General features: G+C 67.6%; 58 protein-coding genes (2 of these 58 running past the window's edge). 43 read left to right on the top strand and 15 right to left on the bottom strand.

The window, feature by feature from the left end; translation table 11 throughout:
- The 20 genes from G579_RS0101145 to G579_RS0101050 form a co-directional block, all read left to right on the top strand.
- Positions 1-241: the 3' end of a TatD family hydrolase gene (locus G579_RS0101145; protein ID WP_028988729.1), read on the top strand. Its footprint begins 536 nt before the window's first position; the window shows 241 of its 777 coding nt (coding positions 537-777); its start codon lies beyond the left edge, outside the window; its stop codon occupies positions 239-241.
- Positions 238-981, top strand: coding sequence for a tRNA threonylcarbamoyladenosine dehydratase (locus G579_RS0101140; protein ID WP_028988728.1), 744 nt, complete (start codon positions 238-240; stop codon positions 979-981). Before G579_RS0101145 ends, G579_RS0101140 begins: the two co-directional genes overlap by 4 nt.
- Before the next feature lie 253 nt (positions 982-1234).
- Positions 1235-1621, top strand: a complete 387-nt coding sequence (locus tag G579_RS0101135) for an SCP2 sterol-binding domain-containing protein (RefSeq protein WP_028988727.1) — start codon at positions 1235-1237, stop codon at positions 1619-1621.
- A 26-nt stretch (positions 1622-1647) separates the two neighbouring features.
- Positions 1648-2484: a phosphate/phosphite/phosphonate ABC transporter substrate-binding protein gene (locus G579_RS0101130; protein ID WP_028988726.1), complete on the top strand. Its 837-nt coding sequence runs from the start codon at positions 1648-1650 to the stop codon at positions 2482-2484.
- Positions 2485-2776: 292 nt separating this feature from the next.
- Entirely contained in the window at positions 2777-3631 is an 855-nt protein-coding gene (locus G579_RS0101125; protein ID WP_162142947.1) for a type II secretion system protein N, read from the top strand.
- A gap of 41 nt (positions 3632-3672) precedes the next feature.
- Positions 3673-5907, top strand: coding sequence for a type II secretion system secretin GspD (gene gspD / locus G579_RS0101120; protein ID WP_162142946.1), 2235 nt, complete (start codon positions 3673-3675; stop codon positions 5905-5907).
- 17 nt (positions 5908-5924) lie between these two features.
- Positions 5925-7496 (top strand): type II secretion system ATPase GspE, encoded by a 1572-nt coding sequence (gspE, locus tag G579_RS0101115; protein ID WP_081662503.1) that lies wholly within the window; start codon positions 5925-5927, stop codon positions 7494-7496.
- A 148-nt stretch (positions 7497-7644) separates the two neighbouring features.
- Positions 7645-8868: a type II secretion system inner membrane protein GspF gene (gspF, locus tag G579_RS0101110; protein WP_028988722.1), complete on the top strand. Its 1224-nt coding sequence runs from the start codon at positions 7645-7647 to the stop codon at positions 8866-8868.
- A 30-nt stretch (positions 8869-8898) separates the two neighbouring features.
- The gene (gspG, locus tag G579_RS0101105; RefSeq protein ID WP_038017400.1) at positions 8899-9345 is read left to right on the top strand and encodes a type II secretion system major pseudopilin GspG; all 447 of its coding nucleotides are present in this window, start codon (positions 8899-8901) and stop codon (positions 9343-9345) included.
- A 62-nt stretch (positions 9346-9407) separates the two neighbouring features.
- Positions 9408-9935, top strand: coding sequence for a type II secretion system minor pseudopilin GspH (gene gspH, locus G579_RS17995; RefSeq protein WP_051180674.1), 528 nt, complete (start codon positions 9408-9410; stop codon positions 9933-9935).
- 10 nt (positions 9936-9945) lie between these two features.
- Positions 9946-10428 (top strand): type II secretion system minor pseudopilin GspI, encoded by a 483-nt coding sequence (gene gspI / locus G579_RS15095; RefSeq protein ID WP_211218618.1) that lies wholly within the window; start codon positions 9946-9948, stop codon positions 10426-10428.
- Positions 10429-10438: 10 nt separating this feature from the next.
- Positions 10439-11107 (top strand): type II secretion system minor pseudopilin GspJ, encoded by a 669-nt coding sequence (gspJ, locus tag G579_RS0101090; protein ID WP_028988720.1) that lies wholly within the window; start codon positions 10439-10441, stop codon positions 11105-11107.
- On the top strand, positions 11104-12018 hold the full coding sequence (gspK, locus tag G579_RS0101085) for a type II secretion system minor pseudopilin GspK (protein ID WP_028988719.1): 915 nt from the start codon (positions 11104-11106) through the stop codon (positions 12016-12018). The genes gspJ and gspK overlap by 4 nt, the downstream gene beginning before the upstream one ends.
- The gene (gene gspL / locus G579_RS0101080; RefSeq protein ID WP_028988718.1) at positions 12018-13259 is read left to right on the top strand and encodes a type II secretion system protein GspL; all 1242 of its coding nucleotides are present in this window, start codon (positions 12018-12020) and stop codon (positions 13257-13259) included. The genes gspK and gspL overlap by 1 nt, the downstream gene beginning before the upstream one ends.
- Positions 13256-13756 carry a type II secretion system protein GspM gene (gene gspM / locus G579_RS17990; RefSeq protein WP_051180673.1) on the top strand — a complete coding sequence of 167 codons (501 nt, stop codon included), beginning with the start codon at positions 13256-13258 and terminating at the stop codon, positions 13754-13756. The genes gspL and gspM overlap by 4 nt, the downstream gene beginning before the upstream one ends.
- Positions 13753-14562, top strand: a complete 810-nt coding sequence (gspN, locus tag G579_RS17985) for a type II secretion system protein N (RefSeq protein ID WP_028988717.1) — start codon at positions 13753-13755, stop codon at positions 14560-14562. The genes gspM and gspN overlap by 4 nt, the downstream gene beginning before the upstream one ends.
- A gap of 56 nt (positions 14563-14618) precedes the next feature.
- On the top strand, positions 14619-16082 hold the full coding sequence (gene ubiD / locus G579_RS0101065; RefSeq protein ID WP_028988716.1) for a 4-hydroxy-3-polyprenylbenzoate decarboxylase: 1464 nt from the start codon (positions 14619-14621) through the stop codon (positions 16080-16082).
- Entirely contained in the window at positions 16079-16468 is a 390-nt protein-coding gene (locus G579_RS0101060) for a VOC family protein (RefSeq protein WP_028988715.1), read from the top strand. Before ubiD ends, G579_RS0101060 begins: the two co-directional genes overlap by 4 nt.
- A 166-nt stretch (positions 16469-16634) precedes the next feature.
- Positions 16635-17252 carry a Yip1 family protein gene (locus G579_RS0101055; protein ID WP_028988714.1) on the top strand — a complete coding sequence of 206 codons (618 nt, stop codon included), beginning with the start codon at positions 16635-16637 and terminating at the stop codon, positions 17250-17252.
- Positions 17253-17438: 186 nt separating this feature from the next.
- Positions 17439-18623 carry a zinc-dependent alcohol dehydrogenase gene (locus G579_RS0101050; RefSeq protein ID WP_028988713.1) on the top strand — a complete coding sequence of 395 codons (1185 nt, stop codon included), beginning with the start codon at positions 17439-17441 and terminating at the stop codon, positions 18621-18623.
- 39 nt (positions 18624-18662) lie between these two features.
- Here G579_RS0101050 and G579_RS0101045 read toward each other — a convergent pair whose 3' ends face one another.
- The 13 genes from G579_RS0101045 to gpmI all read right to left on the bottom strand — a co-directional run bounded on the left by G579_RS0101045 (position 18663) and on the right by gpmI (position 34757).
- Complete coding sequence (locus G579_RS0101045; RefSeq protein WP_028988712.1) at positions 18663-18983, bottom strand: putative signal transducing protein; 321 nt, start codon at positions 18981-18983, stop codon at positions 18663-18665.
- A 114-nt stretch (positions 18984-19097) separates the two neighbouring features.
- Entirely contained in the window at positions 19098-21344 is a 2247-nt protein-coding gene (clpA, locus tag G579_RS0101040) for an ATP-dependent Clp protease ATP-binding subunit ClpA (RefSeq protein WP_028988711.1), read from the bottom strand.
- 6 nt (positions 21345-21350) lie between these two features.
- Complete coding sequence (gene clpS, locus G579_RS0101035; protein ID WP_028988710.1) at positions 21351-21659, bottom strand: ATP-dependent Clp protease adapter ClpS; 309 nt, start codon at positions 21657-21659, stop codon at positions 21351-21353.
- A 77-nt stretch (positions 21660-21736) separates the two neighbouring features.
- Positions 21737-22330 (bottom strand): transcriptional repressor LexA, encoded by a 594-nt coding sequence (gene lexA / locus G579_RS0101030; protein WP_038017397.1) that lies wholly within the window; start codon positions 22328-22330, stop codon positions 21737-21739.
- A gap of 151 nt (positions 22331-22481) precedes the next feature.
- Positions 22482-22787, bottom strand: a complete 306-nt coding sequence (locus G579_RS15080) for a DUF3579 domain-containing protein (RefSeq protein WP_051180672.1) — start codon at positions 22785-22787, stop codon at positions 22482-22484.
- A 279-nt stretch (positions 22788-23066) separates the two neighbouring features.
- Positions 23067-23843, bottom strand: a complete 777-nt coding sequence (locus tag G579_RS0101020; protein ID WP_028988708.1) for a peptidylprolyl isomerase — start codon at positions 23841-23843, stop codon at positions 23067-23069.
- 65 nt (positions 23844-23908) lie between these two features.
- Entirely contained in the window at positions 23909-27004 is a 3096-nt protein-coding gene (locus G579_RS0101015) for an efflux RND transporter permease subunit (RefSeq protein WP_028988707.1), read from the bottom strand.
- A 3-nt stretch (positions 27005-27007) separates the two neighbouring features.
- Positions 27008-28108: an efflux RND transporter periplasmic adaptor subunit gene (locus tag G579_RS0101010; protein WP_028988706.1), complete on the bottom strand. Its 1101-nt coding sequence runs from the start codon at positions 28106-28108 to the stop codon at positions 27008-27010.
- Positions 28105-29469: a TolC family protein gene (locus tag G579_RS0101005; protein ID WP_081662484.1), complete on the bottom strand. Its 1365-nt coding sequence runs from the start codon at positions 29467-29469 to the stop codon at positions 28105-28107. Before G579_RS0101005 ends, G579_RS0101010 begins: the two co-directional genes overlap by 4 nt.
- 118 nt (positions 29470-29587) lie before the next feature.
- Complete coding sequence (locus G579_RS0101000; RefSeq protein ID WP_028988704.1) at positions 29588-30145, bottom strand: DJ-1 family glyoxalase III; 558 nt, start codon at positions 30143-30145, stop codon at positions 29588-29590.
- A gap of 88 nt (positions 30146-30233) precedes the next feature.
- On the bottom strand, positions 30234-31712 hold the full coding sequence (locus G579_RS0100995; protein WP_028988703.1) for a S41 family peptidase: 1479 nt from the start codon (positions 31710-31712) through the stop codon (positions 30234-30236).
- Between the two features lie 81 nt (positions 31713-31793).
- Positions 31794-33122: a murein hydrolase activator EnvC family protein gene (locus G579_RS0100990; RefSeq protein WP_051180670.1), complete on the bottom strand. Its 1329-nt coding sequence runs from the start codon at positions 33120-33122 to the stop codon at positions 31794-31796.
- Positions 33123-33164: 42 nt separating this feature from the next.
- Positions 33165-34757, bottom strand: coding sequence for a 2,3-bisphosphoglycerate-independent phosphoglycerate mutase (gene gpmI / locus G579_RS15075; RefSeq protein WP_051180669.1), 1593 nt, complete (start codon positions 34755-34757; stop codon positions 33165-33167).
- Positions 34758-35002: 245 nt separating this feature from the next.
- On the opposite strand from gpmI, the gene G579_RS0100980 reads away from it, so the two are divergent.
- From G579_RS0100980 to G579_RS0100935, 10 genes are all read left to right on the top strand, one after another.
- A complete protein-coding gene (locus G579_RS0100980) occupies positions 35003-35311 on the top strand; it encodes an ArsR/SmtB family transcription factor (RefSeq protein WP_028988701.1) in 309 nt (102 codons plus the stop codon).
- A gap of 163 nt (positions 35312-35474) precedes the next feature.
- Complete coding sequence (locus tag G579_RS0100975) at positions 35475-36893, top strand: TolC family protein (RefSeq protein WP_051180668.1); 1419 nt, start codon at positions 35475-35477, stop codon at positions 36891-36893.
- A gap of 41 nt (positions 36894-36934) precedes the next feature.
- Entirely contained in the window at positions 36935-38032 is a 1098-nt protein-coding gene (locus tag G579_RS0100970; protein ID WP_028988699.1) for an efflux RND transporter periplasmic adaptor subunit, read from the top strand.
- Complete coding sequence (locus G579_RS0100965; RefSeq protein ID WP_028988698.1) at positions 38025-41324, top strand: efflux RND transporter permease subunit; 3300 nt, start codon at positions 38025-38027, stop codon at positions 41322-41324. Before G579_RS0100970 ends, G579_RS0100965 begins: the two co-directional genes overlap by 8 nt.
- 32 nt (positions 41325-41356) lie before the next feature.
- Positions 41357-41578, top strand: a complete 222-nt coding sequence (locus G579_RS0100960) for a YgaP family membrane protein (RefSeq protein ID WP_028988697.1) — start codon at positions 41357-41359, stop codon at positions 41576-41578.
- A gap of 23 nt (positions 41579-41601) precedes the next feature.
- Positions 41602-42018, top strand: coding sequence for a rhodanese-like domain-containing protein (locus tag G579_RS0100955; protein WP_028988696.1), 417 nt, complete (start codon positions 41602-41604; stop codon positions 42016-42018).
- A gap of 11 nt (positions 42019-42029) precedes the next feature.
- Positions 42030-42290, top strand: a complete 261-nt coding sequence (gene grxC / locus G579_RS0100950) for a glutaredoxin 3 (RefSeq protein ID WP_028988695.1) — start codon at positions 42030-42032, stop codon at positions 42288-42290.
- 86 nt (positions 42291-42376) lie between these two features.
- On the top strand, positions 42377-42814 hold the full coding sequence (gene trxC / locus G579_RS0100945; RefSeq protein WP_028988694.1) for a thioredoxin TrxC: 438 nt from the start codon (positions 42377-42379) through the stop codon (positions 42812-42814).
- Between the two features lie 126 nt (positions 42815-42940).
- Positions 42941-43390: a protein-export chaperone SecB gene (secB, locus tag G579_RS0100940; RefSeq protein ID WP_028988693.1), complete on the top strand. Its 450-nt coding sequence runs from the start codon at positions 42941-42943 to the stop codon at positions 43388-43390.
- Positions 43391-43399: 9 nt separating this feature from the next.
- Positions 43400-44428, top strand: a complete 1029-nt coding sequence (locus tag G579_RS0100935) for an NAD(P)H-dependent glycerol-3-phosphate dehydrogenase (protein WP_051180699.1) — start codon at positions 43400-43402, stop codon at positions 44426-44428.
- Positions 44429-44467: 39 nt separating this feature from the next.
- Here G579_RS0100935 and trmL read toward each other — a convergent pair whose 3' ends face one another.
- Together trmL and G579_RS15070 are read right to left on the bottom strand one after the other, a co-directional pair.
- Positions 44468-44932, bottom strand: a complete 465-nt coding sequence (gene trmL, locus G579_RS0100930) for a tRNA (uridine(34)/cytosine(34)/5-carboxymethylaminomethyluridine(34)-2'-O)-methyltransferase TrmL (protein ID WP_028988691.1) — start codon at positions 44930-44932, stop codon at positions 44468-44470.
- A 35-nt stretch (positions 44933-44967) separates the two neighbouring features.
- The gene (locus G579_RS15070; protein ID WP_038017389.1) at positions 44968-45648 is read right to left on the bottom strand and encodes a ComF family protein; all 681 of its coding nucleotides are present in this window, start codon (positions 45646-45648) and stop codon (positions 44968-44970) included.
- A 146-nt stretch (positions 45649-45794) separates the two neighbouring features.
- On the opposite strand from G579_RS15070, the gene G579_RS0100920 reads away from it, so the two are divergent.
- From G579_RS0100920 to ccoP, 13 genes are all read left to right on the top strand, one after another.
- The gene (locus tag G579_RS0100920) at positions 45795-46271 is read left to right on the top strand and encodes a hypothetical protein (RefSeq protein WP_028988690.1); all 477 of its coding nucleotides are present in this window, start codon (positions 45795-45797) and stop codon (positions 46269-46271) included.
- 3 nt (positions 46272-46274) lie between these two features.
- Complete coding sequence (gene bioB / locus G579_RS15065) at positions 46275-47336, top strand: biotin synthase BioB (protein WP_051180666.1); 1062 nt, start codon at positions 46275-46277, stop codon at positions 47334-47336.
- 12 nt (positions 47337-47348) lie between these two features.
- Positions 47349-48518: an 8-amino-7-oxononanoate synthase gene (gene bioF / locus G579_RS0100910; protein ID WP_028988689.1), complete on the top strand. Its 1170-nt coding sequence runs from the start codon at positions 47349-47351 to the stop codon at positions 48516-48518.
- On the top strand, positions 48511-49299 hold the full coding sequence (bioH, locus tag G579_RS0100905) for a pimeloyl-ACP methyl ester esterase BioH (protein WP_028988688.1): 789 nt from the start codon (positions 48511-48513) through the stop codon (positions 49297-49299). The genes bioF and bioH overlap by 8 nt, the downstream gene beginning before the upstream one ends.
- 8 nt (positions 49300-49307) lie before the next feature.
- Complete coding sequence (bioC, locus tag G579_RS0100900) at positions 49308-50189, top strand: malonyl-ACP O-methyltransferase BioC (RefSeq protein ID WP_028988687.1); 882 nt, start codon at positions 49308-49310, stop codon at positions 50187-50189.
- Entirely contained in the window at positions 50189-50866 is a 678-nt protein-coding gene (gene bioD / locus G579_RS0100895; protein ID WP_038017386.1) for a dethiobiotin synthase, read from the top strand. The genes bioC and bioD overlap by 1 nt, the downstream gene beginning before the upstream one ends.
- A gap of 135 nt (positions 50867-51001) precedes the next feature.
- On the top strand, positions 51002-51346 hold the full coding sequence (locus G579_RS0100890) for a DUF2173 family protein (protein WP_028988685.1): 345 nt from the start codon (positions 51002-51004) through the stop codon (positions 51344-51346).
- Between the two features lie 37 nt (positions 51347-51383).
- Positions 51384-51716, top strand: coding sequence for a DUF2173 family protein (locus G579_RS0100885; protein WP_028988684.1), 333 nt, complete (start codon positions 51384-51386; stop codon positions 51714-51716).
- A gap of 88 nt (positions 51717-51804) precedes the next feature.
- On the top strand, positions 51805-52143 hold the full coding sequence (locus G579_RS0100880) for a DUF2173 family protein (protein WP_028988683.1): 339 nt from the start codon (positions 51805-51807) through the stop codon (positions 52141-52143).
- A gap of 790 nt (positions 52144-52933) precedes the next feature.
- Positions 52934-54379 carry a cytochrome-c oxidase, cbb3-type subunit I gene (gene ccoN, locus G579_RS15060; RefSeq protein ID WP_038017382.1) on the top strand — a complete coding sequence of 482 codons (1446 nt, stop codon included), beginning with the start codon at positions 52934-52936 and terminating at the stop codon, positions 54377-54379.
- A gap of 60 nt (positions 54380-54439) precedes the next feature.
- Positions 54440-55417, top strand: a complete 978-nt coding sequence (gene ccoO / locus G579_RS19745) for a cytochrome-c oxidase, cbb3-type subunit II (RefSeq protein WP_028988681.1) — start codon at positions 54440-54442, stop codon at positions 55415-55417.
- 5 nt (positions 55418-55422) lie between these two features.
- Positions 55423-55650 carry a cbb3-type cytochrome oxidase subunit 3 gene (locus G579_RS0100860; protein WP_038017379.1) on the top strand — a complete coding sequence of 76 codons (228 nt, stop codon included), beginning with the start codon at positions 55423-55425 and terminating at the stop codon, positions 55648-55650.
- Positions 55637-55677: the start of a cytochrome-c oxidase, cbb3-type subunit III gene (ccoP, locus tag G579_RS0100855; RefSeq protein ID WP_028988679.1), read on the top strand. Its footprint extends 868 nt past the window's final position; 41 of the gene's 909 nt are visible here — the first part of the coding sequence; its start codon is at positions 55637-55639; its stop codon lies beyond the right edge, outside the window. The genes G579_RS0100860 and ccoP overlap by 14 nt, the downstream gene beginning before the upstream one ends.

The raw sequence follows: 55677 nt of genomic DNA, 5'->3' as shown, positions 1-55677 counted from the left end.
CGCGCGCGCCAACCGGCTGCGCACCCTGGTGCAGCGGCTGCCGCTGGAGAGCATTCTGCTGGAGACCGATTCCCCCGACCAGCCGGGGGCGCAGCACCGGGGCGAGCGCAACGAGCCCGCCCGGATCACCGAGGTGCTGCGGGAGGTGGCGCGGCTGCGCGACGAGGACCCGGCGCACGTCGCCGCCGCCACCTATGCCAACACCGTTCGTTTATTCGACCTTGGAGTAGCATCGCAGTGAGCCATCCCCTGATTCGCACGGAAATTCTGCTCGGTCCCGAGGGCCTGGAGGACCTGGCCGGCAAGCACGTCCTCATCGCCGGCGTCGGCGGCGTCGGCGGTGCGGCCGCCGAGGCCATCGCCCGCAGCGGCGTGGGCGAGATCACGCTGATCGATCACGACGTGGTCAGCCTGTCCAACCTGAACCGCCAGGTAGTGGCCCTGCACTCCACCCTGGGCCAGCCGAAGACGGAGGTGATGGCGGCGCGCATCCGGGACATCAATCCGCACTGCCGGGTGCATGCCCGCACCGAGTTCCTGCACAAGGACCAGGCGGCGGCGTTCGTGGCGGCGGGCAATTTCGACTTCGTGCTCGACTGCATCGACAGCCTGTCCTGCAAGACGGCGCTGGTGGCCGCCTGCCTGACCCAGGGCGTGCCGGTGGCCTCCAGCATGGGCGCGGGCGGGCGGCTGGACGTGACCCAGGTGCGGGTGGCCAGCCTCAACCAGACCCGCATGTGCGCGCTGGCGCGGGAAATGCGCGCCAACCTGCGCAAGCTGGGCATCCCGGCCAATTATCCGGTGATCTACTCGGAGGAGCAGCCGCTTCCGCCGCTGCCGCCCCAGCCGCTGGACGGGCCGATTCCGAGCCGGCCGCGCGCGGTGAACGGCACCATCTCCTACATGCCGGCCCTGTTCGGCACCATGCTGGCCGGGGTGGCGGTCAAAGCCTTGACCGGGGGGCGGCGCCAGGAGGCATGAAGAGGCCGGGCGGTTTCAACCGCCATGCGGCTGCCATCCGGATGAGTCGGCGTGCGAGGACCGGCGTCCTGCGGTCGGGAGGCGCGCTTGCGCAGCGCCCGGAGAAGGCGGTCGCCGCCTCGAAGGGGGTAGGCCGCCAGCTCTTCTGCTGTGGAAAATCCGCGAAAATGGTCTATGGTTGATTATAAAACCAAAGAACGCGGACAAGGAGCGTCTGCCCGAGGCGCGCTCCCGGCCACAGTGAGGAGAGGAAATGAAATTCATGAGTCCCGAGTGGATGAGTGCCGTTGCCCGGCAGTGGAACGCGCATGAAGAAATGCAGAGCATGCTGAAGAACTTCAGCGCCACCATCGAGTACGGCATCGAGGACCGTCCCGACATCCATCCCGTCATGATGTTCGTCAAAAGCGGCAAGGCCATCTACGCCGGACCCTCCGACGGCCGCGGCCGCGATTTCATCATCAGCGCCAGGCTGGAAAACTGGCAGAAGCTGATCAGCGGCGCCATGAGCGGCAAGGTGGGCCTGATGACCAAGCGCATCAATTTCAAGGGCTCCATGATGACCGCCATGAAATACATGACGCCCTTCAACATCCACATGAGCATCATGGGTGAGATTCCCGCCGATTTCGACGTTTAGGTCCGTCCGCGTCCGGAGCCCCGTCCATGAGCTATCAATTCACCGTTGATCCCAATTATTCGGGCAAGAACCTGCCCGGCTGGTATCTGATGAACACCTATCTGCAGCGGCGCCTGGGCCTGCCGCTGCGCTTCACGCCCTTCAGCACCTTCGATGAGGCGCGGACGGCGGTCATGGCCGGCGACTTCGATCTGGTCTACGCCAACCCCTTCGATGCCGTGCAGTACATCCAGCGCCTGGGCTTCCAGTCCCTGGCCAAGCCCGCCGAGCATTTCGACGAGGTGCTGCTGGCCAGCAATGCCGACGGCGGGCTGCGGGACTACGCCGGCCTGCCGGCGGAGATCCGCGTCGCCTCGGCCTCGGACAAGACGCTCATCCACATGGTCGGGCTCTTTCTGCTGGACAAGGCGGAAATCGACCGGGCGCGGCTGCGCTTCGAATACACGGGCAGCTACCAGGGAGTGATCAAAGCCCTGATCCAGGGCAAGGCGGACATCGGCTTCGTCTTCAACGAGGTGTACGACGCCGCCTCCGACGTGATCCGCCGCCGGCTGCACGCCATCGACCGTTCCGACGATGCCTTCGCCTTCCACTCCTTCTGCATCAGCCCGCGCTTGAGCGAGCACGCCGAGGCCATCCGCGGCCTGCTGCTCGGCATGCAGGCGGACGAGGCCGGCGCCCGCCTGCTGGAAGACATCGGCTTTAAGGGCTTCGAGGCGGTCAGCCAGGAAGAGATCGAGTGCCTTTCCACCCTGGCCGAGGAATATGTCAGCGGCCACGAGGCCATCGATTTGGCCTCCACCTCCAGCATCGCGCTGGATGCCTCCGCCTTCGTCATCGCCCGCGAGGATGAGGCGGTCTGAGGCGCCAAGCATACCCGGCCGTAGCGGCCGGTTCCGGTGTCCGGGAACTCCGCCGGGCGCAGTTGGTCGAATAGGGCCATGCATGTTGGCTTCATGCATCCGGCCTGTTTCGACTCCATCCTTGATTGTGCCGAGTTTTTCTGTAAAGTCTCGCAGAAGTTGCTGAGCTTCGGCAGGCTGTCTGTCCGGTGTTGCAATGCGGGAACAGGGCTGGTGCCCGCAAGCCTTTCCGCCGTTTTTTCCAGGAATCTCCGGCGAAAGCTGCTTGCGGCACGGCGGATTACCAGAATTCATGCCGCAATTTTCTAACATATCTATGTCGCGCGCGCGTGCCCTGCGGGAGCGCCTGCCCGCCCTGCTGTCGCCGCGGGCCGGGCTGCCGGGCTGGGTGCTGGCTGCGCCGTTGCTGCTGGTGCTGGCCGCGCAGCTGGCGCACTGGACGTGGATCTTCGCGGCTCCCGAAGCGCCGGTGCCGGCGCCTGCGGGTGGCCAGCCGGCGGTCGAGCTGAACACCGGGCCCATCGTGCAGGCCGCCCTTTTCGGCCAGTCCGCCCAGCAGGCGGACGCGGCCGCGACGGCGCCGCCCGTGTCCCTGCAGCTGCGCGGCGCCTACGCCAGTAGCGGCGGCCGGCCGGGCTTCGCCATTCTGCTGGTCGACGGCAAGGAAGAGGCGGTGCGGGTCGGCGCCGAGATCGTGCCAGGCGTGGTGCTGGCGGACGTGCAGCCCAAGCGCGTCCTGATCAGCCGCGGTGGCGCGGAGGAGGAGCTGGTCTTCGAAGAAGCGCCGGGCGGCGGGACGGGCGCGCCGTCGGCGGAGGGCGGGCAGGGCGGGGCGGGCAACGCGTCCGTCACCCTGCCCCGCGCCCTGTTCGAAGGCGCCATCAACAATCCCGGCCAGTGGATCAGCGCCGGCCAGCTGGCGCCCAATCCGGGCGGCGGCTTGAAGGTGGTCGCTGTGACGGCGGGCGGGCTCTATGAAAAGCTGGGTCTGCAGGCCGGCGACGTGGTACAGGCCGTGAACGGCCAGAACGTGGCCAGTCCCGAACAGGCGCTGAGCATGGTGCGCAATGCCGCGGCGTCGGGCGTGATCCAGCTTTCCCTGTTGCGTGGGGGCGCCGTCCAGCAGGTGAGTTACACACTCAACTAACCACATACGGGTCAGGAGGCAGCAATGGACAAGACGCGCACGTGCGCCGCAGTCGAGCCGGGGGAGCGACGGTGATCGGCGCCAGCGTGAGGCGGGGGCTGGCGGCGGCATTCCTGGCGGGCGGCCTGTGGGCTTCGCTGGCCTGGGGCGCACAAGATCGGGTCACGCTGAACTTCCAGAACGCCGAGATCGAAAGCGTGGTCAAAATGATGTCCCAGGTAACGGGGCGCAATTTTCTCCTCGATCCGCGCGTGAAGGGCACCGTCACCATCGTTTCCAGCACGCCGATCCCGCGTGAGCAGGCTTACCAGGTCTTCCTGTCGGCCCTGCGGGTGCAGGGTTTCGCGGCGGTGGAGGGGCGCGGCGTGACCAAGATCCTGCCCGAGGCGGACGCCAAGCTCGCGGCCACGCCGCTGTTCCGGAACGGTGCGCCGCGCGGCGGCGGCGACCAGATCATCACCCAGATCTATCAGCTGCATTACGAGTCGGCCACCCAACTGGTGCCGGTGCTCCGTCCGCTGATCTCGCCCAACAACTACCTGGCGGCCTACGCGGCTACCAATACCCTGGTGATCACCGATTACGCCGACAACGTACGGCGCATCAGCCAGATCATCGCCAGCATCGACCAGCCCAGCAGCGGCGCCGACGTGATCGCGATCCGGCTGCGCTACGCCTCCGCCCTGGATATGGCGCAGCTGGTGTCGCGCCTGATGGCCGACGTGTCGGCCCCCGGCGGCGTGCAGGGTGTGCCCGGCACGCCCGGCGCGCCGGTGCCCGCCGGCACCGAAAGCCCGGGCGCGCGCCTGTCCATCGTGCCCGACCTGCGGACCAACAGCCTGCTGGTGCGCACGGACAACCCGGGGCTCCTGACCCGCTTGCGCGGCTTGGTGGCCACCCTGGACGTGCCCGCCAGCGGCGCGGGCAACATTCATGTGGTGTACCTGCGCAATGCCGAGGCGGTCAAGCTGGCCGACGTGCTGCGCGGCCTGCTGAGCGGCGAAACGCGGACCAGCACGGCGAGCGGCACCGGCACCCCCTCCCTCGGCACCACGCCGACCACCACGGGCACGACCACGGGCACAACCATGGGCAGCACCAGCTATGCCAGCCTGGGCGCCGTGGGCGGCGGTCCGGCCGCCCGCCTGAGCTCGCCGGAAGCGGTCATGGTGCAGGCGGACGAGGCCACCAACTCGCTCATCATCACGGCGCCGGACGGCATCTACAATGCGCTGCGCGGCGTCATCGAAAAGCTGGACGTGCGCCGGGCGCAGGTCTATGTGGAAGCGCTGATCGCCGAAGTGACCGAGGAGAAGGCGGCGGAGTTCGGCATCCAGTGGCAGGCGATCAACAATCTGGGTTCCGGGGTCTTCGGCGGCACCAATTTCAATCAGGGCACCAACACCAACATTCTGAACATCGCCGGCAATCCGGCCGGCGTGGGCGCCGGTCTGAACCTGGGCTACATCAATGGTACCCTCACCCTGCCGAACGGCACCCGAATCCTGAACCTGGGAGCGCTGGCGCGGGCTCTGGAGTCGGACGCCAACGCCAACATCCTGTCCACGCCCAACCTGATGACCCTGGACAACGCCGAGGCCAAGATCGTGGTGGCGCAGAACGTGCCATTCGTGACCGGCAGCTATGCCCAGGCCACCAGCACCGGCACCGGCGCGGCGGTCAATCCCTTCCAGACCATCGAGCGCCGGGACGTGGGCCTGACCCTGAAGATCAAGCCGCAGATCAGCGAGGGCGGCGGCGTGAAGCTGCAGATCTACCAGGAGGTGTCCAGCCTGGCGCGCTCCGTGGCCTCGGACATCCGTCCCGCCGACATCGTGACCAACAAGCGTTCGCTGGAATCCACGGTGCGCGTGGACGATGGCGACATCGTGGTGCTGGGCGGGCTGATTCAGGACGATCTGGGCGACAATCAGCAGGCCGTGCCCATCCTCGGCAAGATCCCGGTGCTGGGCAATCTGTTCCGCTACAACAGCCGCCGGCACACCAAGACCAATTTGATGGTCTTCCTGCGGCCCTACGTGATCCGCGATCCGCTGGCGGCCCAGGCGGTGACCTCGGACCGCTACGAGTACATCCGCGGCCAGCAGGTGCAGATGCCGGTGGAAAGTCATCCGGTGCTGCCTTACATTACGCCGCCCCAGTTGCCGCCCTTCAAGGTCAACCCGCCGGCACCCCTGTCCCAGGGCCGCAACGCGCCCGCGCCGGTGCCGGCCCCGGCCGCCCCGCCCGCGGAGGCGGGCGCCAGGCCGCAATGACGGAGTCGCTGGTGAACATGGAATCGGACAACGTGGTATCCATTGCCGAAGAAAAGCTGGCCCAGGGCAGCCTCGCCGCCCCCGGCCCGGCGCCGTCCGCCGCCCCTGCGGTGGACGGCGAGGTGGCCGCCCGCCTGCCCTACCATTTCGCCAAGAGCAAGGGCGTGGTGGCGGCGCGGACGGCGGACGGCGTGCTGGAGGTGTGGGCACGCGCCTATCCGCGCCCGGAGGTGCTGGCGGAGCTGCGCCGCACCCTGGGCATGCCCATCGCCGTGCAGGTGCTGGGCGCCGAGCGCTTCGACGCGGTGCTGAACCAGGCCTACGAGCGCGGCGACAATGCGGCCGAGCGCCTGGTGGACGACTTGGGCGAGAGCCTGGATCTGGAGCAGCTTGCCCAGGAATTGCCTGAGATCGCCGATCTCCTGGAGGCGGAGGACGATGCGCCCATCATCCGCCTGATCAATGCGCTGCTCACCCAGGCCCTGCGCGAGAATGCCTCGGACATCCACATCGAGGCCTTCGAGGACCGCTCGGTGGTGCGCTTCCGCGTGGACGGCACCCTGCGCGACATCGTCGAGCCCCAGCGCGCGCTGCACGCGGCCATGGTGTCGCGCATCAAGGTGATGGCGAGTCTCGACATCGCCGAGAAGCGCCTGCCCCAGGACGGCCGCATCGCCCTGCGCCTGGCCGGGCGCCCGGTGGACGTGCGCGTGTCCACCCTGCCCACCGGCCACGGCGAGCGCGTGGTGCTGCGTCTGCTGGACAAGCAGGCCGGGCGCCTGGACCTGGAGCACCTGGGCATGCCGACTCCGACTTTGGAGCGGCTGGACCAGCTCATCCACCAGCCGCACGGCATCCTGCTGGTCACCGGCCCGACGGGCTCGGGCAAGACCACCACCCTCTACGCCGCCCTGTCGCGCTTGGATACCGAGCGCCTGAACATCATGACCGTGGAGGATCCCATCGAGTACGACCTCAACGGCGTCGGCCAGACCCAGGTGAATCCGCGCATCGAGCTCACCTTCGCCCGCGCGCTGCGCGCCATTCTGCGCCAGGACCCCGACGTGGTCATGATCGGCGAGATCCGCGACCTGGAGACGGCGCAGATCGCTGTGCAGGCCAGCCTCACCGGCCACCTGGTGCTGGCCACCCTGCACACCAACGATGCGGTGGGCGCGGTGACGCGCCTGGAGGACATGGGCGTGGAGCCTTTCCTGCTCGCCTCCAGCCTGATCGGCGTACTGGCCCAGCGTCTGGTGCGCAAGCTGTGTCCGGTGTGCAAGGAGGCCTACCCGGCCGATGCCCGCGAGCAGGAACTGCTCGGCCAGCCCTTGCCGGACGGCCTGCTCTACCGGGCCCGCGGCTGCCCCGCCTGCGGCCAGACCGGCTATCAGGGGCGCTCCGGCATCTATGAGCTGGTCACCGTGGACGCCGGCCTGCGCCGCCTGATCCACGACGAGGCCCCGGAGCAGGCCCTGCGCGACCATGCCCGCGAGACCGGCATGGTGTCCCTGCGCGAGGATGGCATGCGCTGGGTGGCGCAGGGCGAGACCTCGCTGGAAGAAGTGCTGCGGGTGGCCCGGTCTTGAGCGAAGCGATCCGCCATCAGCCGTGGGGGCAGCGGCAGCGCAAGGACTGTGGAGGGGCTTGCCGGCGGCAGGCCCTGCCGGAAGCCCGGCCGGGCGGGCGGCTGCATGGCTTGCGCATCATTCATCGCACAGCATGCCTTAGCTCCTGATGGCAGCCTTTGAATACGAAGCCCTCGGCCCCAACGGACGCGCCCAGCGCGGGGTGCTGGAGGGCGACACGGCGCGGCAGGTGCGGGCGGCCCTGCGCGAGCGCGGGCTGGTACCGGTGCGCGTGGAGGCATTGCACGGCGAGCGGGCGGCCGGGGCGGCGGGCGCGGGCGGCTTGCGGCTGCGCCGCGGCCTGCCGGCCTCCCAGTTGGCGCTCATCACGCGGCAATTCGCCACCCTGTTGGCGGCGGGCCTGACCATCGAGCAGGCGCTGAATGCGCTGATCGAGCAAAGCGAGTCGCCGCGGGCGCGGCAGGTGCTGGCCGGCGTGCGCACCGGCGTGCTGTCCGGCCAGTCCCTGGCCACCGCCATGGGCGCCTTCCCGGCGGTCTTCCCGGAGCTGTACCGCACCCTGATCCGGGCCGGGGAAAGCTCCGGACGCCTGGACACGGTGATGCAGAGCCTGGCCGACTACACCGAGGAGCGCCAGGCGCTGCGCCAGAAGATCACCCTGGCCATGGTGTATCCGGCGCTGGTCAGCCTGGTGGCCGTGGCCGTGGTGCTGGGCCTGCTCACCTACGTGGTGCCGCAGGTGGTGCGCGTTTTCGAGAGCACGGACCAGACCCTGCCCTGGCTGACCCGGGCCCTGATCGGCACCAGCGATTTCCTGCGCGCCACCGGCCTGTGGTGGCTGCTGGCTTTCGCCGTGCTGCTGGTGCTGGGCCAGCGCCTGCTGCGCCAGCCTGCGTGGCGTTGGCGTTTCGACGTTTTCCTGCTGCGCCTGCCCATTGCCGGGCGCATCATCCGCGGCCTGAACGCGGCGCGGCTGGCCAGCACCCTGGCCATCCTGGTGGGCGGTGGCGTGCCTCTGCTCACTGCCTTGCAGGCAGCGACCGGCGTCATCACCAGCCTGCCCATGCGCCAGGCGGTGGAGGAGGCGGAGCGGCAGGTGCGCGAGGGCGGCAGCCTGCACCGGGCGCTCAAGCGCAGCGGCCAGTTTCCGCCGATGATGGTGCATCTGATCGGCAGCGGCGAAGCCAGCGGCCAGCTGGCGCCGCTGCTGAACCGCGCCGCCGAGCAGCAAAGCCGCGAGCTGGAAGGCTGGGTCAGCACCCTCACGACCCTGCTGGAGCCCATCATGATCCTGACCATGGGCGGGGTGGTGCTGGTGATCGTGTTGGCGATCCTGATGCCGATTTTTGAAATGAACCAGTTGGTGAAATAGCGTGGAGGCGCAGTGTCCTTGGAGATTCGCATGAAGCAGGCAAGCAGGGCCCGGTTGCGGGAAGGCGGCTTTACCCTGATCGAGATCATGGTGGTGGTGGTGATCCTCGGCATTCTGGCGGCGCTGGTGGTGCCCAAGATCATGAGCCGGCCCGACGAGGCGCGCATCGTGGCGGCGCGCCAGGATATCAGCGCCATCCTGCAGGCGCTGAAGCTCTACAAGCTGGACAACTACCGCTATCCCACCACCGAACAGGGCCTGCAGGCGCTGGCGGTCAAGCCGACCACCCAGCCCATTCCGCCCAACTGGAAGCCGGGCGGCTACTTGGAAAAGCTGCCCAAGGACCCGTGGGGCAACAATTATCAGTACCTCAATCCCGGCACCCACGGCGAGATCGACGTCTTCAGCCTGGGCGCCGACGGCGCGCCGGGCGGCGAAGGCAACGACGCGGACATCGGCTCGTGGAATCTGCCCTGAGCCCGGTGCCGAGTGCCGCGGAAGGCGGGCGGCAGTGACATCGTGAGCGAGGCGGCCCGGGTGTGAAGCGGCATGCCGCGCGAGGCTTCACCCTCATCGAGATCCTGGTGGTCATGGTGCTGATCGGCATCACCCTGGGCCTGGTCAGCGTGAACCTGATGCCCGACGACCAACGCACGCTGCGGGACGAGGCGCAGCGACTGGCGCTGCTGCTGGACCAGGCGCAGGAGGAGGCGGTGTTGCGCGGACGGGCGCTGGGCTGGCAGGTGCAGGACGGCGGTTATCGCTTCGTGGAACGCACGGTGCAGTCGCCGGAGCCGGGCGCGAATTTGCGTTCCGACAGTGCCTCGGAGCAGCCGGCGTGGATGCCTGTCACCGGCAACGAGGTGCTGCGCCCGCGCCGCTGGCCCGAGGGGTTGGAGGTGCTGCGGCTGAGCGTCAATGGCAACCCTGCCTCCCTGGGCGAGCCGCTGGTCTTCAATCCGGTGGGCCTGAGCGAGCCCTTTCAGATGGATCTGGCCCTGGGCACGGCCTCGGTCCGGCTGGCGGGCGACGGGCGGCGGGTCCGGGTCGTGCAGGATGGGCCGTGAATGGTGGAACATGATGCGTGATTCGCGCAAGTCAAGGCAGGGAGCGCAGTCCGCGGGGCGTGTTCGCGCCACGCATCACGCATCAGGCGGCACGCCCCACGGCTTCACCCTGCTCGAAGTGCTGGTGGCCTTGGCCATCCTGGCGGTGGCGCTGGCGGCGTCCCTGCGGGCGACGGGCATCGCCGCCAGCAGCAGCGAGGGCCTGCGCGACAGGCTGGCGGCCACCTGGGTGGCGCAGAACCGCCTGGCCCTGCACCAGGCGCAGCGTGACTGGCCGAATCCGGGCAACAGCGGCGGCGAAGCCGAGCTGGGCGGCATGCGCTTCCAGTGGCAGGAGGTGGTGAGCGACACGCCCAACCCTCAATTCCGTCGCCTGGAGGTCAAGGTCTTCGTCCCCGGCCGCCTGGATGCCCCGCTGGCGCAGCTCACGGGCTACGCGGTGAACGAGAGCGTGGCGCCGACGGCGAGCGGCAGCAGTGCCGGTGGATCGTGAAAGGTGATGCGTGAAACGTGATTCGCACGAGCCGGGGCAAGGCGCGTGGCAAGCGGGCCGCACCCGTGTCGCGTCCCACGGCTTCACTCTGATCGAGATCCTGGTGGCGATCCTGGTCTTTGCGGTGATGTCGGTGATGGCCTACCGCGGCCTGAGTGCCGTGCTGACGGCGCGGGAGCGCCTGACCGAGGTCAATGCCCGCTGGCGGGAGCTGGCGCTGGCCTTCGCCCAGATGAACCAGAGCCTTGACGCCGTGGTGCCGTATCCGGTCGATGGCATCGGCCCGGAGGCCGCCCCTTTCGTGGGCCGGGAAACGGCGCCGGGGCCGGAGGACGTGCAGCTCGCCATGACCACCATGGGCGATCCGGCCCGCCCAGCGGCGCAGAACGCGGCGCGCCGGGTGGGCTACCGCCTGCGCGACGGGCGCCTGGAGTATCTGGTCTGGCCGGCGCCGCTTGCCGGGCCGCCGGGCAGGCCGCGCGTGCTGACCCTGCTGGAAGGGGTGCAGGTGTTTCGGGTGCGCTACCTGGACCCGAACGGCGTCTGGCAGAGCCAGTGGCCCGCCGCCGCGGCGGTCCCGGCCGGGCAGGGGGCGCCGACGGTGCTGCCTTGGGGGGTGGAGGTGGAGATTCAAAGCCGCGCCCTGCCGCCCGTGACCCGGATCTTCGCGCTGCCATGAACGGGCCGCGCCAGGCGCAGCACGCCGAAAGCGGGGTGGCCGTCATCACGGCGATCCTGATCATGGCCATGGCAGCGAGCGTGGCCAGCTTCCTGGCTTGGCAGCAGGGGCTGTGGTTCCGGCAGGTGGAGAACATGCGCGAACAGGCGCAGGCCGTTGCCCTGGCGGAAGCGGGGGTGGAGTGGGCGCGCGGCATCCTGGCGGAAGACGCCCGCCAGGGCGGAGCGGACCACCTCGGCGAGCTGTGGGCCCAGCCCCTGCTGGGCCTGGAGCTGGAGAACGGCCGTCTGAGCGGCGGCATCGTGGACGCGCAGGCGCGCTTCAATTTGAACAACCTGCGCGGGACTGGGGCGGAGGCTGATCAGTATCTGGCGGTATTTCAGCGCCTGCTGGGCATCCTGCAGCTGTCGCCGGATCTGGCGGAGCGGATTCGGGCTTGGGTCAATGCGGGTCAGGTGCCGCAGACGCCCGGCGCGCCGCCGGCTGGCCGGCTGCTCTTCACCGCCAACAGCCTGTATGCCGTCGAGGGACTCGAACGGGCGAGCGTGGACAAGCTCTTTCCCTTCGTGACCGCCCTGCCGGCGCCGGCCGCCACGCAGATCAACGTGAACACGGCTTCGCCGGAGCTGCTGGCCGCTTACCTGAATACCTCGGTATCGGTGGCGCAGGGGCTGGTGGAGCAGCGCAAGAGCGAGCCCTTCAAGGCCCTGGAGAATTTCCGGGCCCGGCTGCCGGCCTCGCTGCAGGGATTGGATGAGAAATTCTTCAACGTGAGTAGCCAATATTTCATGGTCACCAGTCAAGCCAACGTGGGCCGGGCGCAGGTCCGCTGCCGGGCCCTGCTCAACCGGCAGGGCGGCGGGGCGGCGGCCTGGCCCAAGGTGCTCTGGCGCGTGCAGGGGGAATCCTGATGGCCCGCTGGATCGTGCAGGTCAATGCCGCCTGGCCCGATGCCCCTTTGCTGCATTGGTACCGGGTGGACGAGCGGGGGCGGGTGGAGCGTTTCGTCGCGGAAGACGCGCCCCCGGCGGGCGTGGCCCAGGCGGCCGGGGTGACTCTCTGGCTGCCGGCCGGCCGGGTATTGCTGGGCACGGTCAAGCTGCCGACCCGCGCGCCGAAGCAGGTGCGCGCCATCCTGCCTTTCGTGGTGGAGGACCAGCTGGCCAGTGATCCCGAGCAGGTGCACGTGGCCTTGGGCCCGCAGCTGTCCGACGGCAGCAGCGTGGTGGCCGTGGTGGACAAGAGCTGGTTCGCCCGCTTGCTGGAGCAGTTGGCTGCCTGGGGTATCCGGCCCCGCGTCGCGCTGCCCGAGCAACTGGTGCTGCCCCTGCGCAGCGGCGCCTGGACGGTGTACTGGGAGGGCCGCGAGGGCTGGCTGCGCACCGCCCCGGCCCGGGCCCAGGCGCTGGACGTGGGCGATGCCGCGCAGCCGCCCATGGCTCTCGACTTCGCCCTGCGCGAGGCGCGCGAGCGCGAGGCGGCGCCGGACAGCATCGACCTCTATGCGGCACCGGGGGCGCCCGTGCCCGACGTGGCACGTTGGTCCGAACGACTGGGCCTGCCGGTCCGCTATCAGGGGACGGAGGCCCTGCAACGGGCGGCGGCCGCCGCCGAACCCGCCGCCGTCAACCTGCTGCAGGGCGCCTTCGCGCCGGCTGGCGCCATGAGCGGCTGGTGGTCGAAGCTGAAGCCGGTTGCCGTGCTGCTGGCCCTCATCATCGTGGTGCAGCTCGCCGGCACGGTGGCGGAGTGGTGGAAGCTGAAGCGCGAGGCCGCGCAACTGCGCGCCCACATGGAACAGACCTTCCGCCAAGCCTTTCCCGAGGCGCAGGTGGTGGTGGATCCGCCGCTGCAGATGGAGCGCCAGCTGGCCAGCCTGCGCCAGCGCGCCGGCATCGCGGCCCCAGGGGATTTCCTGGTGCTCCTGAGCCGGGCGGCGCCCGCCCTGGGCAGCGCGCCGGGCGTCAAGGTCCAGGGCCTGCGCTATCAAAACGAAACGCTGGAGCTGGATCTGCATGCGCCCGCCGCCGAGGCCGTCCAGGGGCTGTTGCCCGCCCTGCGCGCCAACGCCCTGCGGGTGGATGCCCCGGTGCTCAATCCGGCGGCGGGCGGCGTGGACGCTCGCGTAAGCGTGCAGGGGGATAGAACGTGAATCTCGACACGCTGAAGTCCCTGTGGCAGGCGCGCAACCCGCGCGAGCGTTGGCTCATCGGCGTCGGTCTGCCGCTGCTGGTGCTGTCCCTGCTCTACGTCTACCTGTGGATGCCGCTCGACAAGGAGCGCCAGCGCCTGCGCCAGAGCGTGCCGGCATTGCGCATCGCCAGCCAGAAGCTGCAGCAGCAGGCCCAGGAGGCGCAGTCGCTCAGGCAACGGGTGCCCCAAGGGCAGGAGGCGGCGCCGGCCGATCTGGCCGCCGTGCTGCGCCAGAGCGCCGCCAGCCAGGGTCTGCGCGAGCCGCAGGTGACGCAGGCGTCGGCGGAGCAGCTGCGCGTGAGCCTGGCCGAAGCCGATTTCGCGGCGCTGATCCGCTGGCTGGAGTTCCTGCAAAGCCAGCACGGCTTGCGTGCGCAAGCCGTGGAGATCAAGGCCCTGCCGGGACAGGGCAAGGTGGCTGCCCAGGTGACCCTGAGCAGTGGCGTGGGCGCATGAGGGCGATCCTGAACCGTCCCCGGCTGCGGCTGCCGCAAATGCCCATCCGGCTGCCCTGGGGCTGGCTGCTGGCCGCGCTGCTGCTCTACCTGCTGGCGCTGGTCGCCAGCGCGCCCGCCTCTCTGGTCCCGTGGCAACTGAGCCGGCAGATGCCGGACCAGCGGCTGAGCCTGGGGCAGGTGTCGGGCACCGTGTGGCGCGGGGCGGCCGGGCAGGTCTGGTGGCGCGACGGCAACGGCCGCGTGCAGGCGCTGGGTGCCCTGCGCTGGCGGCTGCGCTTCCTGCCGCTGCTGCGCGGCCGGCTGGTGGTCGGCCTGGAGCTGAACGGTCCGGCCGGGCGCTTGCGCACGGACCTGCGCCGCCAGGGGCCGGGCTGGCAGCTGACCGGGCTGGAAGGCCAGGCGCCGGCGGCCTTCTGGGCCGGCCAGCAGGCCCAGTTGCGCACCCTCGACCCCGGCGGCACGCTGCTGCTGCGCTTTGCCGAGCTGCAGCTCGGCCCGCAGGGCCTGCGCGGTCGCGGCGAGCTGCGCTGGCAGGATGCCGCCTTCCGCCTCAGTCCGGTCAATCCCCTGGGCAGCTACCGGCTGAGCCTGCAGGGCCGGCAGCTGCGTCTGGATACCCTGTCCGGCATCCTGCGCCTGCAGGGCGGCGGCGAGATCCCGGCGGGCAGCGGGCCAGTCGCCCTGAGCGGCACCGCCCGCCTGGAAGGCCCCGACGCCCCGCGCTTGGCACCGCTGCTGTACGCGCTCGGACCGAGCCAGGGCGGCGGCGTGCACGCCTTCACCTTCACCCTGAACAACCCGTAGAATAACGGGCGTTTGCCCGCCGCGCCCGCGCCGGCGCGTCCAGAAAAGGGGTAGCCATGCAGTACCGAGACTTGCGCGAGTTCATCCAGGGCCTGGAGGGGCGCGCTTTGCTCAAGCGCGTGCGCGCGCCGGTGTCGCCGCAACTGGAGATGACGGAGATTTGCGACCGCACCCTGCGCGCCGGCGGCCCGGCCATCCTCTTCGAAAATCCCAGCGGCTACGCCATGCCGGTGCTGGGCAATCTCTTCGGCACGCCCGAGCGGGTGGCGCTCGGCATGGGCCGGGAGAGCCTGGCCGACCTGCGCGACGTGGGCCGGCTCCTGGCCTATCTCAAGGAGCCGGAGCCGCCGCGCGGCTTCAAGGACCTGTGGGACAAGATGCCCATCCTGAAGCAGATCCTCAACATGTCGCCGACGGTGGTGAAGCGCCCGGCGTGCCAGCAGCACGTGCTGCGCGGCGATGAGGTCGACCTCGGCGCCATTCCAGTGCAGACCTGCTGGCCGGAGGACGCCGGCCCGCTCATCACCTGGGGGCTCACCGTCACCAAGGGCCCGCACAAGCCGCGCGCCAACATGGGCATCTACCGTCAGCAGGTGATCGGCAGCAACCGCGTCATCATGCGCTGGCTGGCCCACCGCGGCGGCGCCCTGGATTTCCGCGAGTTCCAGAAGAGCAATCCGGGCCAGCCCTTTCCCGTGGCCGTGGCCCTGGGCGCCGATCCGGCCACCATCCTCGGCGCGGTGACGCCGGTGCCCGATACCCTGGCCGAGCATCAGTTCGCCGGACTCCTGCGCGGGGCCAGGACCGAGCTGGCCGACTGCCTGACCGTGCCCCTGCAGGTGCCGGCCAGCGCCGAGATCGTGCTGGAGGGCCACATCTACCCGGACGACGTGGCGCCAGAAGGCCCCTTCGGCGACCACACCGGCTACTACAACGAGGTGGAGACTTTCCCGGTCTTCACCATCGAGTGCATCACCCACCGTGATCAGCCCATTTACCACAGCACCTACACCGGCCGCCCGCCGGATGAGCCGGCGGTGCTGGGCGTGGCCCTGAACGAGGTCTTCGTGCCCCTGCTGCAGAAGCAGTTTCCTGAGATCGTCGACTTCTATCTGCCGCCCGAGGGCTGCTCCTACCGCATGGCGGTGGTCAGCATGAAAAAGGCCTACCCCGGCCACGCCAAGCGCGTCATGTTCGGAGTGTGGAGCTTCCTGCGCCAGTTCATGTACACCAAGTTCGTCATCGTGGTGGACGACGACATCGACGCGCGCAAGTGGGAGGACGTGATCTGGGCCATGACCACGCGCATGGACCCGGTGCGCGACACGCTGCTGGTGGAGAACACGCCCATCGACTACCTGGACTTCGCCTCGCCGGTGTCCGGCCTGGGCGGCAAGGTCGGCTTCGATGCCACCAACAAGCTTCCCGGCGAAACGAGCCGCGAGTGGGGCCGGCCCATCGCCATGGATCCCCAGGTGAAGGCGCGGGTGGATGCCCTGTGGGCGGAACTGGGCCTGTGAGGATCAGCCATCTCGACCATCTGGTGCTCACGGTCCGCGACATCGACGCGGCCTGCGCCTTCTACACGCGCGTGCTGGGCATGGAAGTGGTCACCTTCGGCGCCGGCCGCCGGGCGCTCGCCTTCGGCAGCCAGAAGATCAATCTGCATCAGCAGGGACGGGAATTCGAGCCGAAAGCGGCCCGGCCGACGCCGGGCTCCGCGGACTTGTGCTTCATCACCGAAGTGCCCCTGACGGCGGTGGCCGACCATCTGCGCGCCTGCGGGGCGGCGATCGTCGAAGGGCCGGTGCCGCGCACGGGGGCCAAGGGGCCGATCCAATCCCTCTATATCCGCGACCCCGACGACAACCTCATCGAAATCGCCAACTATCCCGCTTCCGCCTAGGCAAATCCTTCCCCGCGCCGCTTTCCGCCGTCCGGCAGGCGACTTCCTGCAAGCCCCGAAAATCCGGCAATTTGCACCTTTAGGCCCTTGAAGGAGCAGGTGCTTCGGACTATACAGCCTGAAGGAAGCAGCACCGTCCACCCCGGCCCGACCAGGAGAAAAAACAATGTATCTGGTACAGCGCGTGAAAAATATCCTGCTGCAACCGAAACAGGAGTGGCAGGTCATCGATGGGGAAGCGACCAGCGCGGCGGATTTGTACAAGAGCTACATCGTGCCGCTGGCGGCCATCGGACCGCTGGCCTCCATCATCGGCATGGCCGTGGTGGGCTTGAGCATGCCCTTCGTGGGCACCTACCGGGTGCCGCTCGGCATGGCAGCGTCCCACGCCGTGGTGTCCTACATCCTCACCCTGTTGAGCGTGTTCCTGCTGGCTCTGGTCATCAACGCGCTGGCGCCGACCTTCGGCGGGCGCAAGGAGCAGAACCAAGCCTTGAAGGTGGCCGCCTACGCCAGCACGCCGTCATGGCTGGCCGGCATCTTCATGCTGCTGCCCGCGCTGGGCTTCCTGGGCCTGCTGGCATCGCTGTACGGGCTTTACCTGCTCTACCTGGGATTGCCGGTTCTGATGAAGACGCCGCCGGACAAAGCGCTGGGCTATACGGTGGTGGTCGTGATCGTCGCCATCGTCATCTTCATGATCTTCGGCGCCGTCAGCAGTGCGCTGATCGCCTATCCCACCCCGGAGATGCCCATGCCGGGCACCGGACCCGGCATGGATTGACGGCTTGCCCTCGCCTGGACGGCATCTGCCGTCCAGGATGCGCCGCCCCGCTTGGCGGGCTGTCTTCAAACTGCTCTCCTCCGCACGCTCGGACCATCCTCCGCCTTTAGGCGGCCTGCCCGGCTGCAACTTGCTCCGGCGGCCGGTGGCCACTGTTTACTCAGGCTCTTCAGCAAGGAGACCCCCATGTTCGCCCTGACCTACCAAGGACCCTTCGACGTGCGCGTCGAGCGCGTGCCGGATCCGGCCATCCAGGAGCCGGACGACGTCATCCTGCGGGTGACCGCCACGGCCATCTGCGGATCGGATTTGCATCTGTACCGCGGCAAGATGCCGGCCATGGAGCATGGCGACATCTTGGGCCACGAGTTCATGGGCGTCGTCGAGGAGGCCGGCCCGGCGGTGACCAAGGTCAGGAAGGGCGACCGGGTCATCGTGCCCTTCGTCATCGCCTGCGGAGAATGCTTCTTTTGCCATCGGGAGCTGTACTCGGCCTGCGAAACCACCAATCCCGATCGCGGCGCCCTGGTGCACGCCAAGGGCATCCGCTCCGGTGCCGCCTTCTTCGGCTACAGTCACCTCTACGGCGGCATTCCGGGCGGGCAGGCCGAGTACGTGCGCGTGCCCAAGGCCAACGTCGGCCCGTTCAAGGTGCCGGGCAGCCTGGCCGACGAGAGGGTGCTGTTCCTGACCGACATCCTGCCCACCGGCTACCAGGCCGCCCTGAATGCCGGCATCACCCGCGGCTCGAGCGTGGCCATTTTTGGCGCCGGGCCGGTGGGGCTGATGACCGCGGCCTGTGCGCGCCTGCTCGGCGCCGACACCGTTTTCATGGTGGATCGCCACCCCTATCGCCTGGAATTTGCCCAAGCCACCTACGGCGCCATTCCCCTCAACATCGAAAAGCAGGATCCGGCCGAGGAGATCATCAAGGCGACCGGCCGCCGCGGCGTGGATGCCGTGGTGGATGCGGTCGGCTTCGAGGCCAAGGGCAGCCCGGTGGAAACGGCCATGGCCTGGGCCAAGCTGGAGGGCGGCAGCAGCGAGGCCATGCGCCAGTGCATCGCCGCGGTGCGGCGCGGCGGCCGGGTCAGCGTGCCGGGCGTCTACGCCGGACCGCTGCACGCCTTTCCTTGGGGCGATGCCTTCGAGAAGGGCCTGAGCTTCGCCGGCGGCCAGACCCACGTGCAGAAGTACCTGCCCGACCTGCTGCGGCATATCGGAGAAGGCGAGCTGCAGCCGGACGTCATCATCAGCCATCACCTGCCTCTGGCCGAGGCGGCGCGCGGCTACGAGATCTTCAGCAAGAAAGAGGACAACTGCCGCAAAGTGGTGCTCACGCCGGCGGGGCCGGGCGCGGCGACGCACTGATCCGCCGGGGTGGGGAACGGGGATGCAGCGGCCCGGCGTTCAGGAGGCGGGGTCCAGATCCCGCTGGCAGTGCCAGCAACTGGCGAAGTTGGCGGGCACCATTTCGCCGCAATGCGGACAGCGGCGCTCGCGGGGCGGCTGGCGCAGCTCCGCCTCGTACTGGTCCAGCAGATTGCGGGCCAGGGGATAGTCCGCATCGTCCAGGATCCAGACCTCGGGATAGGTGTCGGTCACCGGAATGCCGCCGGCCGCGCTCAGGGCATTGCCGTTGAAGATCTCCGCCCGGATGCCGCGCATGCCGAGCCGGTCCACCAGGATCTGGGCTTCCAGCAGATGGGCAGCTTGATAGATTCGGCGCATGGCTGGGCTCCTTTTGCGTGGCAATCCGCACGGCGCGCCCGCTATGCGGGTCTGCAAAAATACACGGCGGGTAAAGACCCGCCGTGCGCGTTGCCGGGCCGGGTGGGCCCGGGTTCAGGCGGCCTTCTCCTGATAGGCGAAGGTCAGCTCGCCGTCGGTCATGTCCACGGTCACCGTGCCGCCTTTGCTCAGCTTGCCGAAGAGCAGTTCCTCGGCCATGGGGCGCTTGAGCTTCTCCTGGATGAGCCGAGCCATGGGCCGCGCGCCCATCTGCGGATCGTAGCCGTGCTCCGCCAGCCAGCGCCGCGCGGCGGGCGTCACGGTCAGGATCACGTCCTTCTCGTGCAGCTGCTCCTCCAGTTCCACCACGAACTTGTCCACCACATGGGTGACCACTTCCGGGCTCAGCGGCGCGAAGGGGATGACCGCATCCAGGCGGTTGCGGAACTCGGGCGTGAAGGTGCGCTTGATCGCCTCCATGTCCTCGCCGTCGCGGGTCGCGCCGGAGGCGGTGAAGCCCATCACCGGCTTGGCCAGCTCGCTGGCGCCCGCATTGGTGGTCATGATCAGGATCACATTGCGGAAGTCCGCCTGACGGCCATTGTTGTCCGTCAGCTTGCCGTGGTCCATCACCTGCAGCAGGATGTTGAAGACGTCCGGGTGGGCCTTCTCGATCTCGTCCAGCAGCAGCACCGCATGGGGGTGCTTGATCACCGCCTCGGTGAGCAGCCCGGCCTGATCGAAGCCCACGTAGCCGGGAGGGGCGCCGATCAGGCGCGAGACCGTGTGGCGCTCCATGTACTCGCTCATGTCGAAGCGGATCAGCTCCACGCCCAGGATCTTGGCCAGCTGGCGGCTGACTTCCGTCTTGCCCACGCCGGTGGGGCCGGAGAAGAGAAAGGAGCCGATGGGCTTTTCCGGATGCTTCAGGCCGGCGCGCGCCAGTTTGATGGCGGAAGCCAGCTGCTCGATGGCCGGATCCTGACCGAAGATGCTGAATTTCAGGTCGCGCTCCAGGTTGCGCAGGTTTTCCTTGTCCGCGCTGGACACCGCCTTGGGCGGAATGCGCGCGATCTTGGCCACGATGTCCTCGATGTCCCTGACGCCGATGACCTTCTTCTGCTTGGACTTGGGCAGCAGGGTCATGGCCGCGCCCACCTCGTCGATGACGTCGATGGCCTTGTCCGGCAGGAAGCGGTCATGGATGTGGCGGGCCGACAGCTCCACGGCGGCGCGCAACGCCTCGCTGGTGTAGCGCACGCCGTGGTGCAGCTCGAAGCTGGGTTTCAGGCCGCGCAGGATTTTGACCGTTTCCTCCACGGAGGGCTCGTGCACGTCGATCTTCTGGAAGCGGCGGCTCAGTGCCCGGTCCTTCTCGAAGTACTGACGGTACTCCTGGTAAGTGGTGGCGCCGATGCACTTGAGCTCGCCCGAGGCCAGCGCCGGCTTCAGCAGGTTGGAGGCGTCCATGGCGCCGCCCGAAGCGGCGCCGGCCCCGATCAGGGTGTGGATCTCGTCGATGAAGAGCACGGCATTGGGCTGGCGCTTCAAAGCCTTGAGCACCGCCTTCAGGCGTTCCTCGAAGTCGCCGCGGTAGCGCGAGCCGGCGATGAGGGCGCCCATGTCCAGCGAGTAGACCACCGCGTTCTTGAGCACCTCCGGCACCTCGCCGGCCACGATGCGCCGCGCCAGGCCCTCGACGATGGCGGTCTTGCCGACGCCCGGCTCGCCCACGTAGATGGGGTTGTTCTTGCGCCGGCGGGCCAGGATCTGAATGGTGCGGGTCAGTTCGTGCTCGCGCCCGATCAGCGGGTCGATGCGCCCGGCTTTGGCCCTGGCGTTCAGATTGACGGTGAAGTTCACCAGCGGGTCCTTGGAGTCCTCGCCCTCGGTGCGGCCCTGGGTGGTGTCCTCCTGCTCGCCGCCGCCCTTCTTGCGGATGCCGTGGGAAATGAAGTTGACCACGTCCAGCCGGGTGACGTCGGCCTTCTGCAGGAAGTAAACGGCGTGCGATTCGCGCTCGGAAAAGAGGGCGACCAGGATGTTGGCCCCGGTGACCTCCTCCTTGCCGGAGGACTGCACGTGATAGAGCGCCCGCTGCAGCACCCGCTGGAAGCCGATGCTGGGCTGGGTTTTCACCGTGTTCTCCGGACCCACGGGCCGGATGCCCTCGTTCAGGAACTGGGTGACCTCCTGGCGCAAGGCGCTGATGTCGGCGCCGCAGGCTTCCAGGACTTCGGCGGCATGCGGGTTGTCCAGCAGCGCCAGGAGCAGGTGCTCCACGCTGGCGAACTCGTGGCCGCGGCTCCTGGCCGCCTGCAGGGCTTGGTTGAAGGTCTGTTCGAGCGCCTTGTCGATCATTGGAACTTACTCCTTTTCCATGATGCACTGCAGCGGGTGCTCGTTACGGCGCGCGGCCTCGATCACCTGGGCAACCTTGGTTTCGGCGATGTCGTAGGGATAGACTCCGCAGATCCCCTGGCCCCGATGGTGCACGTGAAGCATGATCCGCGTTGCCTCTTCCCGGGACTTGTAAAAGTATTCCTCTAAAATATAGACGACGAAGTCCATGGGAGTGTAGTCGTCATTTAGGAGGATAACCTTGTACATGCTGGGCTTCTTCAGCTCCGGCTTGTGCTCCAGGACGGTGCCGTAATTGGGATCGCGTGTGCTCATGGCTTGTAAACGTTCATTGCTGCGGCTTGCACATACGGCGTAACCGCTGATCTTAGATTGAAAACGCTCCGAAAAATTCAATTGCGGTAACTGCGCATCTGGCCGACCACGGCGCCCTGGATGCGGACGCGCTCGGCCGCGAATTCCATGGGCTGCATCCGACTGTTGGCCGGCACCAGCAGCACCGTTTCCCCCCGCGGATAGAAGCGCTTCAGGGTGGCGTTCTCCCCGTCCACCAGCGCGACCACCACCTCGCCGGGACGGGCGCTCTCGCGGGCCTCGATGATGACGATGTCGCCGTCGAGAATGCCGTCTTCCATCATGGATTCGCCCTTGACGCGCAGGGCGTAGTGCTCGCCGGACCCGAGCAAGGAGGGCGGTACCTCGATCTCCTCGGGCACCTCGATGGCCTCGATGGGCAGGCCGGCGGCAATGGCGCCCAGCAGGCGCACCGTCACCTTGTTGCCCAGTTCGGTCAGCTCGATGCCGCGGGCGCGTTGGGCGGTCAGGCGGATCTTGCCTTCCTGGGCCAGCGCCTGCACGTGCTTGCGCACCGCGCTCTTGGCGGCGATGCCCAGGCGTTCGCCCAGTTCCGTCAGGGTGGGGGCATAGCCGAATTCCTGCTGATACTCACGCAGGGCCTTGAGGACATCCTGTTGTCTTGGAGTCATAGTACTCTCCACGGGAAGAGGGAATCCCTCTTACTATAGAGAACATGTGGAGAACGCTCAAGAGAGGCGCACCCGGCGGGAGCGGGCTCTCCTGAGCGGCGGAAAAGCGGCGGGGAGAAGGACGCGGGCGCCGTCGTCGGCGGCGAGCGGCTCAGTTGCTGGCCGCCTTGGCTTCCGCCAGCGGCGCGGACTGCAGATCGGGGACCTGGCAGCTTTCCAGGACCGTGAGCTTGTTGTCCTTGATGAAATCGATCAGCTGCTTGAAGGCCCGCGGATTCACTTCCTTCAGGTAAGGGTCGATCTTGAGGGCGGCGTGGCCTTCGATGAGCACCGGCTCCACGTAGGGCGAGTAGCGGATGCGGTGATCCGGCCCCACCTGCGAAACGGACTCGGACAGGCGCTCGGCCCAGTCGCTGGGCCGGAATTTATGGCCGCTCTGGGTGATCCCGTCAACCAAGATTTTGCAACGTGTCTGTGCCATTTTTGAAAAAACACCTCAAAAAAGCGGAAAACGAGACTTGCCGATATGCCCCGGCCCGGCTGGGCCGCGAGCTCACTGCATTCGTTTTCGGAGCCTGTGGTGCCTCGCGCGGCACCCAGGACCGGGTAGCAGCGGCGGTACGCGCGCTATGATCCCCTGGGGGGCGGTAAGTTCCCGGCTCGGCTGAGGCAGGCTCCACCAGATGCTTGTGTCATAACGATTCAGCGGTGACGCGGTTTACCGGCGGGCAGCCGCTTACTTGGCCAGGTCGATTTTGGCCTGGGCGCGCTGGGCATCCACAAAGCTCTGGATTTTCTGCTGCTGCAGGTCGGCGCGCAGGCGCTCCTTGACGGCGTCGAAGGGCGGCGGCGTCAGCTTGCGCGTATCCTCCAGCTGGATGATGTGGTAGCCGAACTCGGTCTTCACCGGGCCCAGCAGAGCGCCTTTCTTGGCGCCGTTCAAGGCATCGGCAAAGGGCTTGACCATCATGCTCGGCGGGAACCAGCCCAGCTCGCCGCCATTTTGAGCGCTGCCCTTGTCCAGGGACTTCTCCTTGGCCAGCTTGGCGAAGTTGGCGCCCTTTTTCAGGTCGGCCATGATCTTTTCGGCTTCCGCCTGGCTCTTCACCAGGATGTGGCGCGCGCGATATTCCTTGTCGCCCAGGTCCTTCACGAAGCTCTGGTAGTGGCTGCGCAGCTCCTCGTCCGAAACCGGATGCTTAGCCAGATAGTCGTCGATGGCGGCGTTGGCAAGGATCTGGCGGTTGGCCAGCGCCAGGCGCGCCTGGACCTGCGGGCTTTGTTCCAGCTTGCCGGCGCGGGCGGCCTGGGCCAGGATCTCCTGGGCGACCAGGTTGTTGAGCACCTGCGTCTTCGCCTGCGGGCTCTGGGCCATGTTCGGGTTGGTGGACAGGATGACGTCCACCTGGCTCTGGTCGATGGCGACGCCGTTGACGGTGGCCGCCGGGGCGGCCAGGGCGGGCGTGCTCAGGGCGGCCAAGCAGGCCAGCAGGAGATAGGAGCGCTTCTTCATGCAAGGATCCTTAGCTTTTGATGAATTTCAATATTATCCAACAAATCCGCTTAAAAGCCTAATGCTTATTCGCCCGCGCCGCTCTCGTCGCTGAAGTAGGGGAAGAGAATGGGCAGGAGCAGCAGGGTCAGCGCCGTGGCCGACACCAGCCCGCCGACGATCACCACCGCGAAAGGCCGCTGGGTCTCGGAGCCGATGCCGTGGGACAGCGCCGCCGGCAACAGGCCGAGGCCGGCCATCAGAGCGGTCATCAGCACCGGGCGCAGGCGGCGGGCAGCGCCGCCAAGGATGGCGGACATGCTGTCCTGGCCCTCGCGCAGGAATTCCTTGATCTGCTCCACCATGATCACGCCGTTCTGCACCGAGATGCCCGCCAGGGCGATGAAGCCCACCGCCGCGGATACGGACAGGTGCAGGCCGGCCAGTCCGAGGCCGGCCAATCCGCCGATCAGGGAGAAGGGGATCATGAGCAGGATCAGGAAGGCATTCTTGACCGACTGGAACACCCAGAAGAGCAGGATGAAGATGAGCAGGACGCTGACCGGGACGATCACTTCCAGCCGCTTCATGGCGCGTTGCTGGTTTTCGAACTGGCCGCCCCAGGTCATGCGATAGCCGGGGGGCAGCTTCACCTCCCGCTTCACCTTGCGCATGGCCTCGGCGACGAAGCCGCCCTGGTCGCGCCCGAGCAGGTTGGCCTTGACCGCCACGTTGCGCCCGCCGCCCTCGCGGCTGATGCGGGCGGCGCCCTCGCGGACGCTGATGTCGGCCAAGGCGCTCAAGGGCACCTGGACGTTGCTGCCGGGCACGTTGAGCATGAGCTCACCGATGGTTTCCACGCTGTCCCGGTAGGGCTTGTCCAGCCGCAAGGCGACGTCGAAGCGGCGTTCGCCGTCGTAGAAGGCGTTCACCGCACGGCCGGCCAGCGCGGTCTGCACGACGTCGGCCACGTCGCTGGCGTTGAGCCCGTAGCGGGCCAGCCGGTCGCGGTTCAATTCGATGTTGAGCTGCGCCAGGCCGCCGACCTTGATGGCGGCTACGTCCACCGCGCCCGGGATGCCGCTGACCACGCGGGCGACTTCCTCGGCCTTTTCTTCCAGCACTTCCAGGTCGGGGCCGAAGATCTTGATGGCGATCTCGCCCTTGACGCCGCTCAGCGCCTCTTCCACGTTGTCCTCGATCACCTGGGAAAAGTTGGTGTGCACGCCGGGAATGCTCTCCATGCGCCGCTCCATGTCGCGGATGAGGGCCTCCTTGCCGGAGAAGCGCCAGTGCTCGCGCGGCGCCAGGTTGGCCATGATCTCCATGTTGTTGGGCCCTTTGGGGTCGGTGCCGTCGTCCGGGCGGCCCATGTGGGCGATGACGCTGCTGACTTCCGGATAGCTGAGCAGGATGGCGCGGATCCGTTCTTCCACCTCCTTGGTCTTGTCCAGGGCGGTGGAGGGCGGCAGGGTGAGGGTCAGCCAGATGTTGCCTTCGTCCAGCTTGGGCAGGAACTCGCTGCCGAGCCGCGGCGCCAGCAGCAGGCTGGCGGCCAGGAGCAGCACGGACAGGCCCACCACCGTCTTGCGCCAGCGGAAGGCGAAGGCGAGCAGGTCGCGGTAACGGACCTGCAGGGCGTGCATCCAGCGGCTGTGCCGTTCCGCCATGCGGTTGTTGCGCAGGGTGAAGCTGAGCAGGACCGGGATCAGGGTCAAAGTGATGAGGATCGCTCCCAGAATGGCGAAGCTGAGGGTCAGGGCCATGGGGGAGAAGATTTTTCCTTCCACGCGCTGAAAGGTGAAGATGGGCAGGAAGGCGGAGATGATGATGGCCTTGGCGAAGAGCACGGGCCGGCCGACCTCCACGGCGGTGCTTTTCAGCGTGTGCCAGCGCCAGCCGACGGAGTCGTGGGAAGGGTGCTGATCCACGGCGGCCAGCGCCAAGCGCACCATGAAGGCCTCCACCAGCACCACGGCGCTGTCCACCAGGATGCCGAAGTCCACCGCGCCCAGGGAGATCAGGTTGGCGGACACGCCCTTGAGATCCATGCCGATGAAGGCGAAGAGCAGCGAGAGGGGGATGATGCTGGCAACGATGAGCGCGGCTTTCAGATTGCGCAGAAAGATGACCAGGATCACCACCACCAGGAAGGCGCCGGTCAGCAGGTTCTCAGTGACCGTGTGCACGGTATGGCCGATCAGCTGGGTGCGGTCGTAGACCGGCTTGAGCCGCACGCCGGGCGGCAGGCCATGGGCGTTGAGGCCGTCGATCCGGGTCTTCAGGTCGGCAATGACGACGGCCGGGTTGCGGCCCTTGACCATCTGCACGATGCCTTCCACCACGTCGCTCTGCCGGTTGTAGTCCACGTAGCCCGAGCGGGTGCGCGGGCCGATCTCCACGTCGGCCACGTCGCTGACATAGACGGGTGCGCCGTTGGCGCTGGCGACCACCACGCGGCCGATGTCGTCCACGTTGGTGAAGAGGCCGACGCTGCGCACCACCAGGGCCTCGTCGCCGCGGCGGATGAAGCCGCCGCCCGTATTCACGCTGTTGCTGGCCAGCGCCTGGGACAGCTGCGCCAGGGTCAGGTTGTACTTGCGCAGCCGATAGGGATCGGCGCGGACCTGGTACTCCTTGATCGCGCCGCCGAAGCTGACCACGTCGGCCACGCCGGGCGTGCTGCGCAGGGCCGGCCGCACCACCCAGTCCTGCAGTGCGCGCACTTCCGTCAGCGGCATGTCCCGGGGGGCTTCCAGCACGTAGCGGTAGATCTCGCCCACCGCCGTGGTCAGCGGGGCGAGAGTGGGCTGTACGCCGGGCGGCAGGGTGACGTTGGCCAGCTTTTCCAGCACCTGCTGGCGGGCGAAGTAGTCGTCGGTGCGGTCGGCAAAGGTCAGGGTGACCACGGACAGGCCGGTGATGGACACCGAGCGCACCTGCGCCAGGCCGGGAATGCCGTTCATCTCCCTCTCGATGGGCATGGTGACGCTGCGCTCCACCTCCGGCGGCGCCTGGCCGGGCACCTGGGTGACGACCTGCACCTGCACGTCCTGGACGTCGGGAAAGGCCTGGATGGGCAGGTTCTTGACGGCGATGATGCCCCAGATGACCAGCACCAGGGCGGCACCCAGGATCAGCACGCGCTGCTTGAGCGCAAAGGTGATGAGCCTTTCCAGCATGGCCTAGCCGCCCTGCAGGTCGGCGTTCAGCAGCAGGGCGCCGCTGCTCACCACGCGCTCGCCCGGGCGCAGGCCGCTTTCCACCACGCTGAAGTCGCGTGTCTGCAGGCCCAGGCGAACCGGGCGCTTGCGCAATTCGCCGGGACGGACTTCCACGAACACCGATACGCGCCGGCCCTCGGTGACCAGGGCGCCGTTGGGCACCAGCAGCGCGAGCTGGCCCTGGCCAGCCAGCGGGGTGATGCGGGCAAACATGTCCGGCTTCAGGCGGCGGTCTGGATTGTCCAGCTCCACCCGGGCCCGCACCCGCCGCGTACCGGGATCGACCACGTCGGCCACGTAGCTGATCCGGCCGACGAAATTCTCCCCCGGGTAGGCGTCCACGCTGATTGCCGCGGGCTGGCCCACGTGCACCTTGGCCAGGTCCTGCTCGGCCAGATCCACGATGGCCCAGACATGGGTGGGATCGGTGATGACGAAGAGCGGATTGGGCAGATCCGGGCGGATCTCCATGCCCGGATTGACCTGGCGGTCGGTGACGATGCCGCTGACCGGCGAGCGCAGCGGATAGCTCTCGCCATGGGGGCTGCCGCCATCCGGCAGCAGGTTGCGCAAGCGCATCCGGGCCCGCTGCGCTTCCGCTTCCGCCTTGCGCAGATCGGTTCGAGCCAGCTCCAGATCCTTGCGCGCCAGCACCTGCCCGCTGTAGAGCATCTGCGCGCGGCGGTGGGCGGCCTGGGCCTGGTTCAGCTCCGCGGCCGCCCTGTCGGCATCCGCCATGGCGCTGCCCAGATCCGGCGAGTCCATCCACAGGAGGGGTTGGCCGCGGCGCACGCGGTCGCCCGGCTTGGCGGCGATCCGGGTCACGCGGCCCGCGACCGGCGCGCTGATGCGGCTGGTGCGGTCCTCGTCATAGGCGATGCGGCCGTTGAGGGGCGCGCTGAGGGGGCGCGGCTGGAGCTGCACGGCCTCGATGTGCAGAGCGGCGAGCTGCGGCGCATTGGGCGCGTAGCGCAGCACGCCCGCGTCCTGGGCGACGGCCGGCAACGGCGGGCTGCCGGCCAGCAACAGGACGGACAGGAGCAGGGAAAGACGTGGGTTCATGGCGTGGCGTCCTGGGTGGTGGCCGCCTGCCAAGCGGCCTGGGCTTTTGCGTAATCGGCCCGGGTTGCGGCGGCATCCAGCAGGAGACCGTGCAGCGTGCGCCGGGCATCCAGCAGATCCAGCAGCCCGCTGGCACCATGCTGATAGGCGAATTCGGCGGCCTGGGCGGCTTGGCGGGCGCGGGGGATGAGGTCGCCTTGGTAGCGCTGCATGCGTTCGGTGGCCGTGCGCAGGTCCGTCCACGCGCCTTGCAGCTCGGCCAGGGCGTCGGCACGGGTGCGGGCCAGCTCCGTGGCCGCCTGCTGGCGGGCCACTTCGGCCTGGGCGATTTCGCCCTGGTAGCGGTAGCGCAGCTGCCAGGGGAAGCTGACGCCCAGGCCGATGCTGTTGCGGGAGACGGCGTTGCCGGGGGGCTGGCGTTCGTATTGCACCCCGACGACCACGTCCGTCTTGCGCAGGGAGGCCGCCAGCTGCTGCGCATCCTCGGCCTGGGTCAGGCGCACCCGTGCCGCGCGCACGTCCGGCCGCCGTTCCAGGAGCTCGGCCAGGTTCGGCTGCGAGCCGGGCTGCCCGGGCTGGAGCGGCAGGTCCGGCGCGGCCGTGCGCAGTTGCTCGGCTTGGTCTTCCAGGCCGAGGAAGAGACCCAGTCCCAGTTGGGCATGGCGCCGCTCGGCCGCCGCCTGGCGGGCCTCGAGCGCGGCTTTCTCCGCCTCCACCTGCATGCGCGCCAGCTCGGTGGGCGCGATGTCGCCCGCGCGCAGCCGCAGGCGCATGGCTTCCACGCTCTTGCGATACAGCGCCGCATTGGTGCTGGTGATGTGCTCCCGCTCTTCGGCGAGCGCCAGGTCATAATAGGCCTGGGCCAACTGCAGGCGCAGACTGCGCAAGGTGTTGTCCAGATCGTGGCGGGCCGCCTGCAGGCCCTTTTCCGCCACGGCCAGGCGCAGGCCGCGCTTGTTGCCGCGTTCGATCAGCTGGTCGATGCGGAAGGTGGTGTCCAAGCTGGCGTCCAGCCGGTTGCCGAGGCCGTTCGTCTGGCTCGGGTCGGCGGGGCTGAAATAAGCGGAGTTGACCGAGAGGACCGGATTGGGCCGCTGTCCGGCGATTACCCGCCCGGCCTCGGCGTTGCGCACTTGCAGGCGCGCGCTGATGAGCTCGCGGTTGCGGGCGAGGAACAGGCGGTCGGCGGCTTCCAGGGTGAGGGGCGCGCTGAGCTCTGCCGCAGGGGCGGCGGATGGCTCCGGGCCGGGGTTGACGGCGGGAATCGGGCTGGCAGCCGCCCGGGTGGCAGGAACCTGGCAGCAAGCGAGCACCACCGCTGCCATGCAGATCCACAGCCGGCGGGACCGTGTTGCGGACATCTTTCTTCCTCCATTCCGGTGGCAACGGGCCCGCGTAGCTTAGCCAAGCGGCCGAAGAGGAAGAAAGGGGGCTAGATTATCTTTAACAAAATTTTGACAAATCGGGACAGGTGCATCTTCAGCTGCGTGTGGGGCGCATCAGTCCTTGCTCCACCGCCGTGCGTCGGGCCGGACCCTGGAGCAATTCCACCAGGGTCAGGGCAAAGTCCATGGCGGTGCCCGGGCCGCGTGAGGTGATCACGTTGCCGTCCACCACCACGCTTTCCTCGCTGTACTGGAAGTCGCCGCGCTGTGGATCGATGCTGCCAGGGAAGCTGGTGGCGCGCTTGCCGGCCAGCAGGCCGTAGTCGGCAAAAATGGAGGGGGCGGCGCAGATGGCGGCGGTGAATCGGCCCTGGTCGCGGAAACGGGCCAGCAGCATCTTGACGCGCGGGTCGGCGTGTAGGTTACGGGTGCCCGGCTGGCCGCCTGGCAGTGCGATGAGGTCGAAATCCCGCTCCATGACGGCATCCAGGGTGCTGTCCGGCAGGATCACGGTGCCGCGCGCGCCGCGCACCGGTCCCTCCCGCAATCCCGCGCTGACTACCTCCACCTCACCGCGGCGCAGGATGTCGATGATGGAGACGGCTTCCAGTTCCTCGAACCCCTCGGCGAGGGGGACCAGTACGCTTGCCATGCGCAATCTCCTGTGCTGTGGCACGCCGAGGCGTGCTGCCAATAACAATGCGGAGGAAGCGTGCGCTTTCCCCGCCAGTCACGAGAACTTACTGGTTGGCGGCCTTGGGCAGGTTCAGGGATAGCTCGGCCGGGGCCGAGGCCGGCTTGCCGTCGCTGCGCACGTAGGTGGCCGTGCCCTTGAGCATGTTCAGGGCTTGTCGCAGCTGGAAGTCCTTGTTCAGGTCGGGCAGCCGCGAGCTGCTCTGCGGGACTTCCGCCTCCTTGTCCTGCTTGGCCTCGGGCGGCGGCAGTTCGGAGGGCGCCGGCTTGATCATCAGCTTGGACTGCACCTTGACCGGTCCGGTTTTCAGGTCGTTCTTGACGCCATTGGCGCTGTCCCCGTTCTCCAGGTGGCCGCTCAGGTCGGCCTCCTTCAGGAAGTCCGGTTGGCTCTTGCTGGCGGCTTCCTGCAGGGACGGGATCTCCACGTCGGGGACGATGCCGGTGGCCTGGATGGAGCGGCCGCTGGGCGTGTAGTAGAGCGCCGTGGTCAGTTTCAGGGCGGCGCCGTTGCGCATGGGCAGCACGGATTGCACCGAGCCCTTGCCGAAGGTCTGCATGCCGGCGATCACGGCGCGCTTGTCATCCTGCAGGGCGCCGGCGACGATCTCCGAGGCGGATGCGGAGCCTTCATTGACCAGCACTACCATGGGCGTGTCCTTGATGTATTCGGGCGGCGTGGCCTTGAATTCCATATCGCTGTCGGCGACCCGGCCCTTGGTGTACACGATCAGGCCCTTGTCCAGGAACAGATCCGCCACCTCCACGGCGCTGCTCAGTACGCCGCCGGGGTCGTTGCGCAGATCCAGCACCAAGCCCTTGAGCTTGCCGTTGTTCTCGCGCAGCAGCTTGTCCAGCGCATCCTTCACGTCGCGGCCGGTCTGCTGTTGGAACTGGGCGATGCGGATATAGCCGTAGCCGGGGGCCAGGGTGGTCGCCTTGACGCTTTCCACGCGGATCACGTCGCGCACCAGGGTGAAGCTCATCGGCTTGCTCTGGCCTTCGCGCAGCACGGTCAGCGTGACCTTGGAGCCCGGCTTGCCGCGCATCTTCTCCACCGCCTGCTGCAGCGTCAGGCCCTTGACCATGGTGTTGTCGATCTTGACGATGATGTCGCCGGCATGGATGCCCGCCTTGGCGGCGGGAGTGTCATCGATGGGGGCGACCACGCGGACGAAACCCCGGTCGGCCGTGACCTCGATGCCCAGGCCGCCGAACTTGCCGTCGGTGACGATCTGGATTTCCTTGAACATGTCCGGCGTCAAATAGGCGGAGTGGGGGTCGAGGCTCTCCACCATGCCGTTGATGGCGCCTTCCATCAGCTTGTTGTCGTTCACCGGCTTGACGTAATCGGTCTTGATCCTGCCGAAGATTTCGCTGAAGGCGCGGATGTCCTCCAGCGGGATGTCGGTCTCCGGGCTGGTTTTGTCGGCGTAGACGCCCAAGGCCATGGACAGGCCGGTGCCGATGGCAACGCCGAGCATTACCCCGGACAGGGTGCTGGCGCGGGGAAAGCGGATGGGCATAGAAGTTCTCCGATCTGTTGAATAATAAATTGTTCCCGGCCTGCCGGCAGCGGGTTCGGGATGGTCCGCTCCCCGCTCGCCTCAGCGCAGGCGCAGGTAGCGCAAGGGATCCACGGGCCGGCCGTGCTGGCGCATCTCGAAATATAGTCCAGGCTGGCCCAGCTCCGCGCTTTGGCCGACCGCGGCGATTCGCTCGCCCGCCTCCACCTGAGCGCCGGCGCCTTTCAGCATACCCTGAACGTGGCTGTAGAGGGAGAGCAGACCGTTGCCGTGGTCCAGGATGAGCAGCAATCCGTAGCCGCGCAGGGCGCTGGCATAGACGACCCGGCCGGCGGCCACGGCTTGCACGGGACTGCCCGGCGGGGCCTGGAAGACCACTCCCTGCCAAGGCATCCCTCCCTGTCCCCGAGGTGTCCCGAAGCGGACGCTGATTGGACCACTGACGGGGGCAGGAAGTTGCCCGCGCCCCACGATTTTCGGCAAGGCGGGTGCCGATGCTTCGGCGGCTGCCGTCGGCGCGGCCGGTTCCGGCTTGGGCGCCAAGCCGGCTTGGCGCCGACGGGCATTTTCTTCGCGGGCGCGTTTGAGAGCGAGTTCCTGGCGCTTGCGCGCTGCCGCCCGCGCCTTGGCGATGCGGGCGGCGCGCTCCGCCTCCAGCTTGGCCCGGCGTGCCGCTTCCGCCGCCAGCCGGGCGAGGAGGCGGTCCAGTGCCTTGGCATTGGCCTGCAGCTGGCCCAGGCGCTGCTGTTGCTGCTTGAGGGTGTCCTGCAGCTCCGCGGCCACCTGTTGGCGCGCCTGGCGGCGCTGTTCCAGCTCCTTTTTCTGCTGGGCGATCCGGGTTTCCACACGCATCAGTTGCTGATGCTGGTCGTGGATCTGCGCCGAGGTGCGGGCGACCTGGCCGGCCGTGGCTTCGATAGCTTCGATGCGCTGCAGGCGCGCCTGGTTGAGCCGGCGATAGTACTCCAGGGTACGCCCCAATTCGGCGGGATTTTTCTGGTTCAGCCACAGCTGCAGCGGACTTTCCGGGCCGAGCATGTAGGCCGCCCGCAGCTGGCCGCGCAGGTGCTGCTTCTGCACGGCCAGGCTGGCTTCTAGCTGACGTCCCTGACTGCGCAGCCGCTCCAGCCGGGCGGCCGTGCGCTCGCGCTCAGCCTGGGTCTGCTGCAGGATCTGGGTGCGTGCCGCGATCTCGCCGGAGAGTTTCTGTAGATCCGCCTGCACTTCTGCCTGGCTGCGCCGCGTCCGGGTGACCGCCTGGCGCAGGGTACCCATTTCCTTGCGGATCTGCTCGAGCTGCTGCCGGGGCGCGGCGCTCTTGTCCTGCTTGGATTTGTTGGACGCCGGCGTGGCGGCGTGCGCCACCGCCAAGTGCAGGCCCAGGAGCCCCAGCAGGCATGCCAAAGCCAAGCGATGCGGAAACTTCCGGTTCAAGGTCGGAGGCTTCGCTCGTCAGGGCGTGGCGCCATGGACCGGCTGCGCTTCGCTCGGAGCGACATGCGCTTCCAGCAGTTCCACCAGCGGCCGCCCCGTCATCTCGGGCGGGATCGGCAAGCCCAGCAGGTAGAGCATGGTCGGGCTGATGTCCTCCAGGGCGCCGGTGGCGGCCATTCGGGCCGGTCGGCCCACGTAGACGAAGGGCACCGGGTTGCAGGTGTGCGCGGTGTGCGCCTGGCCGGTTTCGGCATTGGTCATCTGCTCGGCGTTGCCGTGGTCCGCCGTGATCAGCACCTCGCCGCCCACCGCCTGCGCGGCCTCGATCACCCGCCCCAGGCAGGCGTCCAGGGCCTCGATCGCCTTGACCGCTGCCTCGAAGTTGCCCGTGTGGCCCACCATGTCCGGATTGGCGTAATTGCAGATGATCACGTCATAGGCGCCGCTGCGGATGCGCGCCACCAGTTCGTCGGTGAGCAACGGAGCGCTCATCTCCGGCTGCAGGTCGTAGGTGGGTACTTTGGGCGAGGGAATGAGCATCCGGTCCTCGCCGGGGAAGGGCTGTTCCGTGCCGCCGTTGAAAAAGAAGGTGACGTGCGCGTACTTCTCCGTTTCGGCGATGCGCAGCTGGTGCAGGCCCAGCTGGGAGACGTACTCGCCGAAGCCGTTTTTCAGCCGCTCCGGCGGATAGGCGACGGCGGCGTCGAGGCCCTCCTGGTATTCGGTCAGGCACGCGAAGATGCCCACCCGCGGCCAGGCGCTGCGCACAAAGCCTCGGAAACCGGGCTCGACGAAGGTCTGGGTGAGTTCGCGGGCGCGATCGGCGCGATAGTTCATGAACACCACCGCATCGCCGTCGCGGATGACGACCGGCTCGCCGCCGGCGGGATGGATGCTGGTGGCGCCCACGAACTCGTCCGTCTCGCCGCGGGCATAGGCCGCCTCCAGGCCGGCCAGGGCGCTGTCGGCGCGCTGGCCGATCCCCTGGGTCAGCAGGTCGTAGGCGGCCTGCACCCGCTCCCAGCGATTGTCCCGATCCAAGGCGTAGTAGCGGCCGATCATGGAGGCGATGCTGCCGCCGCCGAGCGCCGCCATCTTGGCTTCCAGCCGGCGCAGGTAGATTTCGGCGCTCTTGGGCGCGGTGTCGCGGCCATCCAGGAACGCGTGCACGTACACGCGCTCGGCACCCCGCCGGATCGCCAGCTCCAGCATGGCGTGGATGTGCTCCTCATGGCTGTGCACGCCGCCGTCCGACAGCAGGCCGAGAATGTGCACCGCACGGCCCGCGGCCTTGGCCTTGTCCACGGCGCCGGTGAGCACCGGGTTGTCGAAAAAGCCGCCGGTTTCGATGGCCCGGTTGATGCGGGTGTACTCCTGGTACACCACGCGCCCGGCGCCCAGGTTCAGGTGGCCGACCTCGCTGTTGCCCATCTGGGCCGCCGGCAAGCCGACGGCGGCGGCGGAGGCCTGGATGAGGGTGTGCGGATAGTGCTGCCACAAATGGTCCCAGACCGGCTTGCGGGCGGCGAGAATGGCGTTGCCGGGACGGTCTTCCCGGTAGCCCCAGCCATCCATGACGATGAGGACAACGGGTCGGTGCGAGGTGGACATGTGATCTCCAGCGTGAAACGGTTAGGGCAGGCGGCCGGCGGGGCCACGCCGCGTAGCGGCCGTAATGGGCGGAAAGGACGCGGAGGAAGCGGCGATGGGAGCTGCGGCGCCCCTTGGCGTTGCCGGGCGCGTCCAGGGGGCGCGATGCGGAAACTGACAGTCCATAAAAATTTATATATTCTTATATATTGACTGGAAATGAGCGCTTTGCATATAACATCGGAATTTTAATGCACGGAGCATATATGGAAGAACTGCTGCAGCGCGAAGAAGACATTGACCAGGCGTCCCGTTCCCTGAAGGCGATGGCGCATCCCCTGCGCCTCAAGGTGCTGTGTATTTTAGGGGGGGAAGAGTTGAGCGTGCAAGAGATTGTTGACGCGGTCGGCACCTCGCAGAGCAACATCTCCCAGCACCTGGCCATCCTGCGCGACAAGGGCATCCTCAAATCCCGCAAGGACGCCAACAAGGTCTACTATAGCATTAACGACCCCCGCACCTTACGTCTGATTTCCATGATGCAGGAAGTGTTTTGTAGTTGCCAGCAGAGATAGGGGCGCCATTCCCTGCTGGACGCCGCCGGGGCGGGAGGCTGTAGCGGCGAGCAACTTGTGCTTGATAGCTGGATAATAATATTATTAAAATCTAATATAGGTTCGGAGGCGCCGTCCCTGGCCTCGCGCGACCTGTGTGGATCGATGCTGCGGAGGAGTTGCTATGACTGAGGGAGCCACAGCGCGGGCGGCCGTGTCCCCGCGCCTACGCTGGTGCTTGGCCCTGGCCCTGGCCCTGGGCAGCGCCCTGCTGCCGCTGGGCCTGTCGGCCCAGGCCGAGCCCCTGGACCTGCGCCAGAGCATTGAACTGGCCTTGCGGCAGAATCCCGAGATCCGGGTCAGCCAGGCTCAGCTCCAGCAGGCCGAAGCCGGGCTGCGCCAGGCCCAGGGCAAGCGTTACCCCAGCCTGAACGCCTCGGTCACCGGCACCCACACCAACGACGCTCTCAACGCCTTCGGCCTGAAGCTGTCCCAGCGCAACGCCACCTTCGACGACTTCGGGGCGGGGGAATTCAATCCGGCCAATCCTTCCGTAGCGCCCCGCAACCTCAACCATCCGGGCGGCGTCAGCAATCTCAACACCCGCCTGGAGCTGCAGATCCCCATCTACAACGGCGGCCAGATCCGCGGCTTCATCGAGCAGGCGCGCGCCCAGGTGCGCGCCGCCCAGCACGGCGATGTCGCCGCCCGCCAGCAGCTGGCCTACAACGTGGTGCAGGCCTACGAGGGCGTGCACGCGGCGCGCGCCTACGTCGGCGTGGCGCGGCAGGCGGAGGAGGCCGGCCAAGCCTACGTCAACACCACCCAGAACCTGTTCAAGCACGGGGTCGTGGTGCGCAGCGAACTTCTGGCCGCGCAGGTGCGCCTGGAGGACACCCGGGTGCAGCTGGAGCAGGCCCGCAATGCCGAGGCCGCCGCCATGGATCAGCTGCATCTCTTGCTGGGCATTCCGCTGGACCAGCCGCTGGAGCTGGGTCCCTCGGCGACGCTGACCGCCCCTGAAGGCAGCCTGGCGGAACTGCAGCGCCAGGCGGTGGCCAACAATCCTCAGATCCTGGCCCTGCGCCAGCAGCTCGACGGCGCGCGCGCCGGCGTGCAGGTGGCGCGCGCGGCCTACTATCCCCATTTCAATGCCATGGCCCGTCAGGACTGGAACAGCGGCGACCTGAGCCTGGGCGCGCCGTCCTACACGGTGGCGGGCGTGCTGTCCTGGCAGCTCTTCGATGCCGGCAGCAGCCGGGCCGGCGTGGCGCGGGCGGAGGCGGCGCGCACCGAGCTGCTGGCGCGCCTGCAGCAGGCGGAGGACGGCGTCCGTCTGCGGGTGGCCGATGCCTGGCGCAAGGCACAGGAGGCGGAGCGCCGGGTGGCCACGCGCGAACTGGCGGTGCGCCAGGCGGAGGAGGCGCAGCGGCTGGTGAACAAGCGCTTTGAAAACGGCGTGACGACCATGGTCGAGGTCCTCTCCAATCAGGCCCAGCTGGACAAGGCCCGTGCCGACCTGGTGCAGGCCCGCTATGACCGGAGCGTGCAATGGGCGGCCCTGCGGCTGGCCGTGGGCGGCTTGTCCCCGGAGCAGCTTTGAGGGGCGCCGGCGGGGATTTCAGGAAAAGGAGAAGAAGACGAATGCGTGCGAACACCCGTTCACGGAATTGGATGCTCCTGGCCCTGGGCGCGGCCGCCCTGGCCCTGAGCGCCTGCGGCGGCAAGGAGGAAGGCCGGCAGGCTGAGCCGGCCGGCGCCACGGTGCGGGCCGAGATGGTCACGGTGGCCGCCGCCCCGATGCAGATCAGCACCGAGGTGCCCGGCACGGTGATTTCGGATCAGCAGGTGCAGGTGTCCTCCCGGCTGATGGGCTACATCCGCGACATCAAGGTCCAGGAAGGCGAGGCCGTGCGCAAGGGGCAGCTCCTTTTCAGCATCGATCCCGCCGACGTCCAGGCGCAGATCAACCAGGCGCGTGCCGGGCTGGCCCAGGCCGAGGCGGCGCTGGCGGGCGCGCGGCTGAATTACGAGCGCTACAGCGCCTTGTACCGGGACGAATCCATCCCGAAGGCCCAGTTCGAGCAGGCCCGGACCCAATATCAGATGGCCCAGAGCCAGGTGGCCGCGGCCCGGGCCGGCCTCAATGCCGCCGGCGCGCAACTGCGCTACGCCGACGTGCGCTCGCCCATCGACGGCGTGGTGGTGCAGAAGCTCGGCGTGGCCGGCGACCTTGCCGCGCCCGGCCGGCCCATCCTGGTGCTGGAGAACCCCGCCGCCCTGCAGGTGCAGGTGGCGGTCAGCGGCGACACCTATGCTACCGTGAAGCAGGGTGATCCGGTGCAGGTGCGCCTGGAGGGGCGCGCGGAACCGGTCACCGGGACGGTGCTGCGCATCCTGCCGGCCGCGGATCCGGCCACGCACAGCTACACGATCAAGGTCGCCTTGCCCGGAGTGAGCGGGGTGCGCAGCGGCAGCTTCGCCCGGGTCGGCTTCGCCCAGGGCACGCGCGAGGCCATCCAGGTGCCCAGGAGCGCCGTGCTCGAGCGCGCCGGCATTCCCGGCGTCTTCGTGGTCGATGCCCAGGGCATCGCCCACTACCGCATGGTGCGCACCGGCGCCGAAACGGACGGCCGCGTCGAGATCCAGGCCGGATTGAATCCGGGCGAGCGGGTGGTGGTCAGCAACAATGCCACCCTGCAGTCCGGAGACCGGATCATCGGAGCCGCCCGCCATGGCTGAGCGGCACGAGCAGGCGCCGCGCTTGAACCTGGCGGGCAAGCTGGCCAGCGCCTTCCTGCGCTCCAAGATCACGGCCATGATCATGCTGGCGGTCTTCCTGGTGGGCATGGTGGCGCTGCTGGTCACTCCGCGCGAGTACAACCCGCAGATCGTCGTGCCGGCGGCCAACATCATGGTCATGCGGCCGGGCTCCAGCGCCGAGGAGGTGGCCAATATGGTGGTCAAGCCGCTGGAGGCCATTATGAACTCCCAGTCGGGGGTCAAGCATACCTTCGGCTACGCCACCAACGACATGGGCGTGGTCACGGTGCAGTTCGACGTGGGCGAAAACCAGGAGGACAGCCTGGTCAAGCTCTACAACCAGCTGATGCAGAACATGGACCGCATGCCGCCCGGCACCATGCAGCCGCTGGTCAAGCCCATCAACGTCGACGACGTGCCCATCATGACCGTGACGCTGGCTTCCAGCCAGCTCAGCGATTATGAGCTGCGCAGCATCGGCGCGCGCGTGCTGGAGCAGTTGCGCAACGTGCCCGGGGTGTCCTTCACCCAGCTCAGCGGCGGGCGTCAGCGGGCGGTCAACGTCTGGCTGGATGCCCAGAAGCTGGCGGCCTACGGCCTATCCCTGGATCAGGTGGACCAGATGCTGCAGGGGGCCAACGTCACCCTGCCGGCGGGCGAGCTGGTCAGCGGCAACCGCAATCACCCCCTGCGGGTGACCGGCTATCTCGGCAATGCCGACGAGGTCGGCGACATCGTCGTCGGCGCGCCGCGCGGGCGGCCCATTTACCTGAAGGACGTGGCACGCGTCGAGGATGGTCCGGCGGAGCTGGAGGATTACTCGCGCTTTGCCTACGGCCCGGCGGCAGCCAAGCGGACGCGCGGCGAGCAGGCGGCGGTGACCATCGCCCTGGCCAAGAAGCCCGGCACCAATGCGGTGGTGGTGACCCGCGATGTGCGCGCCAAGCTGGCCGCGCTGGAGCGCGGCGTCATACCCCAGGGCGTGGACGTGGTGGTGACCCGCGACGACGGCGAAAAGGCCAATGCCGCGGTGAACACGCTGGTGGAGCATCTGGCCATCGCTGTCGGCTCGGTGGTGCTGATCCTGATTCTCTTCCTGGGCTGGCGCGAGGCGGCCATCGTGACCCTGACCGTGCCGCTCATCCTCTTCGTGGTGCTGGCAGTGGGGCTCGTCGCCGGGCAGACCATCAACCGCATCACGCTCTTTGCCCTGATCCTCTCCCTGGGTTTGCTGGTGGACGCCGCCATCGTGGTGATCGAGAACATCCATCGCCATCTCCACTACGGTGATCCCAAGCCCTTCGACCAGACCCTGGTGCAGGCCACCGACGAGATCGGCAATCCCACCAACATCGCCACCGTCGCCGTGATCGTGGCCTTCATTCCCATGGCCTTCGTGACCGGCATGATGGGACCCTTCATGCGGCCCATTCCCTTCAACGTGCCGGTGGCCATGATCGCCTCGCTGGTGATCGCCTACATGGTGGTGCCCTGGGCCGCCTACCGCTGGCTGGGCAAGAAGGCGCGCAGGCACCTGGCCCAAGAGCCATCCCTGGAAGACGAGCACCCGGAACATGCCGGCCACAAGGACCGTCTGCATCAGGCCTACGTGGCGGTGCTCACTCCCCTGATCCGCCACAGCGGCCGGCGCAACGTGTTTTTTCTGATCGTCGCGCTGCTCCTGCTGCTGGCCATGCTGCAGCCGGCCTGGCAGTTCGTGCGGCCGCAGGGCATGAACGGGCCGCTCAGCCCGCTGGGCGTCGAGCTGAAGATGCTGCCCAACGACGACACCAACACCTTCCTGGTGCAGGTGGACACGCCCGCGGGCACGGCCCTGGCCGGCACCGACCAAGTGGCCCAGGCGGTCGGCGACGTCATCGGCCGTCTGCCGCTGGTGACCAACTACCAGACCTTCCTGGGCGTGGCCGCGCCGGTGGATTTCGCGGCGCTGGTGCGCGGCGACCTGATGAAGCGCGGCAGCAACCTGGCGCAGATCCGCGTCAACCTGGTGGACAAGCACGAGCGTTCGGCCAGCTCGCACGACGTCGTGCTGGATCTGGATCGGCGCCTGGAGCCGGTGCGCCGCGCCTTCCCGCAGGCCCGGATCAAGCTCTACGAGCTGCCGCCCGGACCGCCGGTGCAGGCGCAAATCCTGGCGGAGCTCTACGGTCCCGACTACGACAAGCTGCGCCTGGCCGCCCAGGACGTGAACCGCGCCTTCCGGCAGATCTACGGCATGGTGAACGTGGACGACTCGGTGACGGCCGACCTGGCGGGCTATCACGTGCTGGTGGACCGGGAAAAGGCCACCCTGGCCGGGGTGGCGCCGGCGCAGGTGGCCAAGCTCCTGCACGACTATGTGACCGGCTTCTCCATCGGCACCCTGCACGTGGCCGACGCGCGCGAGCCGATCAGCATTCAGGTGCGGTTGCCGCGCGCGGAGCGCAGCACACCCGAACAGATCCTGTCCCTGCGCATCACCAACCGCATGGGTCAGCAGGTGCCGTTGAGCGCCATCGCGCGGGTGGAGCGTTCGCAGGTGGTCAAGCCCATCAACTATCGGGATCAGCACCCGGTGGTCTACGTCAGCGGTGAACTGCTGCGCTCCAGTCCGGTCTATGCGGTGCTGTCCCTGGATCAGATGCTGGACGAGCATCGCCTGCCCGCGAGCGGCGTGCGCTTCAGCACCGGCAACTTGGGCTTCAACGAGGCGGTGCCCGACGACGTGCTGCACTACAAGCTGCTGTGGGGCGGCGAAATGCGCCTGACCCTGGACGTGTTCCGCGACCTGGGCAGCGCTTTCATCGTGGCGTTGGTCTTCATCTATCTGGTGCTGGTGGGCTACTACAAGTCCTTCATGATGCCGATCATCGTCATGGGCGCCATTCCGCTGACACTGGTCGGCGTGTTTCCGGGCCACTGGATCACCCAGCAGGCCTTCACCGCCACTTCCATGATCGGCGTGATCGCCCTGGCCGGCATCGTGGTGCGCAACTCGCTGCTCCTGATCGACTTCATTCTCGATTACCGGGCGCGGGGCTATTCCCTGGAGGAGGCGGTGATCCAGGCGGGTGCGGTGCGCTTCCGGCCGATCCTGCTGACCGCCCTGGCGATCATTCTGGGCTCGGCCATCATGATCACCGACCCGGTCTTCGGCGGGCTGGCCGTGTCCCTGATCTTCGGGACCTTCGCCTCCACCGCCTTGACCCTGGTCGTCATTCCGCTGGTCTATTATCTGTGGCAGCGGCGTTCGGAGCAGCGGGCCGCCTGAGCGGCCCGGCCTTGAGGTTTGGAGGGTGTGCAATGACAACGGAACGAATTGTCCGTATAGTGGCAGGTTTCTTCATTCTGCTGAGCCTGCTGCTGGGGGCGGAGTGGAGCCCGCTGTATCAAAGCAGCGACTGGCTCTTCTTCACCGCCTTCGTGGGATTGAATCTCTTTCAGAGCGGCTTCACCCGGCTTTGTCCCCTGGACCGGGTCCTCGTGAAGCTGGGGGTGCCCGTCGCGGGCGGCTGCGGCCGGTGAGTTTTCAAGCAAGGGAGTGAGCGGTGCTCGATTATCTGGCGCAAAACTGGTATTTGATTCTTGCTCTGGTTTTTGTGATCTTCATGCTGAGCAAGGGGGCCATCAGCAAGCGCCTGTCGGGCTACGGCGAGGTGGACCCGCTGCAGGCCACGCAGCTCATCAACCACGAGAACGCGGTCGTGCTGGATGTGCGGGAGCCCAAGGAGTGGGCGGAGGGGCATATCCCCGGTGCCCGCCACGTGCCCTTGGGCCAGTTGGGCAGCCAGATGGCGAGCCTGGAGAAGCTCAAGGAGCGCCCGGTCATCACCCAGTGCCGCAGCGGCATGCGCTCGGCAGCCGCCGCCGCGGCGCTGAAGAAGGCCGGTTTCGCCAAGATCTACAACCTGAAGGGCGGCATCATGGCCTGGCGCAGTGCCGGCCTGCCCCTGGAGCGCGATTAGTCGAGGAAAGCATGGTGCAAGTTGTGATGTACGCCACCGCGATCTGCCCCTACTGCAATATGGCGGAGGCGCTGCTGCGCCGCAAGGGGGTGCAGGTTCGCAAGATCCGGGTGGACATCGACCCGGAAGAACGCGTGATCATGCAGGAGCGCAGCAACGGTCGGCGCACGGTGCCGCAGATCTTCATCGGCGATTTCCATGTGGGCGGCTATGACGATCTGGCCGCTCTGGATCGCAGCGGCCAGTTGAACTCCCTGCTCAACCTCGCCTAGGCGGCTCGCCGCCGGCGGGCAGGGCAGCGGCGCCAAGCCGCCACGGATTGCTGCGCATAGTGAAAACCCCAGATCAGGAGTGCGCTATGTCCGATGTCCATGTGGTTTGCCCTTCCTGTCATACGACCAACCGCCTGCCTTCGCAGAAGCTGCGCGACCAGCCCCGCTGCGGCAAATGCCACGGTCCGCTCTTCGACGAGCAGCCGGTGGAGCTGGATGCCGGCACTTTTGCCAAGCACGTCCAGAAGAACGACCTGCCCGTGGTGGTGGACTTCTGGGCGCCCTGGTGCGGCCCTTGCCGGATGATGGCCCCCCATTTCGCCCAGGCCGCCGAAGCCATGGCCGGCCAGGCGGTTTTCGCCAAGCTGAACACCGAAGCAGAGCAGCAGTTGGCCGCCCAATACGGTATCCGTTCCATTCCCACGCTGGTGCTGTTCCAGGGCGGGCGCGAGGTCGCCCGCATGAGCGGCGCCATGGGCAAGGCCGATCTGATCCGCTGGGTCGAGCAGCACATGCCGTCCTGAGTCCCGCGGTATCCGGGGGCAGGCCCGCGTGGCCGGGTCCGGCCGCGCCGGTTGATGAATTCGCGCGGATGTGTCAGGCTCCGGCCCCAAGAACCAGCTACCTTTATCGCCACAAAGGATCATTGCATGGAAGAGCAGCAAGCCGTCTTCAACATCGAAAAGATCTATCTCAAGGACGCCTCCTTCGAGGCACCCAACGCGCCAAGCGTGTTCATGGCGACCGAGGTGCCGACCGTGGATGTGAGCCTGTCCACCCAGAGCCAGCCCATGGAGGGTTTCGACGGTCTCCTCGAGGTGGTGCTGACCGTGGGCGTGACCGCCAAGGGCGAGGACAAGGCCTATTTCATGGTGGAGGTACAGCAGGCTGGCCTGTTCCGCATCCAGAACGTGCCCGATGAGCACATGCCCGTGCTGCTGGGCGTGCACTGCCCCAACATCCTCTTCCCCTTCGCCCGCGAGGCCATTGCCGACCTCATCGGCAAGGGCGGCTTCCAGCCGCTGCATCTCAACCCCATCAACTTCGAGGCGCTCTTCCAGGCCGGCGCGGAGCAGCAGGCCCAGGCAACGGCGCAGTAGGCCGTGGCGCTGCCAGCATCCAAGCCCGCCGCCGGTGATCGCATCGCGGTGCTGGGGGCCGGCCACTGGGGCACGGCCCTGGCGGCGCATCTGGCCCGCATGGGCCGCCCGGTGCAGCTCTGGGGCCACAGTCCGGCACCGCTGGCGGCCATGGCCGCCAGCGGCACCTTGGCCCCGGTCTTCCCGCAGCATCCCTTGCCTGGAAACCTCCATCCCAACCCGGACCTGGCCGCGGCGCTGGACGGCAGCGACGCGCTGCTGATGGCCGTGCCCAGCCGCTTTTTCCGCGGCGTGCTGCGCCAGGCGCTGCCTTACCTGCGTCCGGGCAGCATCGTCGCCTGGGCCAGCAAGGGCCTGGAGGAGGGTTCCGGCCTGCGGCTGGATGAGGTAGCGGCCGAGGAGCTGCCGGCGGGCGCGGCGGTGGCGGTCGTTTCGGGACCGACCTTCGCCGCCGAAGTGGTGCAGGGCCTGCCCACGGCGCTGACCGTCGCCTCGCCGGACCTCGAGGTCGCCGAGCGGGTCGCCGGCTGGCTGCGGGGTGATGCCATGCGCGCCTATACCAGCCAAGACGTGGCGGGCGTGTGTCTGGGCGGGGCCATCAAGAACGTCATGGCCATCGCCGCCGGCATCTCCGACGGCCTGGGCTACGGGCACAATGCCCGGGCCGCCCTGATTACGCGCGGGCTGGCGGAATTGCTGCGCCTGGGCCAGGCGCTGGGCGGGCAGAAGGAGACCTTCATGGGCTTGGCGGGCGCCGGCGACCTGATCCTCACCTGCACCGGCGACCTGTCGCGCAACCGCACCGTCGGTATGCGCCTGGGGCGCGGCGAATCCCTGGACGCCATCCTCGCCGACCTGCGCATGGAGGCGGAAGGCGTGCACACCGCCCGCGCCCTCTATCAGTTGGCCCACCGCCGCGGCATCGACATGCCCATCGTCGAACAGGTCTACCGGGTGCTCTATGAAGGACTGGACCCGCGCGCTGCCCAGGCGGCGCTGATGCATCGGCAGCCCAAGCGGGAAGACAGCGGCGAGTAGCGCGATGGCGTTTTTCGCTGCTGTTCGTCGCTCGGTACCCTAGCATCCTCCCTCGAAACCCAGTTGCCGCCACGCCTCGTAGACGACCACCGCCACCGAGTTGGAGAGATTGAGGCTGCGGCTGTGGGGACGCATGGGCAGGCGCAGGCGCCGTTCGGGCGGCAGCGAGTCCAGCAGTTCGGCTGGCAACCCGCGGGTTTCCGGGCCGAAGAGGAGGGCGTCACCCGCCTGGAAGCGCACTTCGTGGTAGTGCTGCCGGCCTCGGGTGCTCAGGGCGAAGAGGCGCCGGGGAGCCACCCGGCGCAGGAAGGCGGGCCAGTCCGGATGGGTCTGAAGCGCGGCCCATTCATGATAATCCAGGCCCGCCCGGCGCAGCTTGCTGTCGTCCAGCGTGAAGCCGAGCGGCTCGATCAGATGCAGGCGGGCGCCGGTGTTGGCGCAGAGGCGGATGACGTTGCCCGTGTTGGGCGGGATCTCCGGCTGGTAGAGCACGACATCGAACATGGGTTACCCTGAGGTCGACGGATGCGAATGACGGGTCAGCGGTCGACGGCGCGGGCCAGGACCCACAGATCCACCCGCTCGGCCCCGGCCTGGCGCAGTGCCGCGGCCAGGGCATGGGCGGTGCTGCCCGTGGTCATGACGTCATCGACGATGGCCACGTGCCTGACGCGCAGCGGCTTGACGGCGAAGGCCCCGCTGACGTTCTGCCGCCGCTCCGCCACGGCCAGTTGCGCCTGCTGCGGCGTGTGGCGGCGCCGCCGGGCCTGGTGGTGCAGCACCGGGATTCGGCACGCCCGGCCCCAGTGCTGGGCCAGCAGCCCCGCCTGGTTGAAGCCGCGCCGCAGCAGGCGGCGCCAGTGCAGCGGGACGGGGATCAAGGCCTCGGGCCGCGCTGGCGGCTCATCCCAGGCGGACAGCCAACCTTCCGCCAGTGGCGCGGCCCAGGCCAGCCGGCCGGCATATTTCCACTGCTGGACCGCAATATCCAGCGGCGCGCCGTAGGCAAAAGCCGCCGCCGTGTAATCGAAGGCCGGCGGGTGGCGCTGACAGCGGCCGCAGCGGCCGGCAGCCGATCCGGCCAGCGGATGCGCGCATTGCACGCAGCGGGCGGCGGCCAGTCGCGGCATGCCGTCGGCGCAATCGCGGCACAGCCGGGCGCCGGGCGCGTGGCAGAGCAGGCAGCGCGGTGGGTAGAGGTAGTCCAGCAAGGCGGCCATGGCGGTTCGTTGCTCGTTTTCCGTCATGCTAGCACGATGGCCCGCCGCATGCAGCGGCTTGCAGCGATGCAGGGTGTAGAAGTTGTTAACCAGAACAGCGGTCCGCGGTTGACAGATCGCCATGCCCCAGCCTATAAGGAGTCACTATGGCCACGTCAGAACGCTTCAAAACAATCAGTGCCGCCTCCGCCAAGCGCGCCGCCAGCATGTTCCACTACGGCAACATCGTCGCCGCGCTGGTGCCGGGCTTTGCCATTTTGTGGTTCGGGCTGTCCATGCTGGTCTTCGCCGTCAACAGCCATCATCCCGATCCGCGGGTGCTGGACTTCAATCGCCGCGCCGCCCGGAACTTTTATCCCGTCATGGCCTTCGTGCTGCTCATCGTCGGCGCCGGCTTCGGCGGCCTGACCGAAAAGCTCGGCATCAACAGGCTGTTGCACAGCCTGGGCCTGGATACCCTGGGCCACCATCTGCTGGGCCTGGATCCCAACCTGATGGCGCTGCTGGTCGCCATGTGGGCTCTGCTCTTCGTCGTGCTGCTGCCGACCTCAATCGTCGCGCTGCTGCAGATCCAGCGCACCGAATGGCATGACATCGTCCAGAACACCTCTTCCCAGGAGTAACGCATGCAAGAGGACATCCTGACCGCCCTGAGCGGCCTCACCGAGCGGGTGCTCGCCGGCGGCGATCTCAGCGAGACCGAAGGCCGCTGGCTCATTCGCCTGGAGCCGGCTTACCTGCCGCAGCTCATGGCCGGCGCCGACCGCATCCGCCGTCATTTCCGCGGTGACCGGATCGAGGTCTGCGGCATCAGCAACGTGCGTTCCGGCAACTGCAGCGAGAATTGCAGCTTCTGTTCCCAGAGCGGTCATCACAAGCAGGCCGCGGCGCCCGTCTACGGCTACATCGCCGAAGATAAGCTGGTAAGCCAGGCCGAGCGTCTGCGCAGCCTGGGTGCCAGCGACTTCGGCATCGTCTCCAAGGGCTGGGGCGTGCGCGGGCCGAAAGAAAAGGCGCAGATGCGCGAATACTTGGAATCCCTGCAGGCGCGCACCGACATTGGCCGTTGCGCCTCCCTGGGCGCCCTGGACGAAGACATGGCCCGGGAGCTCAAGTCCATGGGCCTGGAGAATTACCACCATAATCTGGAGTGCGCCGAGTCCTTCTTCGACCAGGTCTGCACCACGCACAGCTACCAGGAGAACATCGACACCATTGCGGCTGCCCAGCAGGCCGGTTTGCGCGTCTGCGCCGGCGGCATTCTCGGCATGGGCGAGAGCCTGGATCAGCGCGTCGAACTGGCCATGACCCTGCGCTCGCTGAACGTGGAGTCGGTACCGCTCAACTTCCTCAATCCGCAGCCCGGCACGCCCATGGGGCACCTGCCCAAGATGGAGCCCATGGAGTGCCTGCACATGATCGCCGTGTTCCGCTACCTGCTGCCGCGGGCCGAGATCCGCATCGCTGGCGGACGCACCCATCTGCGTGATCTGCAGGCCATGATCTTCTATGCCGGCGCCTCCGGCGTCATGATCGGCGATTATCTGACCACCGCCGGGCGCAAAGTGGAGGACGACCTGCAGATGTTCCGGGATCTGGGCCTCGAAGTGCGCGGCGATACCTTCCAGCGCCGGGCGCGGGCGGCCGGCGGCGAGCAGCAGGCGGCACGCAACGGGGCTGCGCACTAGCAGCAGGCGCGCATGACCGATCTGGATGCCGCCCTCGCGCCCGAGCTGGCGCGGCTGGAGGCGTTGCGGCTGCGGCGCCGGCTGCAACCCATGGACGCCGTCGACGGCGCCAGCCTGCGGGCCGCCGAAGCTGCGCTGCTGTCCTTTTCCAGCAACGACTACCTGGGTTTGGCCCGGGATGACCGCCTGCAGGCAGCGCTGTGCGCGGGCGCGGCCCGGGACGGGGTGGGCAGCGGCGCGGCCCATCTGCTGGGCGGGCACCGCGGCGTGCACCAGGCGCTGGAGGAGGCGCTGGCGGCCTTCGCCGGGCGGGAGGCGGCGCTGCTCTTCGGCAACGGCTATCTGGCCAATCTGGGCATGATCGGCGCCCTGGCCGGGCGCGGCGACACGATCTTCGCCGACCGCCTCAACCATGCCTCGCTGGTGGACGCGGCGCTGCTGTCGCGGGCCCGGCTGCTGCGCTATCGTCATGCGGATCTGCAGCATCTGGAAGACCTGCTCAAGACGGCGCCGGCCCGCGGGCGCCGGCTGATCGTCACCGACGGCGTGTTCAGCATGGATGGCGACGTGGCCCCGCTGGTCGCGCTGACCGAACTGGCGCGGCGCCATCGCGCCTGGCTGGTAGTGGATGATGCCCATGGTCTTGGCGTGCTGGGGCCCGACGGGCGAGGCAGCGTTGCCGCTGCCGGTCTCGACGAGGCTGCCGTGCCGGTGCTGATGGGCACGCTGGGCAAGGCCTTCGGGGTGTACGGTGCCTTCGTGGCCGGCAGCCGCATCCTGGTCGATACCCTGCTGCAGCGCGCCCGCACCTACATCTACACCACGGCCCTGCCGCCGGCCCTGGCCCATGCCACGCTGACGGCGCTTGACTGCGTGCGCGGCGAGCCGTGGCGGCGTGAGCGGCTGCGCGAACATGTCCACGCCCTGCGCGCCGGCTTGGCCGGGCTGCCCTGGACCCTGCTGCCCTCGGACACGCCCATCCAGCCGCTGCTGGTCGGCGGGGCGGATGCCGCCGTGACGCTCAGCGAGGCGCTGCGCGCACGCGGCATCTACGTGCCCGCCGTGCGCCCGCCCACGGTGCCGCAGGGCACGGCCCGCCTGCGCATCACCCTGAGCGCCGCCCACACCGCCACCGACGTGGAGCGCCTGGTGCGGGCTCTAAGAGAACTGGCCAGTGGCTGAGGCTTGGGCTTGGCGGCAGTCCGGGCGGGGGCCGGATCTCGTCATGCTGCACGGCTGGGGCATGCAGAGCGCGATCTTTGCCCCGTTGGCGGAGAGCCTGGCCCCGGATTTCCGGGTGACTGCCCTGGATCTGCCCGGCCACGGCCGGACTCCGTGTGCCGGGCCGCTCAATCTGGCGAGCGCCGTGGACGGACTGCTGGCCACGCTGGCCGCCCTGGATCTGCAGCAGCCCGCCTTCCTGGGCTGGTCCCTGGGCGGGCAGGTGGGCTTGGCGCTGGCTCATGTGCAGCCGCGGCGTCTGTCCAAGCTGATTCTGGTCGGCGCCACCCCGCGTTTCGTGGCTGGGCCCGACTGGCCCTGGGGCATGGCCCCGGCCGTCTTTCAACGGTTCGCCGCCGATCTGCTCCAGGACGCGACGGCCACGCTGAAGCGCTTCCTGGCGCTGCAGACCCTGGAAGACGGCGAAGCCCGCAAGCATCTGCGCAGCCTGCAGGCGGCGCTGCTGGCGCGCGTGCCGGAACCGCGTTGCCTGCGGGAGGCGCTGGAGATCCTGCGCAGCACGGATCTGCGCGCGTCGCTGGCTACCCTGGACTTGCCCGTCCTGCTCATGCAGGGTGGGCTGGACCGCCTCGTGGCGCCGGCGACGGCGGCCTACCTGCTGGATGCGCTGCCGCAGGCTCGGCTGCTGCATCTGCCGGGCGTGGGACACGCACCCTTTTTGAGCGCCCCCGAGACCTGCGCCGCCGCCATCCGGGCATTCCTGGCGGACGCGGGAGGTTGACGACGGACATGAAGGACAGTTCCCTGACCCCCATCGACAAGCGCGCGGTGCGCCGCGCCTTCAACAAGGCGGCCGCCACCTACGACGACGCGGCCGTGCTGCAGCGCGAGGTGGCGAGCCGCCTCTTGGAGCGCCTGGACTTGGTGAAGCTCGAGCCCCACTGGATCCTGGACGCCGGCAGCGGCACCGGTTATTGCAGCCGCGCCCTCAACAAGCGCTACCCGAAGGCCCGGGTGCTGGCCTTCGACCTGGCCGACGCCATGCTGCGGCGCGCGCGCAAGGCCAAGGGCTGGTTCGCCAGGCAGCACTTCGTCTGCGGCGACCTGGAGAGCCTGCCGTTCCAGGACGCGCGCTTCGACCTGGTCTTTTCCAGCCTGTCCCTGCAGTGGTGCAACGATCTGGACCGCACATTGGCGGAATTCGCCCGCGTGCTCCGGCCCGGCGGCCTGCTCATGTTCACCACCTTCGGCCCGGACACGCTGAAGGAGCTGCGCCAAGTGTTCCGTGCCGTGGATGACGCGCACAGCCACGTCAGCGATTTCATCGACATGCACGACATCGGCGACGCCCTGGTGCGCAATGCCTTCGAGATGCCGGTCATGGATGTGGAGCACTTCACGCTTACCTATGCGGACGTGCGTGCCGTCATGCGTGACCTCAAGGCCATCGGTGCGCAGAATGCCACCAGTGCCCGTCCTCGCGGCTTGATGACGGCCCGCCGTCTGCAGGCGTTGAGCGATGCCTACGAGCGCTTCCGCCGGCCCGACGGCCTGCCTGCCACCTATGAGGTGGTTTACGGTCATGCCTGGGCCGGCCGCCGCCCGGACAACCGGCCGCTGTCCGACGGCCGTGTCGGCGTGCCGCTGAGCCAGTTGCGTCGGCGCTCCTGATGCGCGGCTTCTTCGTCACCGGTACCGATACCGGCGTAGGCAAGACCCAGGTGGCCTGCGCTCTGCTCAGCGCCCTGGCTGCCTGCGGCGAACGGGTAGCGGGCCTGAAGCCGGTCGCTTCCGGCTGCCGGAAGACGGCAGTCGGCCTGCGCAACGAGGACGCCGAAGCGCTCATGGCCGCGGCAAACGTGCGCCTGGACTACGCTGTGGTCAACCCGTACGCCTTCGCGCCGCCCATCGCCCCGCACTGGGCGGCGCGGCAGGCCGGGGTCGCGGTGGACCTGGACTGGCTGGTCGGGCACGTGCGCGGGGTGGCGGCGCAGGCCGAGCGCGTGGTCGTCGAGGGCGCCGGCGGTTTCCTGGTGCCGCTCAGCGACGGCGCTTCCTTCGCCGACCTGGCCTGCCGGCTGGCGTTGCCGGTGATCTTGGTGGTGAGCCTGCGCCTGGGCGCCATCAATCACGCCCTGCTTTCTGCCGAGGCCATCACCCGCCGCGGCTTGCCGCTGGCCGGTTGGGTGGGCAATGCGGCCGCGCCCGGGGAAGCTGCCCCCGGCACCGTGGAGAGCTTGCAGGCCCTGCTGACCGCTCCCTGCCTGGGCATCCTGCCCCACGTCGATGGCCCAGCACCCTGGCGTGCACTGGCCGCCCATCTGCGGCTCGATCAGTTGGCCGTCTGAAGCCGGTTGCCGGCCCTCCTACTTAGGTACTATTCCGCCCCTGCGTGCTCCCTCCCAAACTATACTCATATCAGAGGCGGCCATTGCTGCGCGGCCGCTATCCACACTTCTGTCCAGCCCGATCCTGGAGGCCTTATGTCAAGAGTAACGGACATGCTCGAGCTGCCGGGCGCCGTGGCGGCGGGTGTCTTTTCCAGAAAGGGCCTGCTGAATGACTTCGAGGGACCGCTGCCCGACGAGTACGCCGAACTGGCGGCGCGCATGTGCGCGGCCAACTCCATGACCATGCGCATGCAGGGCCGCCTGCTGGCCGATCTGTCCGGCCAGCCGGGCTGGACGGCCTACGTGGGCTGGGCCATGGTCGGGCCGGAACTGGCGATGGTGGCGGTGGATGATGCCATGTGCATGCTGCGCATCCGGGAAAGCTCCTTCAACCAGGTAATCGAGGCCATGCGTACGGCCGCCGGTGTTGAAGGGTAGGCGACCGACCCCCTCCACGAACAACAAGGAGCGCTTTATGCCTACATTGGACCAGCTCATGTCGTTGCCTGGGGCCTTCGGTGCGCTGGAGTTTTCCTGCACCGGGGATTTGATCGAGTCCCGCGGCGATCTCCAGCCGGATTTCGCGGAAGTCGCGGCCCAGCTGTGCGCCGCCAACATGGCCAATTACCGCATGCAGGCGCTCGGCTGGGCCAAGCACACTGGAGAGGGGGGGTTCTTTCCGGAGCAGGGCTTTTTCTTCATTGGCCTGGACTACGTGATCATGGCCATGGGAACGAAGGCGCTCTTTGCCCGCAGCCGGGATGTCGACTATGACCTGAGCTTCCGCGTCCTGAACGATCGGGTCTGACCGCCGCGGCGATGCCATCGGGAGGGATGTCTCCAGTGAAGCGCGGCCCGGCATGCGGTCGGAACGGGCGCAAAAGGAGGGTAGGTCCATGATGAGATTGGAGAGTCTGCTTTCGGTCAAGGGGACCGTCGCCGCCTTGCGCTTCTATGATGACGGCAGCCTGGCGGAGGCGGTGGGCGAGATCGACCCCGGTTATGCTGGACTGGCAGCAGAGCTGTGCTACGCCAACGGCCGCATCCTGCAGCAGCAAGGCGACATGTTGACCGCCTTTTCCGGCATGGGGGGGTGGACCCCGCCACGCGGCTGGGCCATGAGCGGACCGGAGTTGTCCGTGTGCGCCATGGGCGAAGTGGCTTGTTTTGTGAGAAACGCCGAGGTCTCCTTCAATGAGCTCTTCCACACCTTGTACAAGGTCGCCCACGATTGACGGCAGGGCGGCTCCAGGGCGTCCGCGCTCCAACTGGTCCTGGGTGGACGCCGGCCGTGGACGCTTTGCCTTGACGCGCCGCGGTTGGCCTGAACTTCAGCCCCCGCCTCCTTCCATGAGATGTCCCTTCTGCCCGCAACAGGGCTCGTGAAGCGTTCCCCATCGGGTTTATACTAGAGGATACCGGCTGCGCGTCGGTGCCAGCCGTGTTTCGCACCGGCATCCGTGATGGGATGCCGCGTTGCGGCTTGCCTGAAGCTTGACGGTCACATCCGGCTGGGGACCAAGCGGGGTGTGATCCGGCCATGGGCCGGGTCGCCCCGCCGTTGCGGGGCGTCAGGCCCGCGCGGCTGCATCGAAAAGGATGGTTCATGCAGAGCGGGCTGCTGCGAGGCGGCCCGGGTTGCCCAGAAGCCCAGGAGCAGGACGCTGATCGTCCCCCAGATGAGGTAGGTCATGGCTCGGACGCGTCCAGGGCACTTGTGCATCGGGCAGGAACTCCCTTTAGAAAATTTCTATATGTATTCGCACTAAATTAATTGGTAATTTTCTGATCGCCTATGGCATCATCAATATGTTTTGGGGAACCAGGCCAATTAACAAAGACAATTTATGCCAGCAAAAAGTTCCTTATGGCAAGTGCCGGGGGCGAAAATTTGTTGACATAAAGATACATGTGTCTTATTTTCTCGCGCTATATCCGATCCTCCCTCCTGTGCGGGCAGGGCGGCCGGATGGGACGGCGCGCAGCTTGGTTCAAAGGTAATAAGTAAGCTTCTACGGAGGGGTTATGGCTACGGCTACGGCAACGGCTTCGACAGCTACCGCCAGTTCGGCAGCGGTCGAATACAACTATGACATCGTCAAGAAATTTACCATCATGGCCCTGATCTGGGGCGTGGTCGGCATGTCGGTGGGGCTTTACATCGCCTCGGAACTGGCTTGGCCGTTTCTGAACTTCAATAATCCTTACATCACCTTTGGCCGCTTCCGTCCGGTGCACACCACGACGGTGATCTTCGGCTTCGGCGGCAGCGCCCTGTTCGCGACCTCCTATTATGTCGTTCAGCGCACCTGCCAGGCGCGCCTCTTCAGTGACGCCATGGCCAACTTCACCTTCTGGGGTTGGCTGGCGGTCATCGTGCTGGCTCAGATCACCTACATGCTGGGCTTCAGCCAGACCCGCGAGTACGCCGAGTTCGAGTGGCCCATCGACCTGCTGATTGCCGCCGTTTACGTGGTCTATCTGGTGGTCTTCACCGGCACCATCATGAAGCGCCGGCAGCGCCACATCTACGTGGCCAACTGGTTCTTCCTGGCCTACATTCTGGCGACCATCATCCTCCACGTCTTCAACAACCTGGCGGTGCCGGTCTCCCTGACCAAGTCCTACTCCCTGTTCTCGGGCGTGCAGGACGCCATGACCCAGTGGTGGTACGGCCACAACGCCGTGGGCTTCTACCTGACCGCCGCCTTCCTCGGCATGATGTACTACTTCGTGCCCAAGCAGGCCGGCCGTCCGATCTACTCCTACCGGCTGTCCATCATCCACTTCTGGGCACTGATCTTCATGTACATGTGGGTCGGCGCTCATCACCTGCACTGGACCGCGCTGCCGGATTGGACCTCGACCCTGGCCGCGACCTTCTCCATCATGCTGCTGATGCCCTCCTGGGGCGGCATGATCAACGGCATCATGACTCTGTCCGGCTCCTGGGAGAAGTTGCGCACCGATCCCATCATGAAGTTCCTGATCGTGGCCCTGTCCTTCTACGGCATGTCCACCTTCGAGGGCCCGATGATGGCGCTGAAGAGCGTAAACGCGCTGTCCCACTACACCGATTGGACCGTCGGCCACGTGCACTCCGGTGCGTTGGGCTGGGTGGCCATGATCACCTTCGGCTCGCTCTACCATCTAGTGCCCAAGCTGTGGGATACGGAGATCTACAGCACCCGCTTGATCAACGTGCATTTCTGGCTGGCCACCATCGGTGTGCTGCTCTATATCGTCGCCATGTGGATCAGCGGCATCGCCCAGGGTCTGATGTGGCGCGCCTTCGACGACTATGGCAACCTCATGTACCGCTTCGCCGAGTCCGTCGCCGCCATGCATCCCTTCTACGCCATGCGTGCGTTGGGCGGTGCCTTCTTCGTGGCCGGCATGCTGCTGATGGTCTACAACGTGTACATGACCATCAAGCAGGCCAAGGCGGTCCCGGCAGTGGCCCGCGCCTAAGACTCGTTATCACATCAGCAGCGCCCGCGGTCCCGGCCGCGGGCATTAAGGGATCGAGAAATGAAGCATGAAACAATAGAAACGAATATCGGCCTGATGCTGGTGCTGGTCATGATCGTGATCAGCATCGGCGGTCTGGTGGAAATTGTGCCGCTCTTCTTCATCGACAAGACCATCGAGAAGGTCGACGGCGTGCGGCCCTACACCCCCCTGGAGCTGGCGGGCCGGGACATCTATCAGCGGGAAAGTTGCTTCTACTGCCATTCCCAGATGATCCGCCCCTTCCGTGACGAGGCCATGCGCTACGGCCATTACTCGCTGGCGGCGGAGAGCATGTACGACCATCCCTTCCAATGGGGCTCCAAGCGCACCGGTCCGGACCTGGCGCGCGTGGGCGGCAAATACTCCAACGAGTGGCACGTGGCGCACCTGATCGCCCCACGCGACGTGGTGCCCGAATCGGTCATGCCCAACTACCCCTGGCTGATGCAGGACAACCTGAAGTATGACGACATCGGCGCCCACATGGCCGCCCTGAAGAAGACCGGCGTGCCCTACAGCAGCAACGAGGCGGAATTCATCGACAACATCGCCAACTTCGGCGCCGCCACGGCCCTCAAGTTGCGCATCAACGGCAAGGACTACCGCGGTGCCGAGGTGGATGCTTTCCTGAACGGTCTGAATGCCCAGCTCGACCAGGTGATCAACCGGGCCAGTCGCACGGTCGATGGCAAGCCGGCCCTGGTGTTCAGCAGTTCCAAGGTGGTGCGTGAGGCCGACATCCCGGCCTATGTCCAGAACGTCAAGGCGGATGCCGCCAACGTGCTGAACGGCTTGGTCAAGGCCGATGCCAATGGCCAGAAGACGCTGCACCTGCCCAGCGCCAAGGAAAACCTGCTGGCCGAGGCCGAAGCCAACTACGACGGTGACCCGAAGCGCCTGACCGAAATGGATGCGGTGGTGGCCTATCTGCAGATGCTGGGCACGCTGGTTGACTTCAAGAAGTACGACGAAGGCTACCTGTCGCAGTTCCGTTAACCGCCATGGAGCAGTTTCTCGGCCTGCTGCGCTGGTTCACGGAGATGGAGAATACCAAGCCCTTCGTGCTGGTCCTGTTCTTCGTGACTTTTGTGGGCATTTTGATCTATGTCCTGGGTGGAAGGAAACGCGGCAAACACCTCGAATCCGCAAAGTACGTCATCTTCGAGGAGGATGGCGGCTTGGAGCCAGGGCAACGCCAAAAGGAAGATGCTAAAGATGGAAAAGAGTAATAAACCCAAGGTTGAAACGACGGGCCA

It is taken from the genome of Thermithiobacillus tepidarius DSM 3134 (genome assembly GCF_000423825.1).
GTDB classification, from domain to species: Bacteria; Pseudomonadota; Gammaproteobacteria; order Acidithiobacillales; family Thermithiobacillaceae; genus Thermithiobacillus; species Thermithiobacillus tepidarius.
The sequence above is the reverse complement of the archived record's forward strand: the minus strand, read 5'-3'. Positions and strand labels throughout refer to the sequence as shown.

Excerpts from the sequence above, each read along its gene's own strand:
- G579_RS0101135 (WP_028988727.1), top strand. The coding sequence starts at position 1,235 with ATGAAATTCATGAGTCCCGAGTGGATGAGTGCCGTTGCCCGGCAGTGG.
- G579_RS0101130 (WP_028988726.1), top strand. The coding sequence starts at position 1,648 with ATGAGCTATCAATTCACCGTTGATCCCAATTATTCGGGCAAGAACCTG.
- G579_RS0101125 (WP_162142947.1), top strand. The coding sequence starts at position 2,777 with ATGCCGCAATTTTCTAACATATCTATGTCGCGCGCGCGTGCCCTGCGG.
- gspE (WP_081662503.1), top strand. The coding sequence starts at position 5,925 with ATGGAATCGGACAACGTGGTATCCATTGCCGAAGAAAAGCTGGCCCAG.
- gspF (WP_028988722.1), top strand. The coding sequence starts at position 7,645 with ATGGCAGCCTTTGAATACGAAGCCCTCGGCCCCAACGGACGCGCCCAG.
- gspG (WP_038017400.1), top strand. The coding sequence starts at position 8,899 with ATGAAGCAGGCAAGCAGGGCCCGGTTGCGGGAAGGCGGCTTTACCCTG.
- gspI (WP_211218618.1), top strand. The coding sequence starts at position 9,946 with ATGATGCGTGATTCGCGCAAGTCAAGGCAGGGAGCGCAGTCCGCGGGG.
- gspK (WP_028988719.1), top strand. The coding sequence starts at position 11,104 with ATGAACGGGCCGCGCCAGGCGCAGCACGCCGAAAGCGGGGTGGCCGTC.
- gspL (WP_028988718.1), top strand. The coding sequence starts at position 12,018 with ATGGCCCGCTGGATCGTGCAGGTCAATGCCGCCTGGCCCGATGCCCCT.
- gspN (WP_028988717.1), top strand. The coding sequence starts at position 13,753 with ATGAGGGCGATCCTGAACCGTCCCCGGCTGCGGCTGCCGCAAATGCCC.
- ubiD (WP_028988716.1), top strand. The coding sequence starts at position 14,619 with ATGCAGTACCGAGACTTGCGCGAGTTCATCCAGGGCCTGGAGGGGCGC.
- G579_RS0101055 (WP_028988714.1), top strand. The coding sequence starts at position 16,635 with ATGTATCTGGTACAGCGCGTGAAAAATATCCTGCTGCAACCGAAACAG.
- G579_RS0101050 (WP_028988713.1), top strand. The coding sequence starts at position 17,439 with ATGTTCGCCCTGACCTACCAAGGACCCTTCGACGTGCGCGTCGAGCGC.
- G579_RS0101045 (WP_028988712.1), bottom strand. The coding sequence starts at position 18,983 with ATGCGCCGAATCTATCAAGCTGCCCATCTGCTGGAAGCCCAGATCCTG.
- clpA (WP_028988711.1), bottom strand. The coding sequence starts at position 21,344 with ATGATCGACAAGGCGCTCGAACAGACCTTCAACCAAGCCCTGCAGGCG.
- clpS (WP_028988710.1), bottom strand. The coding sequence starts at position 21,659 with ATGAGCACACGCGATCCCAATTACGGCACCGTCCTGGAGCACAAGCCG.
- lexA (WP_038017397.1), bottom strand. The coding sequence starts at position 22,330 with ATGACTCCAAGACAACAGGATGTCCTCAAGGCCCTGCGTGAGTATCAG.
- G579_RS0101020 (WP_028988708.1), bottom strand. The coding sequence starts at position 23,843 with ATGAAGAAGCGCTCCTATCTCCTGCTGGCCTGCTTGGCCGCCCTGAGC.
- G579_RS0101015 (WP_028988707.1), bottom strand. The coding sequence starts at position 27,004 with ATGCTGGAAAGGCTCATCACCTTTGCGCTCAAGCAGCGCGTGCTGATC.
- G579_RS0101010 (WP_028988706.1), bottom strand. The coding sequence starts at position 28,108 with ATGAACCCACGTCTTTCCCTGCTCCTGTCCGTCCTGTTGCTGGCCGGC.
- G579_RS0101005 (WP_081662484.1), bottom strand. The coding sequence starts at position 29,469 with ATGTCCGCAACACGGTCCCGCCGGCTGTGGATCTGCATGGCAGCGGTG.
- G579_RS0101000 (WP_028988704.1), bottom strand. The coding sequence starts at position 30,145 with ATGGCAAGCGTACTGGTCCCCCTCGCCGAGGGGTTCGAGGAACTGGAA.
- G579_RS0100995 (WP_028988703.1), bottom strand. The coding sequence starts at position 31,712 with ATGCCCATCCGCTTTCCCCGCGCCAGCACCCTGTCCGGGGTAATGCTC.
- gpmI (WP_051180669.1), bottom strand. The coding sequence starts at position 34,757 with ATGTCCACCTCGCACCGACCCGTTGTCCTCATCGTCATGGATGGCTGG.
- G579_RS0100980 (WP_028988701.1), top strand. The coding sequence starts at position 35,003 with ATGGAAGAACTGCTGCAGCGCGAAGAAGACATTGACCAGGCGTCCCGT.
- G579_RS0100975 (WP_051180668.1), top strand. The coding sequence starts at position 35,475 with ATGACTGAGGGAGCCACAGCGCGGGCGGCCGTGTCCCCGCGCCTACGC.
- G579_RS0100970 (WP_028988699.1), top strand. The coding sequence starts at position 36,935 with ATGCGTGCGAACACCCGTTCACGGAATTGGATGCTCCTGGCCCTGGGC.
- G579_RS0100965 (WP_028988698.1), top strand. The coding sequence starts at position 38,025 with ATGGCTGAGCGGCACGAGCAGGCGCCGCGCTTGAACCTGGCGGGCAAG.
- G579_RS0100960 (WP_028988697.1), top strand. The coding sequence starts at position 41,357 with ATGACAACGGAACGAATTGTCCGTATAGTGGCAGGTTTCTTCATTCTG.
- grxC (WP_028988695.1), top strand. The coding sequence starts at position 42,030 with ATGGTGCAAGTTGTGATGTACGCCACCGCGATCTGCCCCTACTGCAAT.
- trxC (WP_028988694.1), top strand. The coding sequence starts at position 42,377 with ATGTCCGATGTCCATGTGGTTTGCCCTTCCTGTCATACGACCAACCGC.
- secB (WP_028988693.1), top strand. The coding sequence starts at position 42,941 with ATGGAAGAGCAGCAAGCCGTCTTCAACATCGAAAAGATCTATCTCAAG.
- trmL (WP_028988691.1), bottom strand. The coding sequence starts at position 44,932 with ATGTTCGATGTCGTGCTCTACCAGCCGGAGATCCCGCCCAACACGGGC.
- G579_RS15070 (WP_038017389.1), bottom strand. The coding sequence starts at position 45,648 with ATGGCCGCCTTGCTGGACTACCTCTACCCACCGCGCTGCCTGCTCTGC.
- G579_RS0100920 (WP_028988690.1), top strand. The coding sequence starts at position 45,795 with ATGGCCACGTCAGAACGCTTCAAAACAATCAGTGCCGCCTCCGCCAAG.
- bioB (WP_051180666.1), top strand. The coding sequence starts at position 46,275 with ATGCAAGAGGACATCCTGACCGCCCTGAGCGGCCTCACCGAGCGGGTG.
- bioF (WP_028988689.1), top strand. The coding sequence starts at position 47,349 with ATGACCGATCTGGATGCCGCCCTCGCGCCCGAGCTGGCGCGGCTGGAG.
- bioC (WP_028988687.1), top strand. The coding sequence starts at position 49,308 with ATGAAGGACAGTTCCCTGACCCCCATCGACAAGCGCGCGGTGCGCCGC.
- bioD (WP_038017386.1), top strand. The coding sequence starts at position 50,189 with ATGCGCGGCTTCTTCGTCACCGGTACCGATACCGGCGTAGGCAAGACC.
- G579_RS0100890 (WP_028988685.1), top strand. The coding sequence starts at position 51,002 with ATGTCAAGAGTAACGGACATGCTCGAGCTGCCGGGCGCCGTGGCGGCG.
- G579_RS0100885 (WP_028988684.1), top strand. The coding sequence starts at position 51,384 with ATGCCTACATTGGACCAGCTCATGTCGTTGCCTGGGGCCTTCGGTGCG.
- G579_RS0100880 (WP_028988683.1), top strand. The coding sequence starts at position 51,805 with ATGATGAGATTGGAGAGTCTGCTTTCGGTCAAGGGGACCGTCGCCGCC.
- ccoN (WP_038017382.1), top strand. The coding sequence starts at position 52,934 with ATGGCTACGGCTACGGCAACGGCTTCGACAGCTACCGCCAGTTCGGCA.
- ccoO (WP_028988681.1), top strand. The coding sequence starts at position 54,440 with ATGAAGCATGAAACAATAGAAACGAATATCGGCCTGATGCTGGTGCTG.
- G579_RS0100860 (WP_038017379.1), top strand. The coding sequence starts at position 55,423 with ATGGAGCAGTTTCTCGGCCTGCTGCGCTGGTTCACGGAGATGGAGAAT.